Here is a 57,671-nt window from a genome sequence, read left to right as displayed (position 1 = left end):
TCTCGTTGCGCTTTTCCTTGCGCTCTCCGGAAACCTGCCGCAAGCCGGTCCCTTCTTCATTGCTTTTTTTCTGGCATTAGCCGTTAGTTTCCGGGGTTTTGAAAAACTGAAAGGTTTCACGTATACAACTGTCATTTTCGCCGCCGTAACCACAGCCCTCTACTATCCGCAGCATTTCCAAACGGTCAACGGCTTCAAATTGGCAGCATTAATCACGCCTCTGATCCAGATCATTATGTTCGGAATGGGGACGTCAATGAGCTTTGGGGATTTTGTGGGGGTTGTAAAAATGCCAAAGGGCGTGCTGATTGGCGTGGTAAGCCATTTTATCATTATGCCAACCATTGGATTTACATTGGCAAACCTAAGCGGCTTCCCGCCCGAAATTGCAGCCGGAATCATCCTCATCGGCTGTTCACCAAACGGAATGGCCTCAAATGTAATTTCCTATCTGGCCAAAGCAAACCTGGCATTATCGATCACCATCACGGCGATCTCCACCATGCTCGCTCCTATTGTGACGCCATTGCTAATGAGCGCATTAGCAGGTGCATTTGTACAAATCGACACCCTGCACATGATGTGGGACATTATCAAAATGGTCATCATCCCCATCGGCGCCGGATTGCTTTTCAATAAATTTTTCAGCGGCAAAGCCAAGTGGCTCGACGACGCCATGCCGATCGTTTCCATGGCCGGCATCGCCTTCATCATCGTCATCATCACCGCCGCCGGCCGCGACAGCCTGCTCACCATCGGACCAACACTGCTGCTACTTGTTCTAATCCACAATTTATCAGGATACACATTAGGCTACTGGTCCGGCCGGCTCTTCAAAATGAGCGAGCGCGACTGCCGCACCATCGCCATAGAAGTAGGCATGCAAAATGGTGGCTTAGCATCCGGTATAGCAAAAGAAATGGGGAAAATGGCCACCGTAGGGCTAGCGCCCGCGATTTTCGGGCCATTAATGAACATTACTGGATCCATTCTGGCATCCTGGTGGCAAGGCAAACCGACTGGGGATGAGGAGACTTATGTGGAGACTGGAAGGGCACATTAAGGCAATCCCAGAGGGATAAATATCGGTAGCATACCCCGAACCTATCCAAAATACGAAATCCCGGAGGGATGTAACGACGTACACGCTGTTACATCCCTTCGGGATTTACATTATAGCGACCATTCATTTGCTACCGATATTGTGCCCCTCCGGGACTATATATACTTCATTTATGATGTACCGCGTTATTACTTGGTTAATCACTTAACGGCACCACCTTGTGGAGCTGTTCAAATTTAAAAATCAAGATAATTTGCCTCAATTGAACAGTGTCTGTCCGACGACTTTGCTTGTCAACAATTTCGCGATTTCCCAAAATTTCAACTATACCGGTCTTTGACTGATCTTTTGAATTAATAATCTCTGACAGCGTTAACAAGTCACTTTTGAATCCAAGCCGGCTATCTCTAATATAAGCTAAACTGTAAGACTGGCCTATAATCACATATGCCGACATAATAACAATCATAACTAGGACAACTGATAACGTAAAGAAAGCTGCTTTCCAAGGGCCCATGTATATAAATTGATTAGAATCCACCGCGAGTTAACGCCATATGACAACAATTAAAACAAGAGAATTGAAACGAAAGAATTGACTTTTTAAGAGGTTAACATCAATATGTTAACGGCAAAAAAGTTCACCAAAAAAATAAGAGGTGCGTGTAAGCGGGGGAGCGCCATAGGAGCCTAGCAAAACGCCAATCCCAGAGGGATAAATATCGGTAGCAAACCATGAACGGATCTAAAACAGGAAATCCCGGAGGGGTGTAACGACGTGCACGCTGTTACATCCCTCCGGGATTTTATATATTCGGTGTTCATTCCTTGCTACCAATGTTGCATCGCTCCGCGATTTAACCCCTTAATCTTCTTCCAACAACAACTGCATAAAAACCAGATCCAGCCATTGGTCGAACTTATATCCTACCTCCTTCAAATAACCCTTCTCCACAAATCCATACTTCTTGTGAAATTCAATGCTACCGCGGTTAGCGGCGTCTATGCCGGCGATCATGCTGTGAAGGCCGGATTCTCGGGCTCGTTGGATGAGGCTGCCAAGGAGTTTACCTCCCACACCTAAACCCCTTGATTTTTCGTCGAGGTAAATGGAATGTTCTACGCTGAATTTGTAGCCGATTTTCGGCCGGAAAATATTGTAAGAGCCATAACCAATCACTTTTCCTTCCCTTTCTGCAACGATGACCGGCATGCCGTCATTGAACATTTTCTCAAACCATTCCCGTTGCTCGTCCAGCGTCCGGGGCTCGTAATCGTAAATCGCAGTGGTGTTAAGAATGGCGTGATTAATAATTTCTAACAGGGATGGCAAATCCTTTGGAGCAGCGCTTCTGATAATAAGATCCATCAAGTAACGTAGGTTCGATATAATTGGTAAATATGACCTTAAAGTTACCCGATAATTCTTAAAATAAAAGTGCTTCCATTGCTTCGTTTCGCGGTGTTTTCTTTGGTTAATTTTTGAAAATACATTTTTTGCGATAGCTTTGTCCAAACTTTAGGGGTGTCCCGAAATGCGGACTGAGATAATACCCTTTGAACCTGATGCAGTTAGTACTGCCGAAGGGAAAAGTAAGAGATACTGCTATCGTATCTCAATGTATCTTTCTTCCAAAAGGTCCATTCCTGAAGTTTTTCTCAAAAACATTATTCAGAATGGAAATTATCATCAACGGTCAATCGCGTGAATTTTCTGAACCGCTCTCGGTCCAGCAATTACTTTCTGCTCTTTTCCCGGATCCTGCCAAAGGGATCGCTGTCGCTGTAAACCAGTCGGTTATTCCTAAAACGGCGTGGGCAGCGCACCCGTTGCAACCGCACGACCGCGTCATGCTGATCACAGCCACGCAAGGCGGCTAGCCTCCATTCTTCCCCATTTGTTTTATCCTTAATCCAACATTTTATGAAAACCGAAAAAACGCCACAAAGCGGCAGTGTGACCACCGACCCGTTCCCGAATTCACGGAAAATTTACGTAAAAGGCAGCCTGCACAATGTGTCCGTTGCGATGCGGGAGATTGCACTAACCGACACGCGTTTGCATGGAAAGCTAGGCCAGGTGGAGAAAAATGCGCCGGTCACAGTCTACGACACGAGTGGCCCTTTTACAGATCCCAGTGTTGAAATCGATGTAAAAAAAGGATTGCCTGCATTGCGTGCAGAGTGGATTCAGGCGCGGCAGGATGTGGAGCAGTTGGAAGGCATCAGCTCGCAATACGGACAGCAGCGACTTTCGGATCCGTCATTGGATGCACTGCGCTTTGCGCACATTACCAAGCCGTTTCGGGCCAAATCGGGTGCGAATGTGTCACAACTGCATTATGCAAAAAAGGGCATTATCACTGCCGAAATGGAATACATTGCGATCCGGGAAAATCAGCGTATCCAGGAAAATTTGTTAGAACTGAATGGCAAAGCCGGTTCGCTTTCACACCAGCACCGCGGTCATAGTTTTGGGGCAAATATGCCCGTCAATTTTATAACGCCCGAATTTGTGCGCTCCGAAGTGGCAGCCGGCCGCGCGGTGATTCCGGTGAACATTAACCATCCAGAAAGCGAGCCGATGATCATTGGTCGTAATTTTTTGGTTAAAATCAATGCTAATATTGGCAACTCAGCGGTGTCATCGACTATTGAAGAAGAGGTTGAAAAAGCCGTTTGGGCCTGCCGCTGGGGCGCAGATACGATCATGGATCTTTCAACCGGCAAGAACATTCACGAAACCCGCGAGTGGATCATCCGTAACTCGCCCGTCCCCATCGGCACCGTTCCGATTTATCAGGCTTTGGAAAAAGTGAATGGCAAGGCCGAAGACTTAACCTGGGAATTGTTTCGCGACACGCTCATCGAGCAGGCCGAACAGGGCGTGGATTACTTCACGATTCATGCCGGCGTTTTGCTGCGCTACATTCCGCTTACGGCCAAAAGGATCACAGGAATTGTTTCCCGCGGCGGCTCGATCATGGCCAAATGGTGCCTGGCGCATCACAAGGAAAATTTCCTTTACACGCATTTTGAGGAGATCTGCGAAATTATGAAGGCTTATGACGTCGCTTTTTCGCTCGGCGACGGTTTGCGTCCAGGCTGCATTGCGGATGCAAATGATGCCGCACAATTTTCCGAGCTGGAAACATTAGGCGAACTGACAAAAATAGCCTGGAAGCACGACGTGCAAACCATTATCGAAGGTCCGGGTCACGTGCCGATGCATTTGATCAAAGAAAATATGGAGAAGCAGCTGGAACATTGCCAGGAAGCGCCGTTTTATACATTGGGACCCTTAACAACAGACATTGCACCTGGTTATGACCACATTACGTCTGCTATCGGAGCGGCGATGATCGGCTGGTTTGGAACGGCGATGCTTTGTTATGTGACTCCGAAAGAACATTTGGGACTGCCGAATAAAAAAGATGTGAAGGACGGCGTGATCACTTACAAAATCGCTGCGCACGCCGCGGATCTTGCCAAAGGGCATCCGGGCGCGCAATATCGTGATAATGCATTGAGCAAAGCGCGCTTCGAGTTTCGCTGGGAGGATCAGTTCAATCTTTCCCTCGATCCCGAAACGGCCAAATCCTTCCACGACGAAACCTTACCAGCCGAAGGCGCCAAAATCGCCCATTTCTGCTCCATGTGCGGACCCAATTTCTGTTCCATGAAAATCACGCAGGACGTGCGCGACTATGCGGACGAAAATGGCCTGAACGAAGAGGCGATTGCGGAAGGCATGGAGGAAAAATCGCGGGAGTTCGCCAGTCTGGGCAGCCAGATCTATCTATAATCAGCTCTTTAAGAATATGGAACTGATCGCGATATCCCATCCAGATTTCATCCCCAATGAAGCCGAACGGATCAATGCGCTTTTTCGGGACGGCTTGCAGCGCCTGCACCTGCGCAAGCCTGCTTGTAATGTACTTGATTTGAACCGATTGATTGCTGAGATTAATCCAGTGTTTTACTCTAAAATAGCCCTGCATTCCCATCACGAACTCGCGGCGCAATATGGAATTACCAGGCTTCACTTCCCGGAATCATTGCGGAAGGAAACGCCGGAATTTATGCTGAAAAAATTAAAAGACGCAGGTTTTAAGCTTAGCACATCTGTTCATGCCATTGATGAGCTGGCTGATCTTTCCGACAACTTTGAATACACATTCTTCGGTCCAGTGTTCGATAGCATTTCCAAGAAAGGCTATTCAAGCATCATTGGCGATGATATGTATTTAAATGATGAACAGAAGACGGTGAAAGTAATCGCGATCGGAGGCATTGATCATTCCAACATAAGCCAAATTCAGAAAATGAACTTCGACGGCGCTGCCTTACTAGGAGCAATCTGGCATGCTCCCAATTTCAAATTTTCAAACATTGCCGGGGGCTTAAGCCCCCGGCAAATAGAATCAGATTCAAAAGCAATTGCATCAGATCCAGATTTCAAAAAAAACATTGCCGGGGGCTTAAGCCCCCGGCAAATGAAATTAGATTTAAAAACAACTGCATCAGATCCAGATTTCAAAAAAAACATTGCCGGGGGCTTAAGCCCCCGGCAAATGAGATCAGATGTGCAGCAAATTGACAAGCTGCAATTTATTTCTAATCAGTCACAAGAATTTAGCCATTTGGAAAGCATTAGCCTTGCTTTGGAAGCCGGCTGCCGATGGATCCAGTTGCGTGTAAAGAATGAGCCGGAAAAACTTGTTTTAGAAATGGCCCAAGCCGCCAAAGCACTGTGCGACACTTATGGCGCCAAACTGATTATCAACGACTTTCCAGACATTGCCAAAGCGATTTCTGCACATGGTCTGCATCTCGGGCTGAGTGACATGCCCATTCCAGAAGCCCGTAAAATCATGGGTGACAACATGATCATCGGCGGCACAGCCAACACATTCGAAGACATTCTTTTAAGAATTGATGAGGGAGCAGATTACATTGGATTAGGCCCCTTCCGATTTACCAAAACCAAACTAAATCTTAGCCCAATCCTGGGCCTGGAAGGTTATCGTGATTTGATGCAAAGGCTTGCCGAGGCAAAAAAAGAAATCCCAATAATAGCCATTGGCGGCATCCTGCCGGACGACGTCCCGGCATTACTAGGCGCTGGCTTACACGGTGTCGCCATGTCTTCTGCATTGATCCAATCAAAAGATCCAAAGGAAACGGTCCAAAAACTTGAAGAAATATTATGTTAAAAATCGCAGATAAAACATTTGAATCTCGGCTTTTTACCGGGACTGGGAAATTCAGTTCTGCCGCGTTGATGGAAGAAGCGTTGCTGGCTTCCGGCTCGGAACTGGTGACCGTTGCGCTGCGGCGGATAGATGTGCATGATGCGCAGGATGATATGCTTTTGCATTTGAAACATCCGCACATTCATTTGCTGCCGAACACTTCCGGCGTCAGAACGGCCAAAGAAGCAGTTTTTGCGGCGCAGCTGGCCCGCGAAGCATTAGAAACAAACTGGCTCAAACTGGAAATCCACCCCGATCCAAAATACCTCCTCCCCGATCCGATTGAAACGCTCAAAGCAGCCGAGGAACTTGCAAAGCTCGGGTTCGTAATCCTGCCCTACATTCATGCAGATCCGGTTTTATGCAAAAGATTGGAGGAAGCTGGCGTGGCCGCTGTAATGCCTTTGGGCTCACCGATCGGCAGTAATAAGGGTTTGAAAACGATTGACTTTCTGGAAATTATCATTGAGCAAAGCAATGTGCCTGTCATTGTGGACGCGGGAATCGGCTCGCCATCTGATGCTGCGAAAGCGATGGAAATTGGTGCGGATGCGGTTTTGGTCAACACGGCAATTGCAGTTGCTGGCGACCCGGTGGCGATGGCGGCGGCATTCAAAATGGCGGTGATCGCAGGGCGTATGGCGTTTGAGGCGCGATTGGGAAATCAGGAAAATTTTGCCGTGGCTAGCAGCCCTTTAACCGCATTTTTGGATGAGCTTTAAGGACAAATTCGAGGCTTATGATTGGGATCAGGTCAAAGCCAGCATTTATTCTAAAACGGCAGAAGATGTCCGAAAAGCACTTTTGGCGCAAAAACGAACATTGGAAGATTTCAAAGCACTCATCTCCCCGGCAGCGGCCCGTTTTCTGGAACCGATGGCGCAGCTCAGCCGCAAACTGACCCAAAAACGCTTCGGAAAAACCATGCAAATGTACATTCCGCTGTATTTATCAAATGAATGCACCAACATTTGCACCTATTGCGGGTTCAGTCTAGACAACAAAGTGCGGCGAAAAACGCTTTCCAAAGAAGAGATTTTGCGCGAAGTGAATGTGATCAAATCGCTGGGTTACGACCATGTTTTGCTCGTAACCGGAGAAGCAAACCAAACCGTGCACACGGCTTATTTCAAGGAAGTGATTGAGTTGATACGGCCTTATTTTTCACAAATATCCATGGAAGTCCAGCCGCTGGAAACCGCTGAATATGAGGAACTAATCGCTTTGGGGTTGTATTCTGTGCTGATTTACCAGGAAACTTATCACAAGGAAGATTACAAAAAGCATCATCCAAAAGGCAAGAAATCAAATTTCAATTACCGGCTCGAAACGCCCGACCGGTTGGGACAGGCAGGCGTTCATAAAATGGGTTTGGGGGTCTTAATCGGGCTGGAAGATTGGCGGACGGACAGTTTTTTTACGGCCGTCCACCTGCAATATCTCGAACGAACCTATTGGCAAACGCGTTATAGTTTATCATTTCCCAGGCTGCGGCCATTTTCCGGCGGTCTCGAACCAAAGGTAGAAATGACAGACCGGGAGCTTGTACAGCTGATTTGCGCGTATCGAATCATGAATGAGGAAGTTGAAATTTCACTTTCAACGCGCGAATCTGAGCAGTTTCGTGATCATTGCATTCAGCTGGGCGTTACGTCAATCAGTGCCGGCTCCAAAACCAACCCGGGTGGATATGCCGTTGAACCTGAGTCGCTTGAACAGTTTGAAATTTCAGACGAGCGCTCGCCCGCGCAGATTGCAGCAATGATCCGGGAAAAGGGTTATGAGCCGGTTTGGAAGGATTGGGACACGGTTTTTGTGCCATAGAAATTAAAATACAATGTTTGAAAAGGAAGAAAGGAAGCGTTATAGTCGGCAGATTATTATGCCGGAAATCGGCCTGACTGGCCAGGAAAGGCTGAAACAGGCCAAAGTGCTTGTCGTTGGCGCGGGCGGTCTGGGTTGCCCGGTACTGCAATATCTGGTGGCGGCTGGTGTTGGTAACATTGGCATTGTGGATGATGACGTGGTGGATTTAAGCAACCTGCATCGCCAGATTTTGTATTCTGCCGCAGATGTGGGCCAAAGCAAAGTCACTACCGCCGTCCAAAAGCTCAAAGCATTGAATCCCTTCGTACAGCTCACGCCTTATACCGTTCGTTTACAGGAAGATAACGCAGGGCAACTCATTGGCAACTACGATCTCATCATCGACGGCTCCGACAATTTCCCAACCCGCTATCTCGTAAACGATACCTGCGTAGCACTAGGTAAACCCTTCGTTTTCGGTTCCATCCTGCGTTTCGAGGGACAAGTTTCTGTCTTTAATTACAAAGGCGGCCCCACATATCGCTGCCTTTTCCCCGACGCCGAAGAAGGCGACAACTGCGCCGAAGCCGGCGTAATCGGCATTTTACCTGGAATTATCGGAAGTTACATGGCCAACGAAGCCATTAAAATCATTTGTGAAATAGGAGAACCGTTATCCGGTAAACTGCTGATCATAAATACATTAACCAACACCACTAACATTTTTACTTTCACAAGATCCAGTAACATTCCAGCATCCGCCTCTGAATCAACCCAGACAGACTTCGCAAAGGCAGACACAGCAAAAGCAGATCCGAAATCCAACGTCAAAGAACTAACCTTCGCAGAATTCGAACGCATCGAAGCCTCCTACCCTGGCCAGATCCACCTTGTCGACGTCCGCGAATACAACGAATTCGAAGCCGACAACTTCGGCGGCATTAACATTCCCTTATCCGAAATCCCTGACATTCTTCCCACATTACCGCCAAACAAAACCATCGTTTTTTACTGCCAAACCGGCAAGAGAAGCGCGCAGGCTGCAAAGTTGCTGGCGCAGAGTGGGTTCGAGGGGGCGAGTTTTTGGGCTGGGAATTGGTAAGTTGTTAGGCAGGATTAGTAGTTTTTCTGTCGGCTATCCTTACCAATGCGAATCACCAACTTTTGCTTATTGCAATAATTCGCAGCCCATGTCGACCATAAAATTACTCTTTTTAACTCTGTTACTTGTTGGCTCTTCTTTTGTTGAGGCCCAGGAAAGTAAACAAAAACCCGTCACTATCGAAGTTAATCTTGCCGTCGAAAACGGCCGGGCGAAGCCGATTTGGGCTTGGTTTGGGTATGATGAGCCGAATTATACTTATATGAAGGATGGGAAGAAATTGCTGACGGAGATTTCGCAGTTGAGCAAGGTGCCGGTTTATGTTCGGGCACATAGCATGTTTGTAACGGGTGATGGTGTGGCGGCGTTGAAGTGGGGCTCGACGAATGTTTATACTGAGGATAAAAAGGGAAATCCGGTTTATGACTGGACCATTGTTGACAAAATCTTTGATACTTACATAGAAAGAGGCATGAAACCGATCGCGCAGATTGGCTTCATGCCCGAAGCATTATCGTCCAAACCACAGCCTTACCGCCATCATTGGAAGCCGGGCGATGATTATAACGACATTTACACAGGCTGGGCTTATCCGCCTAACAATTATGAAAAATTTGCGGAGCTGGTGTTCCAATGGGTGAAACATTCGGTGAAGCGATATGGCCAGGCCGAAGTGGAATCCTGGTATTGGGAGCTTTGGAACGAGCCCAACATCAGTTACTGGAAAGGTACAACGGAGGAATACATTAAACTTTACGATTATTCCGCCGACGCCGTGAAGCGTGCATTACCAACTGCGAAAATAGGCGGACCGGAAGTTACAGGCCCAAACTGGGAGGTTTCTGCCAAGTTTTTCAGGACTTTTCTGGATCATGTCGTGAGCGGCAAAAATTATGTGACAGGCAAAACAGGCTCGCCGCTCGACGTCATCACCTTTCATGCAAAAGGCAATCCTAAGGTCGTGGACGGCATTGTGCGCATGGATATGGGCACGCAGCTGCGCGACATTGACAAAGGCTTCGAGATCGTGGCCTCCTACCCCAGCCTTAAAAACCTACCGATAATCATTGGTGAATCCGATCCCGAAGGCTGTGCGGCTTGCTCGGAAGATCTGCATCCCCAAAATGCTTACCGGAACGGCACCATGTATTCCAGCTATACAGCTGCATCATTTGCCCGAAAGCATGAGCTCGCCGACGCGCGCGGCGTCAATTTGCTCGGTGCGGTAACGTGGGCCTTTGAATTTGAAGACCAGCCCTGGTTCCGCGGATTTCGCGATCTGGCGACGAATGGTGTCGATAAGCCCGTTTTGAATGTTTTTAGAATGTTTGGGATGATGGACGGAAACCGCGTGGAGGTGAAGCAAAATCTAGCTTATAATTTTGAAAAACTAAGAAAAGAAAGCGTTCGTGGCGAGCGGGATATCAATGCTTTCGCAACCAAAAATGACCGTGAAGCGGCTGTTATGGTCTGGAATTATCATGACGACAACAAGATCGTCGAAGCTTCTCCGGTAAGTGTTCAGCTCAATGGCGTGAAGGCAAAACGCGTTCAGGTGCAGCATTACCGCATTGATCAGGAGCATAGCAATGCGTATGAAGTCTGGAAAAAAATGGGATCACCGCAAAAGCCGACGGCGGAGCAGATCGCAACATTGGAACACGCCGGTCAATTACAAACATTGACTTCGCCGCAATGGGTTAATGTTGAGAAAGAGCAAATTAAGCTTGATTTCAGTTTACCCGCCCAAGGCGTTTCACTTTTAAAAATTATCTGGTAAACTAAAAAGCTGACCAAATTTTAATAATCTATTAATTACGTAGATTAAATAGTTTTACTACTTTTGTAACTTCCTGTTCAACGGCGATTCCAAAATCCAACAGTAATGCTTACAAAAGTGCTCTCACTTAAACTGCCTACAATATCCAACTGGTACATTGTCCCCGCGGGCATCGTGGTCATATTATCTGCGCTATTTATTTTCAATGGCTCATTTTCGGTTAGTGAGGAGAATGTAAGCGCGTTTATTGGTAGCGATTTTGCATTGTATCTGTTGGTAGGTCTGGCCGCACAGCTTGTGGATGGCGCTTTGGGCATGGCTTATGGGGTTACATCCACATCTTTTTTGCTAAGCCTGGGCGTTCCGCCGGCGATCAGCAGCACGAGCGTGCACGTGGCAGAAATGTTTACGACCGGTGCTTCCGCAATCTCGCATTTTCGTTACAAAAATATCAATAAGAAACTCTTTAAAAGTCTGCTGATCCCCGGCGTGCTGGGCGCGGTGACAGGTGCTTATCTGCTCTCAGACGTGATTGATGGCGATTTAGTTAAACCTTACATTGCGGCTTACATGCTTATTTTGGGCCTTATCATCATCAGGAAAGCATTGCAAAAGAATCTGGTTAAAAACAAAACCAAGAAAATAGGCATCCTGGCAGCAGCAGGCGGTTTCCTGGATTCCATCGGCGGCGGCGGCTGGGGACCGATCGTTACTTCAACATTGCTTGGCCAGGGCCGCGATCCACGCTACACCGTTGGTTCCGTGAATGCGGCTGAGTTTGTGATTGCATTTGCCAGCGGTGTTACATTTCTCATTTTCACGGGAGTTAGCAGCTGGCAAGTTGTTTCGGGTCTTATTATTGGAGGCGTTATTGCTGCTCCCTTTGGTGCGATGCTCGTTGGAAAAATAAAGCGCAAACCTTTGATGCTGATTATCGGTGCGTTGGTAATCGGGCTGAGCGTAAGAACTATTTGGCTAAGTCTTTAAGTTACAAGCCTCCTCTTTGCCACTTAAAACGTTTTAAAGCCTGAATTAACGTCAAAAGACTAAAATCAGTAGCTTTGTAAAAACGAGCCCCGGACTATGATCTCTGATTTTGGCTACATCCTACTCTTCATCATTACAGCAATTGCCTTGCTGGGTTTAATGCTTACCATTGCCAAACTCCTGCGACCTCACCGGCCAAATGAAGAAAAGCTGACCACCTATGAATCAGGCGAAGATCCCCTGGGAAATGCCAACATTCAGTTCAATGTGCGTTTTTATGTGATTGCATTGATCTTTGTCTTATTTGAAGTCGAGCTGCTTTTCCTGTTTCCCTGGGCGATTGTTTTCGGAAATGAAGACCTCATCACCCAAACCAACGGACAATGGGGCTGGTTCGCCCTCGCCGAAATGACCGTCTTCATCGGAATCCTCATCCTCGGCCTCGCCTACGCCTGGGGCAAAGGTTACCTCGACTGGGTAAGGCCAAAACCGCAAATTCCTGTCATTGATTCGCCTGTTCCGGCAGACCTATATGCCAATGTTAATGAGCGGTATGGTAAAAAGCAGCCTTAGTGATCTAAAATTAATACTTCTTCCCTCTCAGACAGAATTTCAAGAGCCTGCCAAATCTATATAATCAAAGAAGCATTGCACTGGTGTAGAAAAACATGACCGTATCCGCAGCACCTCCTATTTCTGGCAGATAATCAGAGGCTTCAAGCTTGTCCTGCTTTCCACTTTGCTTCATTATTTTATAGAACCTTTTTAGCCCACCACTATAACAAAATGACTCCAAATTTTGTCATGTTTCATAAGGAAAGTTAGTGTTGATAAGAACAGGTTCTCAAAATCAATGACAAAATGCCAACATAACCCTCAACTTCATTCAAATTTAGCTGTCGGCTCGTAGGTATATCCCAATGTATCCAGTTCGGGTTTGTATACGGTGCTTTTCATTAGATTACTCAACTTAATCTTGGTTGTCAGTCCCGCAGTAACATTCTGATCAATGACTGCTAAGAATCCGTTCGTTTCATCCATTCTGTAATAGAATGCACTCTGCTTCGTCTTCTTGTTGTACCCGTAATCGTATAAAATGCCTAAGTAGCGGGAGGTGCTATCCATATTTACGTCGTAAAATGAGAATACCCGATAGCCGGTCCCTTGCTTGTAAAAAGGAGTTTTTAGACTATCGTTTTGCATAAAACCGATCTGCGTTTTTAGAAATGACATTTGCGAGACATTATCCAAAGGCATATCACTTCCTTTAACTTCATATTTTGTCATTTTCCAGTATCCCGTAATGCCATCGCCGCCATTACCGATAACATCCCCACGAGGTCCTAAATTTTTAGGATGGCACCCAAACATCAGATTGATACACAATATCAGTATGAAAGTTCGCATAGAAGTATATTAAGGTTTAATTATGTAAGCTCGCATATTTGAACTGTTATATAGGGTACCCGCTCCTACGATGCCTGTATAAGAAAACCACGTATTGTTCTCGGAAATATCCCCCCAGCCCCAATTCATTTGATAATAGATGGAGTGATTTTCATAACAGTAGCCATTGGCGTCATTAAAAACTGCATACAAATCCTTTATGCCATCCATGACCCAAATGTGCTGATTTGCAGCACAAGCAGCGCAGTTTGAGCCGAAAACTATAACTGGTCTGCTTGCCCGCAATTCCTCACTAACAGTTGCAGCATTACCAAAGAAATCTTTATCAAAAGAAGTAAAACCTCGATTTGCAAAAAAATTATCAATATGTCCGGGTACACTCCAGGTCTGGCACCCTGAGCCGGACATAGGGATGCCCAATGCAGGAACAATAGTATTATAAACTGCATCCATATCTTTCCCGGCATCGCGTATCAGCTGTGCTAAGTTAATGTGATTTGCGTTGCTAGGCTGGCATTGAGCGGGTGCATTTTTAGGCATAGCATTAAGCATCGCCGATGAATAGGCATGGCCATTAACTGTCACAGGTTTATGGTGAAACTTTAAAATCTGTGCAACTGCAACCGGGCCGCAACCGGTTGGTGCCTTTGAGCATTCATAATCTCCTTTGCAATTTTTTACAGCAACGCCTGCCGGGCAATATGCATTATAACCAGTCCCTTGTTTCCATGTGGACAGATTCGCAGTCAAATGGGTAACTGTCGAGTTCGCAGGCAACGGATGCGTCACGAACCATTCGCAACTAAGCTCCGGCGTGTTGATTGGCTCGTCTAAAATGCGACCGCCTCGCAGATTTTGTTCGAGTTGCGCCCAATGGTTAATAACATCGATGTGAGCCTCAGATTTCCTTTGCGCGCCATTGAAATTCTTTTTAATAACATCAAACCAAAGCTGAATTCCAGGATTGTCGGTTTTCTCGTCGAAGGATCCATCTTCTGAAAATGCCAAAATTGGTTTCAACCTCTTATCAGCCGACAAGATTACGAACCCTTCTCTATCCTCGTAATTTATAATGTAGAAGACTGTTTTGCCTTTTTCATTCTTAAAGCTCTTTACTTCTTCAATTCTTCTTTCCCGACTTTCGGTTGTTCGGGCATTTTGTTCAATTGAATGCACACCGGAGAGCAATTTCACAGCCGCCCGCTCATCGACAAAAAACTTGCCCATGCTGAGCTCTGGTTTGGTCAAAGAAGAATCTGACAAATCTCCACTTGAACAACGAATCATCAGGAAAATTGTCATAATTCCAAAAAGCGCAGTCCCAGCTGCTTGATAATGTGTCTTCATATAAAAGCATGTGTTAAACCCCACCTCCCGCCGTACTATTTCGAACGACTCTTGGATGGTTTGCAAAATTGCTTTGTAATGATACTTCAATCCAACAAGCTGTGCTTATAAGTCAATAGCTTATGCTTATAAAATATAACCGGTGCTTATAATTGAATTTTGGGCTTGGTTGAAATGGAAAAAATATTGATTTTGCGCACCGAATAGCTTGCGTGCTTAAATACTTTCAACACACTATTATGAACATATTTGCGAATAACCTGCTCACCAAACGTGAAGAAAAACGACTTACTCAAGCGTATATGGCGTTTCTCAGCGGGATGTCACAACCCAATTACTCGGACATTGAAAGAGGTAAAACACGCCCGTCGATCGACCAGCTCAAAAAGTTTTCTGAGATTTTAGAAGTGTCTGTCGATGAGCTGATTTCAGATGTAAAAGCCAAGAAAAACCCTTGGGATGCCGATATTACGGAGAATCCCAAGGGAAGACAATCTGCCCTGATCCGGGCCATTGAAGAGAAAGACAGCTATATTAAAATTCTGGAAAGGCAGCTGGATGACTTACGCAAAAAAGATATGGGATGTCAGTGATGTTTTCCCATTCCATTCCACATTTTCGCATCCTTCTTCGGGAAAAACACCAGACCCAATTGCAGGTAAACCTGGTTAAGTTTCAGGGACGACAAGTCGCTGATCGTTACGTCCTCTCCTTTCCATTTTCTACGTCCCAGCAAGGGTAAATGATACGATGCTTTTCCGCTCAGATAAACCTGATCGTGCCATTTGGGTAATACATTCATTTTATAATCAGCCCCGATACCAGCGTGGAAGTTGATATTCCCTGTCCGGAGCCTTACAGGTTGATATGACTGCGGATTTTGCGTTACCTGGCCAATGGTTGCAGTCTGGTTGCTTTTGATTTTCAGTTGATACAACATCAGGTCAAAACCGATGGGAACCAGCACATTCCAGCGACGGTTGTTGACCAATTTCGGCCCTCCGTCTGTTCCGATACCGATGCCGTTGAGATATGCTTTTCTTTGATCCTTATCCGTTGTATAATTGGTGCTGTTCATGATAATAATCCGGCCTTCTGTAAACCAGCGCTGGGATTCGGTCCGTTTGGCAAGGACGATTGACCCCATGAAGGAAGTGAAAGGCTTAATCTGCAACCTGTCAAGTTGTTCGCGCATGGTTTTGTTATTGGGAAGCAATCCGAATTCGGCGTAAATGGCCATACCACTCTTGAACATCCGCACGGTGCTGTCGGTTTGGGCCTGCACATTAGTGAAAATAAACATAGCCAGAATGGCGCTGAAAAGTAATTTGTTTTTCATAGAGTTGTGTTGTTGAATGGCTTCCAGATGAAAGCTTGAAACAGATTTTAGCTAAATATGGTTACTTTTGTATACATTGATGTAGCTTAACAAGCAATATCTGTACCACTGGATTTTTAGGAGCACAATATAGGATGAGTGATAAAATAAAAACGGGAGACGGAGGCATTATTCTTACAAATGCTGAGGATCTGATGAATTGGGCGAGACTGTCTTCTCTTTGGCCGATGGGCTTCGGGATTGCTTGTTGTGCGATTGAAATGATGGCTGCATATGCTTCGAACTATGATCTGGAACGTTTTGGTATACTACCCCGCCCTTCCCCGCGCCAGTCGGATGTGATGATTGTGGCGGGAACTGTGACATTTAAAATGGCAGACCGGATCAGGAGATTGTATGAACAAATGCCCGAACCGCGCTACGTTATTTCGATGGGCAGCTGTTCAAATTGTGGCGGGCCTTATTGGGAACATGGTTATCACGTTGTAAAGGGTGTCGACAGAATAATACCGGTGGATGTATACGTTCCTGGCTGTCCGCCAAGACCCGAGGCCCTGATCGGTGGTTTTATGAAGTTGCAGGAAAAAATCAGAGGCGAACACCCGCTCGCTCCGGAGCTCTTTCTGGAAATGGAAGCAACTGAAACCGCAACCGTCTAATTAATTGATTATAATGATTTTTCAGGAAATTTCGGAGCTGGTAATTACTACTTTTTCGGATAGAAATTTCGAAACGGACACAAAAGGGCCTCAGCCTGTTTTGATTGTTCCCGTGACGGATATCCACGAGATCTGTGATTTTTTATATCGGGACAACCGCTTGTATTTTGATTTTCTGGCTTGTGTTACGGCCATTGACACTGGCTTGGCTGCTGGAACGATGGAGCTGATCTATAATATCACATCCATACCATACGGGCATGATCTGATGCTGAAAACAGTTTTTGCAAGAAGTGCGGAAGGCGCTCCCCTGCCCGTTGTCTCTTCCGTGGCAAGCATCTGGCGTACAGCCGATTGGCACGAAAGAGAAGCATATGATCTGATGGGCATTCATTTTGAAGGACACCCCGATCTGCGCAGGATTCTGTTGCCTGAGGACTGGAATGGTCACCCTTTGAGAAAAGATTACAAGGTCCAGGATCGTTACCATGGCATTTATGTGCGCTACGAAGATGGCGTTTCTGAGCAGCTGCCTGAGAATGAGGACAGGGCTTAATGTTTTTAAATTGATAAATTACTAATGTATGGGCATGCGCTTCATCGGTCTGGCGATTATTTTCTCAGGCTTTTTTACATTCTCTTCTGCTTCCACTGATTCCCTGATCGTTAAGGGGCGCATATTAAACCTGAATGGCAGGTTATACCGGCAGGCTCCTGTCATTACATTTTCAAGAAACAATATTTTACAGCCGCAATCTGAGCTCAGCAAGCAGACGCCCCTGGAAGCTGACGGAAGTTTCCGGGTGTCGCTTCCTATCCTTTTTCCACAGGAAGAATTTTATCTGGATTACGGTGGAAAAGCTTTTACAACATTCCTGGGCTCACCAGGCACGGTCGAGATCACATTTGACGGCGATTCGATTGCTAAGGCTTCAAAGCTATTTTATTTTGCAGGCGTAAATGCGGATGCGAACAATCAGTATGCTCAATATCTGGCTGCTGAAAACAAGCTTCTGGCAGCGAACAGTTACTTAGGCGCCAATTTTTTCAAAAATTTCTGGCAAAACAGTGCTTCCGGCGCCCGCGAGATCGCACAGCAACGCGCTGCCCTGCGACTTTCCGCCGTGAAACAAGCCGCAGCCAACACGGTGCCTTCTCCTACATTATCTCAATGGGCTAAGTCGATCACGGACGAAGAACAGTTGCAGATCCTGTACGAACATGCATTGAGCAACCAAACGGATGTGAGTAAGGTGCTGCTCGACAGCCTCAGACGCCTTTCCGAGCCGCCGCTGACTGCGCAGCGCGTGATCTGGGCTAATCGCTTTGGTAACTATGCCGACCTGAAAGTGGAGGAACGGAAATACACAAATCCAAGCAAAACAAATTCACTGCCCGTTCGTCTGATGGCTACATTGATAAAAGACAATGCGGCGAACCTGACTCCCACGGAAAGGCAGCGCCTGAATGACATTAATGCCAATGGCCTGGCAGAGAAAACTGACCTGGATTTTTTGAATAAACTCTTTGCAAAAAATGAAACGGTGCTGAACATTCTTTTCAATTATGAGCGTGAGAGCCGTATTTATGCGGATCTGTTTGACAGCACAGCGACCGAATTTCTCAAAATCCGTTATCTGGCTAAAAACCTTTTCAAATTTACCTACGCACAACAACTACAACTGAATAGCCATATTCAGTCAAGGAGCAGTCTGCCTGTATTCCATGAATCGCTGGATGAAATCGTACGTCTGGAAGTAAAGGATAGTGCTGATATCCGCAAAATTGTGGAATATAAGAATGTAAAAACCGAGCCGACCGAAGCATTACCGGGCTATTTTCTGGCAGCTTCCAATGACCGCGGCACAAGCTGGTTTAATCGCGTTCTGGATCAATACAAAGGCAAAACCGTGTATCTCGTAAAATGGAACCTGGACGACGCTAAAAGCCGCGAAGAACTCGACTATATTCCTGCATTACAGGCGAATGTGCCGGAAGATGTCGTGTTCCTTTTCCTGCATTTATCGGGTGATGAAGTCGTTCCTGCCGAGGCATTGCTGAGGCAATACATTGTGCGGCACAAGCTCAAAGGCACACATTTATTCATGGACGCCAACCAAATGATGGACCTGCTTTTCCGCCTGAACCCACTGGACGCGGGCACTTTTTCACTGATCCGTCCTAATGGTAAGTTTGCATCCAGGAACGCCTCGGCACCGAGCGCAACCGACAAGACGATCAAAGCCATATTGGATGCCGGTAAGTAGCGGCCTCTTTTTCATATCAATTTTGAAACCGGTTTACAACGCCATATATATCTATCATTCGTACCTTATCGTTTAGTCTGTTGATTTGGAATTGAAAGTACACATGTTTAGATATGTCCTGTTTTTTTTGCTGTTATCCACCTATGCTTCGGCGCAAAAAAACCCCGATAGCCTGGAAGTGTACAGCAGAGACAGCCTTCGATATACCAACCTGAAAGTAAGGATGTCGAAAACCAAGTTTTCGCGTGCAGTTTACAGGCTTTTGTTCAGGGATGTGTATAACCAGGGGCAGGTGACGGAGGTTAAGGAAATTGAAACCAACCCGTTTACGCCTTACGAAGGGATGGTGATCCGGAAAATCTACATCCGGCAGCTCGACATTCTCGGCGAATCGGTTTACGACACCACGCGGGAAGGGAAAAGGCTCGAAAAATTTCTCAGTAAAAATCTGCACACCAATACGCGGGAAGGCATCATAAGGCGTTCTTTTCTGCTGTTTTCCGAGGGGGACGACATTAAAGCACAGATCCTGAAAGATAATGAGCGTCTGCTGCGGACCAATAAAACGATTACCGATGCGCGTATCATTGTTGTGCCCAGAAAGGACGTGACCTGGATGGCGGACGTGGTCGTGCTTATCCAAGATTCATGGTCGCTCAATTTCAGGGGCGGTTTCAGCTCTTTTAACAAATTCAATGTTGGCGTCGAGGATATTAATGTCCGGGGAACGACGCATTCACAGCTCACTCGGGTCCGATGGGACGGAAATGATGACCTGGGCAAGAAATTTCAATTCCGGACGATTTATACGGTTCCTTACATCAGTAAAACCTTCATAACCGGACAAGCGAGCTTCATTTACGAGAGGGACCTTGAAGAAAGATCGATCCGGTTTTTTCGTAGATTTTTGACCAACGAAACAAAATACGCAGGCGCGGTGGAAGCCGGTCAAATGATGGTCAGGCAGATAAAGAGAAATCCAAGCGACACCGAAGAACCTATCATATTTCCCACCAGATTCAATTATTACGACATCTGGTTGGGTCGTTCATTTAAGTTTCCGTTTCCAGCCAGCCGGTTGGCCGAGAATTCAAGGATCGTAATTGCTGCCAGGCACAACAAATATCATTATACAGAGCGCCCGGAGGTTTCACCCTATATTAATAAAGTGTATTGGAATAAAAGTGCAACATTGCTCAGTCTGGGTTATTCCAATCGAAATTACAAGCGGGACGTTTTGATCTATGGTTTCGGCCGGACGGAGGACGTTCCTGTCGGTAATTTGTTTGCGCTCACCGCGGGCCGGGAGGACACCGAATTTGGTGCCAGAGGGTATGCGGGCCTGCAATATGCGCGGGGTAAATATCTGCCGCACAACCTGGGTTATATGTATGGATTGATCAACATTGGTTCCTACATTAAAGAAGCCAAAGCGCAGCAAGGCGTCATCAGCGCGCAGCTCAACTACATCAGTAACCTTATCCCGTTCAGATACAGCTTCTTCCGGCAATTCTTAACCGGCCGTTACACCCGGGGTGTGAACCGTGATCCGCTTGATTATCTGAACATTAGCGGGGATCAGGGCATCAGGGGCATCAACAGTGAACAACTAATTGGTACGACGCGGCTGACGCTGGGTACGGAAACTGTGTTCTTTTCGGATAAAAGTTTGTTGGGTTTTCGTATTGCCTACTTTGTTTTCGCAGATATCGGCTTGGTCAATGGTGCCGAGTCGGTCTGGAAAAGTCCGCTTTATCAGGGTTATGGGCTTGGTTTGCGGCTAAGAAATGAAAACCTGACATTTAATACCGTCCAGTTCCGAATCGGTTACTATCCGAATATTCCGGGAAATACTTCGGTGTTCCGTTTAGGCGCAAATGGCAATGTTCCGCTGAGATTGAGGGATTTTGACATCTCCGCACCTTCAATTGCGCCACTTCAATAATTGCATTTAACTGATAATTAGTTCGTTAAATGTCTCGCGGTAAAAAATAACAGTAATTTCCGCTAACCTTCCCTTCTTTTTCGGATATGTGAATTAACTTTGTGGAATTTTTGGACGTACCCCTGCTGAGATTAACAGGAAATGTTGCCAAAAGTTGCTAAAAAAGTTTTCCTCATTTCTACAAATTACCAATTACTGTGCCCAAAAATACGAATATCAATTCCGTTCTAATTATCGGTTCAGGTCCAATTATCATCGGTCAGGCATGCGAGTTTGACTATGCAGGCTCTCAGGCCGCCCGTTCACTTCGCGAAGAAGGGATAGAAGTTATATTAATCAACTCTAACCCTGCCACGATCATGACTGACCCGATTAGCGCAGATCATGTTTATCTGCTTCCATTGGAAAAGAAGTATATCGTTGAAATTCTTGAAAAACACAAAGCGATGGGTAAACCTATCGATGCCGTGCTCCCTACTATGGGCGGGCAAACTGCATTGAACCTGGCCATCGACTGTGATAAAGCAGGTGTTTGGAAAAAATATGATGTTGAAATCATTGGGGTTGACATCAAGGCCATTGAAACGACGGAGGACAGAGAGAAATTCAGGCTAAAAATGCTCGAACTTAATGTGAATGTCTGCAAAGGACGCACAGCAAGGTCGTTTTTGGAAGGAAAAGAAATTGCGCAGGAAATCGGCTTCCCGCTGGTTATCCGGCCTTCATATACATTAGGAGGCACGGGAGGCGGTTTTGTGAACTCGGAAGCTGAGTTTGACAAAGCATTAAACAATGGCTTGCACGCATCGCCGGTTCATGAAGTTTTGGTAGAACAAAGCGCGATGGGCTGGAAAGAATACGAGCTGGAACTCCTTCGCGACAGCAAAGGAAATTTCATCATCATCTGCTCCATCGAGAACTTTGACCCGATGGGCGTGCATACAGGCGACAGCATTACGGTTGCACCGGCCATGACGCTTCCGGATACATTGTACCAGCAAATGCGTGACCTGGCTATCAAAATGATGGACGGGATCGGTAAGTTTGCAGGCGGATGTAATGTTCAGTTTTCGGTAAATCCAGCGGATGACCAGATCATTGCCATTGAAATTAACCCGCGCGTTTCCCGCTCGTCTGCACTGGCATCGAAAGCGACCGGTTACCCTATCGCAAAAATCGCTGCTAAAATGGCGATCGGTTATAACCTGGATGAATTGATCAACCCAATCACAGGAAGCACATCTGCGTTCTTCGAACCATCGATCGACTACGTGATCGTGAAAGTGCCACGTTGGAATTTTGATAAATTCGTTGGCGCAGACCGCTCATTGGGATTGCAGATGAAGTCTGTTGGAGAGGCCATGGGAATTGGCCGCAACTTCCAGGAAGCATTGCAGAAAGCTTGTCAGTCACTGGAAATTAGAAGAAACGGACTTGGAGCAGATGGTCGCGAGCTGCGTGATCAGGAAGCGATCAAACACAGCCTGGCACATCCTAGCTGGGACCGTCTTTTCCATATATATGATGCTTTCAAGATCGGTTTGTCATTCAAAACGATTCAGAACCTTACTAAGATTGATTCCTGGTTCCTTCGTCAGATCGAAGAGTTGATCGAACTGGAACATGAGATAGAAAAATTTGATCTCAATGACCTTCCAAAGGAGCTTTTGCTTACGGCCAAACAAAAAGGCTACGCTGACCGCCAGATCGCTCATTTGATCGGAACCAAGGAGAGCAGGGTTTACGACAGACGGAAAGAGCTCGGAATCAAGCGTGTATACAAGTGTGTTGACACCTGCGCGGCTGAATTCGAAGCCAAAACGCCTTACTACTACTCTACTTTCAACACATCTCAGGAATATCCGGACAACGAATCGGTGGTAAGCGACCGCAAGAAAGTGGTTGTTTTGGGTTCAGGCCCGAACCGGATCGGACAGGGAATTGAGTTCGATTATTCCTGTGTGCACGGAGTTCTTGCTGCGAAAGAGGAAGGTTACGAGACCATTATGATCAACTGTAACCCCGAAACTGTTTCGACGGACCCGGACATCGCTGATAAACTTTATTTCGAGCCCGTATTCTGGGAACACGTGTTCGACATTATCGAGCATGAAAAGCCGGAAGGTGTGATTGTTCAGCTCGGCGGACAAACTGCCCTTAAAATGGCAGAAAAGCTAGAAAAGTATGGCATTAAGATCATCGGAACCAGTTATCAGTCACTTGACTGGGCCGAAGATCGCGGACGTTTCTCGCCGCTTTTAGAAGAACTAGGTATTCCTTTCCCGAAATTCGGAACGGTAAGGACTTCCGATGCTGCGGTAGAATTGTCGCGCACGCTGGGTTTCCCGCTGCTGGTTCGTCCAAGCTATGTTTTGGGTGGACAGAGCATGAAGATTGTAATCAATGAAAAAGAACTGGAACAACATGTGGTGAAGATCCTGCATGACATTCCCGATAACAATATCCTGCTTGACCACTTCCTGGAAGGTGCATTGGAAGCAGAAGCAGATGCAATCTGCGACGGCGAAGATGCCTACATTATCGGGGTTATGGAGCACATTGAGCCAGCTGGTATCCACTCCGGCGACTCACACGCTGCACTTCCACCATTTGATCTCACGGAAGATGAGATCCGTCAGATTGAGGAGCATACGCGCAAAATTGCGCTGGCGATGAATGTGATTGGATTGATCAACGTGCAGTTTGCAGTAAAAAACGGCGTTGTTTATGTAATCGAAGCGAACCCAAGGGCATCGCGTACCGTTCCGTTCATTTGCAAGGCCTACAAAGAGCCTTACGTGAACTATGCAACGAAGCTGATGTTAGGCACGAAGAAATTGAAGGACTTTACATTCAATCCGGTGAAAAAAGGCTGGGCAATCAAAATCCCGGTTTTCTCTTTCAATAAATTCCCGAATGTAAATAAAGAACTCGGCCCGGAAATGAAATCGACGGGTGAAGCAATCTATTTCATCGATGATTTGCAGGATGATTTCTTCCAGAAGATTTACAGCGAGCGCAATCTTTATCTGAGCCGCTAGTTTTAATCATTGGCATACAAAAGCAAAAGCCGGCACATATGTGTCGGCTTTGCTTTTGTATATCCAAAAAAAATTTATTTCACTTCTTCATAATCCACATACTCACCGCCACCAAAACGGGATGATGAATTTGCATCTGGTGGTACATTATCCACTTTTACACCTGCATTCGCACGCTGGCGTTGCTGCTGTGCCTTGTATTGCCTTTCCTGTTCTTTAATAAGCTGGCGGCCTACAAGTAAGTGGAAAATAAACCTTCTGAAAAACGGAACAAACGCAATCAGCAGTAAGAATATGAGGATTATATTGAATAGCAGTTTCATTTTTTAAATTTTGTTACATTAATATATAACGTAAAGCTGGCATAAATAGCACACGAATATAACGAAAACCTAATGAATGATCCAATCGCTCTTGGGAAAGGCCGTATGAAATTATGAGTGGCTATGCTGTGTTTCCTGTTTAACTGCTTCTTCGTTTTTCTCGTTTTTGTTTGAGATCTGCTCAATGGTCTTGGGTTTCAGAATCAAGCGCAAGGATTGATCATAAGTCGCATAATTCCAAACCCAGTTTATTAATATCAGCAAACGGTTTTTCACACCGACAATGGAAATCAAATGCACGAACATCCAGGTCAACCAGGCAAGGAAACCCTGGAACTTGATAAAAGGCAGATCTACAACTGCCCTGTTACGCCCAACTGTGGCCATCGAGCCCAGATCTTTGTATTTAAAAGGAACCGCTTTTTTCCCGTCCATCACACGCCACACATTTTTGGCAAGCGCCTTACCCTGCTGAATTGCCGGCTGTGCCAACTGCGGATGCCCATTTTCCCATTCACCTTCCTGCATAGCAGCCACATCACCTAATGCAAACACATTGTCATAACCTTCAACGCGGTTGTATTGATCCACTTTGATGCGACCGCCGCGAACGATCACTTCCGGATTCAAGCCATTCAAAGGATTTGCCTTAATCCCTGCCGCCCAGACAAGGTTATCGGCCCGGATGCGCATTCCTTGTTTGGTAGTCACATATTTTCCGTCAAAGCCTGTTACAACCTGCTCAGTATGAATGTGGACGCCCATTTTTTCAAGATACTCGCGTGACCTTTGAGACGATTCGTCTGACATGGCGCCAAGCAATTCTTTGGAACCTTCCAGCAAATGGATTTCCATGGATTTAAAATCCATTTCAGGATAATCTTTTGGCAGAATAAAATGCTTCATTTCTGCCAGCGTTCCAGACAATTCCACTCCGGTGGGCCCTCCTCCTACTACAACCACGCTCATCAGCCCCGCGCGCTGCTCGTCAGAATCCACTGACAATGCGTCTTCAAAGTTTTGTAATATCCTGTTTCTCAGAGCCAATGCCTCGGAAACCGTTTTCATAGGAATGGCTCGTTCCTCGATTTCTTTCATCCCAAAATAATTGGTGATAGCACCCGTCGCAATGACCAGATAATCATAGGTTATCTCACCTAACCCCGTCATGATGGACTTTCGGTCGGTGTTTACACTCTGCACCTCTGTGATGCGGATATGTACATTTTTTTTGGATTGGAAAATTTTCCGGAGCGGAAAGGAAATGGAGCTGGGTTCAAGGCCCGCCATAGCCACCTGGTAAAAGAGCGGCTGAAACTGGTGATAATTATTGCGGTCGATCAGCACTACTTGGAGGTCTTCGCGCTTGGCGATTTCTCTTGCCAATGCAAGCCCGCCGAAGCCCGCGCCTACGATTACTACCCGCTTGTATTGTGTATATGGAATGTTTGGTAACATGGTCTGGTCGTTTGTGAATTTCGACCAGACCATAAAAATACCATACCTATATCGTTACAGCTTTGCTATTTTCGACAACTTTCTCATAATAAGCTTCATAATGAGGAAGGATCTTGGTAATATCAAAATCTTTTGCCCGCGCCAATGCGTTCGCTTTGAATGTTGGCAGATTCGCATCATCTAATATGTAAGCTGCATGCTTCACCATATCATCCACATCGCCTACGTCACTCAAAAATCCGGTAATGCCATGCAGGTTCAGTTCAGGAAGTCCGCCTGCGTTGGACGTTATTAAGGGAACTTCGCAAGCCAGTGCTTCTAATGCTGCTAGGCCAAAGCTTTCTGATTCAGAAGGCATTAAAAATAAATCAGCCACAGAAAGCACTTCTTCAATGGCGTCGAGCTTGCCCAAAAACCGGACGTCCGAAAGCATATCCAGGTCTTTGCACATACGTTCAATGCGTTGTCTGTCGGGACCGTCGCCTACTAGTAAAAGTTTGCTTGGCAATAACTTGCGCAGCTTTTCAAAAATCATGATCACATCATCAATCCGCTTTACTTTCCTGAAATTGGATGTATGGACGATCAGTTTTTCGTTATTCGGGCAAATTGCTAATTTAAAATGCTCTTTTTTCTGACGGTTGAAACGATCCAGATCAATAAAGTTTGGGATCACTTCAATGTCCTTCGTTATCGCAAAATGAGCGTAAGTATCTTTTTTCAACGATTCCGAAACAGCTGTTATGCCGTCCGACTGGTTAATGCTAAACGTTACCACCGGTTCGTAGGATTCGTCTTTCCCTACCAATGTAATGTCTGTTCCGTGCAATGTCGTGATCACGGGAATGTGAATGCCTTGCTGCGCTAAAATTTGTTTCGCCAGATATGCAGATGACGCATGCGGGATTGCATAATGCACATGCAGCAGATCCAGATTGGCACTTGCAGCCACGTGGACCATTTCACTGGATAATGCGGATTCGTAAGGTGGATATTGAAACAGCGGGTAAGCCGGGATATTTACTTCGTGATAGTAAAGATTTTCATTGAAGAAGTCGAGTCTTTGAGGCTGCGAATATGTAATAAAATGAACCTGATGTCCCACTTTCGCAAGTGCTTTGCCAAGTTCGGTAGCTACCACTCCGCTTCCACCGAAGGTCGGATAGCATACAATACCAATTTTCATAATGCTATTTAAAAAGTTGAAAGTCGCACTCGGGCGAACTGTTGTAATAACGGATCTTTTAGCCTAACAACAAATGATCCATTTTTTATCCCCAAAATGGATAAAGATGTTGAGATTTGTCGTTAATGGGATAAAATGAATAATTTTATTCCCTAAACCTTCTGTTTTCAGAGTTAGCCTCCATGAATGTGTCTGCCAGACCAAAAATTACTTTATGGGATTACATTACCGGAAGTGCCCGTCTGGTCCGTATGACCAATCTGGTGATTGTGGTCGTAACGCAGTATTTTACACGTATTCTACTCATAGGCCCCCGCGACGAATGGCGCAGCATCATCGCGAATGCGGATATGTTCTTCCTATCGCTTTCCACAGTCTGCATCGCCGCAGCTGGTTACATTATCAATGATTATTTTGATATAAAAATTGACATTGTAAACAAACCCGAACGCGTTGTCGTGGGGCGATATCTGAAACGCCGCTGGGCAATGGGCGCGCATCAGATTCTCAATGTTCTAGGCGCAGTGTTGGGGCTTGTGGTCAGTCCTTATATATTTGTGATCAATGTTTTCTCAATCACATTACTCTGGTTTTATTCCGAGCGTTATAAGCGACTTCCTTTTATAGGCAACTTTATCGTTTCGCTGCTTACCGGTTTTTCACTACTGATCCTTACCGTTCATTTTCCGGCAAATCGCCATTTGGTGTTCATTTATGCGGTTTTTTCTTTCTTTATTTCCCTCGTCCGGGAAATTGTGAAAGATATGGAAGACATTAAGGGCGACGAAGCGCATGGCTGCCGCACATTGCCTATCATATGGGGCATCCGCCAGACCAAAAACTTCCTGTATGTGATTCTTTTTATGTTCGTTACCACCTTATTCGTGATGGCGCGGGCGCTGGACAACAATGTGCTGATCATCTTATTCTTCCTCCTTTTGATCCCTATTGCCCTGCTTACAGCAAGCCTGGCGCGGGCGGATACACGTCGTGATTTCAAGCGTATCAGCAGTCTTTGCAAGATCATTATGCTGCTGGGCCTGATCACGATGATTTGGGCATAGCGCCTTACCGTAAAATCAATATTCCAAACTAAAAGTGTATTTCTGGCAACCGGGACTATCTTTGTTTACGGCAAACTAAATCACGTATCCACGTTACAATCATGAAAAAACTGCTGTTGTGGAGCTTGCTGCTGCTCTTTTGTATCCAAACAAAATCCATCGCCCAGGACTGCGGCGGTGTTGTATTAAAGCAAGGCAGCGGATTTGAGATGATGAACTACGATGGGAAGGGAAAGGAAACCGGAAAGATCATTTATAAGATACTGGACGTTTCGACAGAGGGTGCCTTCACGGTCTTCAACATTGAAATGGAAGCGATGAATCCAAAGGGCAAGTCGGAGCTGAAAAACATTTATAAAATGAAATGCGACGGAAATGTGATCAGCATGGACGCCAAATCGCTCATCAGCCAGGAGCAGCTCAGATCATTCCAGAATATGGAAATGAAATTTACCTACGAAAACATTGAATACCCGACCAAATACAATGTCGGGGATAAATTAAAAGATGCATCTGTGAAAGGAAATGGTCAGTCGGGGCCTATGGCAGTGAATTTTGATATGATGATCAAAAACCGAAATGTTACAGGCCAGGAAAAACTTACCCTGCCAGCCGGAACATTTGATGCCTACAAGATCAAATCAGATCTAAGTTTTGAAATGAGAATGGGCTTTCCTGTAAAAATGGAAATGGAAAGTATTTCTTACCGCGCACCCGGCGTTGCCTGGGACCTGAAAACGGAAACTTACCGCAAAGGCAAGCTAATCGGGCGCAGCGAACTCACTAAGATTTACTGAGGCTCAAACATTTAACTTATTATTCTTTGGGTGCGGCTTCCGGTTATTTACCGTGAGCCGTTCTTTTTATAAATTTGCCAAAGAATTTTGACACTACATTACGAATAATTAATTCTTGACGACAATGAAACGACTTGCCATCTTCGCCTCCGGATCTGGATCAAATGCGGAAAAAATCGCTGAATATTTTGCTGAGCGGCAAGATGTAGAAGTGTCACTGATTTTCACCAACAATCCCCAGGCCGGTGTAATCAAGAGGGCTTGTAAGTTGCAGATTCCGGTTGTGTTTTTCGATAAAAAGACATTCTACGACACACGCAAAGTGCTTCAAATTCTGCAAAATGAAGGAATTGACCTTGTCGTGCTTGCAGGTTTCATGTTACTAGTGCCTGCCTTATTGGTGGAAGCCTTCCCCAACAAAATCATCAACATTCACCCCGCTTTACTCCCTAAATACGGTGGGAAGGGCATGTACGGGCAGTTTGTCCATGAAGCAGTTGTGAATGCAAAAGAATCTGAATCCGGCATTACGATCCATTATGTGAACGAAAATTATGACGAAGGAAACGTAATTTTCCAAGCAACCTGCCCCGTTGCTCCTACCGACACTTCGGACGATGTGGCAAATAAGATCCATGCATTGGAACACGAAAATTACCCGCGCGTAATTGATGAAGTCCTTTATCAAAAGCGCTAGAAACTACTCATGCTCTATTTCCTGCTGTCGGTCCTCTTCACCGTTGCCCTTTACCTGATCATGCGGGCGTTTCCGCGCTATAATGTGCATTCTTTTCATGCAGTTGTGTTCAATTACTATGCATGCGTGCTTACCGGCCTGGTGCTTACGCCGGACTTGGGCCTGTTCAGGAATGTGATCTGGAATTCGGAAGGAACGCTGGTAACCCTGGCGTTGGGCGGAATGTTTGTGGTCACATTTATGCTGATAGGGCTTACTGCGCAAAAGGTGAGCGTCACCGCAACGTCGCTGGCTGGCAATATGTCGCTCGTTATCCCTGTGCTGTTTGGTCTGTTTGTATTTCAAAACAACAATAAGGAGTTCACTGTCGTCAACTATGCGGGGCTTGTTATTGCACTTGCAGCACTCGCATTAGGCGCAATTCAGAATAGGAATAAAGATGCTGCCTCCGCGACAACCACCTCGTCTGCAAATTCGGTTTCACAGGCGAGATTGTTACTGATCCTCCCCCTGTTCACCTTTCTTGCCGCCGGAACCAACAACACATTGATCAATTACTTGTCGGTAAAGTATTATGCAGCCGGAGAAACCACGCTGTTTATGATCATTGCGTGCTCCGGGGCTATCCTTATTGGTTCGGTCATTTTGCTTTTCCGGGTTTTGGTTAATGGGGAGAAATTACATTGGCGGAGCATTTTAGGAGGATTTATCCTGGGAGTTCCTAATTTCCTTTCCCTTTATTTTCTGCTGCTCGCGCTTGCATCATTCAGCAACAGCGCCGCTTTCGTGTTCCCGATCTACAACATTCTGACTATGCTGGTATCCGCGGGTGCTGCCTGGCTGATTTACCGCGAAAGACTGAACCAACTTAACAAATTTGGACTTCTATTGGCAGTCATTGCGATCATTATGATTTCCTACCAGGAGTTAGGCTTTTGATCGCAAATTTTTCCATAAAATTACCTACATGCCCGAAACTGCTATCTTACATATTAATGAGCGGAAAAATGTCTTGAATAAAAGACAGAAAGAGTTTAACCAGCTGTCCGAAAAAATAGAAGAACTGGATCGCCTGATCCCCGAGCTGGAAAGCGCATATGACCAGATGATCGAACGAATCCCAACGGATCTTGATCCATTGGTTAGAGAATATCAGGAATTCCGGGCGGAGATCGTCCACATTATGGACCGAACATATGCTGCCGATCTTTTCAGGAAAATTTACCAGGATAAGCTCGCTTACCTGATCACTGAAAGCGCTTATGACCTCATCGCACATTACGGGTTCGATGATTTGAAGCCGGTTTTCAATAAATACAGTGCGGTTGACATTGAGGTCCTGCTTGCAGCGGAAAGGGCAAAATCCGAAAAAATTACAGATCCGGCATTTTTAATAGAAAGTGCGTCTGTGCAGGAGCCCGTCGAGTACGAAAGCTTCCATGACCTTCCCGAAGAAGAGCAACAGCGCCTTAAAGCCGAGCAACGCGAAGAGCGGCTCAACAAGCGCATACTGGAAGCAAAACAAAACGCAGAACAGCAGAAAACGACGAAGTCGGTGCGGACCGTCTATATGGACCTGGTAAAAGCTTTTCACCCGGACCTGGAAACGGATGAAGCGGAAAAATTGCGCAGAACGGACATTATGCAACAGGTGACGCAGGCCTATCAGGAAAATAACTTGCTGAAACTTCTGAAATTACAGATCGCGCTGGATAGGATTGATCAGGATCAACTGGAAAATTTGAGTAAAAACCAGCTCAACTACTATATTAAGGTGCTTAAACAGCAAGTAGAGGAACTTGAACTTCTTAAAGAAGCCATTCAGAAGAAGATCTCAGCCGTTTGCGGATTGCCATTCCAGCATGCCAATTCTCTTACGACCGTAATTGTTAAGTTCAATACCAATGTGAATGAGATGAAAGCGGAGATAAAGAACATCCGTAATGTGATCAAAAATTGGAAGGTTCCTTCACAGCTCAAAGCGTATCTGAAAACTTACCAAATCCCGGGCCAGTCTTTTTTTGATGATGAGGATTAAAACATTGCATTTAGCCGATTTTTGCGGGTAACGTATACAGTTGTAGAGGTAATTCCCCGGTTCAGAGTTTAGTCTAAATATAAATATACAAACATCGCGCTTGCAATGAGCACATTGACTGGCAGGCGTTTTTTCATTCGTGTTGGTACATGTTTTGTTGTTTTCCAGCAAAATGTATATTTAACCTACTCAGATGAAAAATTGTATTATTCTATTACTTGCGGTTACATTGTTTGTAACGCAGGCACAAGCACAAGAGAATGTTTCCATTGGACCTATTGTTGGGGTTTCCATTGCTAATTTCAGGGGAGACGTTGCTAATACGGACTGGAAACCGGGCTTAACGGTCGGTGGTTTCTATAATTACAGTTCAGAATCCGGCTTTGGATTTAGCGGACAGCTTTTGTTTACGCAAATGGGCGCTCAGAACAATAACAAAACAAATGAGCTTAACCTGAACTACATTCAGGCTCCGTTGTTGGCAACATTCTACTTCGGACAGTACGGTGACAAAGTTCGCCCGAAAATTTTCCTGGGACCAAACCTTAACTTTTTAGTAGGCGCGCGGGACAAAGACGGAAACAACCTGAATGGCGATTCTAACAACCGCGTTTATTCTCCATTTGACCTTGGGTTGACTTTCGGAGCAGGGATCAACATTCGCCTGCAAGAAAAAATCTGGCTGAACCTGGACGCACGTTATGGCCTTGGCCTTATTGACGTAACGAAAGATGGCAACACCAATGTGAAGAATCAAAATTTCGGAATCAATGCTGGTCTTAGCTTCCCGCTAGGCACTTATAACAGCAACACGGGCAGACTCAGAACCCGCTAAGCAGCGACTCTGGCTTGTCAACACAAAAAAGAACCAGGAGGGCGATCCCTTCTGGTTCTTTTTTTGTGTTGCCGTATATACAAGCAAATGATGCCGCGCTAACCGCAGATTAGGCGTAACTTTGTGCTTTATTATAATCATCGTTATGACTTTTGAAGAATTAAATCTTACCAAACCTCTATTACAGGCCCTCGCTGATCTGAATTACGAAACGCCTACAACGATCCAGCATAAGGTATTTTCAGTAATGATGTCTGGGAAAGATGTGTGCGGGATTGCGCAAACCGGAACTGGAAAGACTTTCGCATATCTGCTTCCTACCCTCCGGCAAATTGAGTTTTCCAAAGACCGCCTGCCACAATTGCTGATCCTGGTGCCTACGCGCGAGCTTGTGGTGCAAGTGGTGGAAGAGGTGAAAAAACTGAGCGCATACCTGACGCTACAGGTGGTTGGTGCATATGGCGGCGGCAACATTAAAGTACAAATGGCTGAGCTGAAAAACGGCGCGGACGTAGTTGTCGCTACACCAGGCCGGCTTTTCGACCTGGCATTGAATGGCTCTTTGAAAACCAAGGCCATTAAAAAGCTGGTCATTGACGAAGTGGACGAAATGCTCAACCTGGGCTTTCGTACGCAGTTAAAAAATATTCTGGACCTCCTGCCGCAAAAACGCCAGAATCTGCTCTTTTCCGCGACATTGACACCGGAGGTTGAAGCATTAATGCAGACTTACTTTAATAACCCGGTAAGAATTGAAGCCGCACCGGTGGGCACACCATTGGAAAACATTGAACAGAAAGCATATTACGTTCCGAACTTTTATACCAAAGTAAACCTCCTCGATCTCCTGCTTGAAGAGAATTTGGATATGACGAAGGTGCTGGTGTTTGTAGCGACCAAGAAACTTGCTGACCAATTGTTCGGACAGTTGGAACTGGGTTATCTGAACAAGATAGGCGTTATACATTCAAATAAAGAGCAAAATCATCGATTTAACACTGTTAAGCAATTTCACGAAGGCAATTATCGCGTTCTGATCGCCACAGACATCATTGCGCGTGGGTTGGACGTTGCGGAAGTTTCCCATGTTTTCAATTTTGACATCCCTGAAATCCCTGAAAATTATATCCACCGGATAGGCCGGACTGGTCGCGCGGATAAAAAAGGCGTAGCCATTTCCTTCATTACAGAAGGTGAAAGAGAACGACAGGAGCAGATTGAAGCGCTGATGAATTACCAGATCCCAATTGAAGATCTCCCCGAAAAGCTCAAAATATCTGAAATCCTTACGCCGGATGAAGAGCCGCAAATCTACATGAAGAGCATTGATGTGAAGCTGCCCAAAAGAGAAGCAGGCGGCGGTGCATTCCACGAAAAGATAGATAAGAATAAGAAGGTGAACGTCCGGAGAAATCACGCGCAGGAAAAAATGCAGAAATACGGACGTCCTATCAAGCGCTCCGGTAAAAAGTAGGGCATAGTTATTGGGATAACTCCTGAAATGAATCTACTTAGCTTCCCCGAACGTCCACTATGAGTATCTGGCAAATATTCCAGCGCCTTCAACCTTACGTAAAGCCGTATAACAAACAAATCGTTTTCGCGCTTTTCCTTACACTGCTTGGCGCGGTGACTGCCCAGGTTAACCCCTGGGTTTTGCGTTATACAGTGGATTCCGTGCAGGCAATGCTGAATAAAAACTGGGGGATCATTCAGGGTAAGGATTTGCTAATCAAGATTTCCGTCATTCTTTTTATAAAGGAAATTGTCAATTCGCTTATCGTTTTTGGCCAGCGTTATTTTGGTGAAAAAATCAGGATCAAGGTTTCCAGCGACCTGGCCCAGGAAGCCATCAGCAGAATCCTGACTTATAACCTCGCCTTTTACAGCGACAACGACAACCAGAAGGGAAAGCTGCAAACCCGCATTGACCGTGGTGTGGAAAGCCTTACAAAGCTGATACAGAACTTTTTTATTGACATTCTCCCGCTCTTTGCCAATTCCATTGTCGCTCTCGCGATCATGTTTTCTGCCAATTTTTATGTCGGAGCCATTGCCCTCGCGATCTTACCGGTTTACTTCTGGATCAGTTATAAGCAGGCGGGCGAATTGCAGGGCGTAAGGCGCAAACTGAAAAGGCAACGGGAGAATAAAAGCAGCGGACTGATTAATCTGATCGAGTCTATTATTGTCATTAAATCCTTTGTTAGGGAAATATTTGAGGGGCAAAAGCAGTATCAGACGCAGATGGAGCTGATGGAGACGCAGCTCAAAACGCGCCGCACCAACTTTGCCTACGACGGCATTAAGAGCTTTATCGAGCAAATCGGCGTCGTGCTAATCATCATTCTTACGGCCTATCTTGTGCTGGATCAGCAAATGTCCATCGGGGCGATTATGTTCCATATCCTGCTTTTCAATAATGTGTCCGCCCCTATCCGCCAGCTGCACCGGATCTACGACGAGATGAACGACGCACTGACCTATTCCGAAGGTTTTTTTGAAATCCTGGATGCCGATAATGCAGTGGAACAAAGTGGAAAGGTTATTCCCAAGACGACGATCCGCGGCGATTATGCCTTGAACGATGTTTCATTTACCTATCCTAATGGCACCAAAGCATTGTTTAACATTAATGTCAACATTAAATCCGGGCAAACGACTGCGCTGGTTGGGTTGTCGGGAGCTGGAAAAAGCACATTGATCAATTTGCTCATTGGTTTCTATACGCCGGATTCCGGCACGCTTACGTTGGACGGGCGTCCTCTGGAAGACTATGATCTGCCCGCATTGCGTAACTCCATCGGAATGGTTTTACAGAAAAACCACATTTTTAAAGGGTCTATTGCGGAAAATATCCGTTACGGGCAAATGAATGCAACCCAGGAAGAGTTGATCGCCGCAGCTCGAAAAGCATATCTGCACGATCAGATTATGGAGTTGCCTGCGCAATACGAAACCGACGCACAAATGCTTTCAGGTGGTCAGCAGCAACGCATTGCCATTGCACGACTTTTCCTGAAAAATCCACCCGTCATTTTCCTCGACGAACCCACAGCCAGCCTTGATGCCATCGCAACCGAGCAGATTAAAAACAGTATGGATGCCATTAAAGAAGGCAGGACAGTTGTCATCATTTCGCATAGCCTTTCCCAAATCCTGGATTCGGATCAGATTTATGTCATGAAAAAAGGACGCATCGCAGAGTTCGGGACGCACACCGAACTGTATGAAAAAGAGGGCGTTTACAGGGAAATATTTGACGCTTCGGCCAGAAGCCTCAACCTGGATAAGATGATCGGCATGATGTCCAAGGAATAACCAGTCTGCTCCGCCCGCATTAAAAAACCATTAAATTGGACCGCATACGCATTAAAAATTAATTAATGCAATCGATCTAAATCGGATTGATGGTCGTATGTGGTGTGTCAAATTACTTGTCACACTCAACCAAAATGGTATGAACATCTCTAAAATTTTGCGATCCGTCTCAGGCAGTTCGCTGCTTCTCGCTGGTCTGGTCTTCGTCAATCAGGCTTGTACGGAACAAACCCAACTTGACAGCCAGCCGGTGCCGCTGGTGAGCGCTCCTAACCAGATTTTTTACGCATTAACAAGCGACAACAAGATTTATGAATTAAATGTACAAAACCCAGGTACACCCATCCGCACACTTACGATCTCCGCAGGATTAGAGCCGGATGAAAAATTATTGAGCATTGATTTCCGCCCTGCAACTGGTCAGCTTTATGCAGTAGGAAACAAGAATCACATCTACACCGTCAATCTCCGCTCCGACATTAACCCGGGAAGAGTTACAGTTATTAGCCCTGTCCCATTTAATCCAGGCATTTCGGGCCCGGAAGTGGTCGGTTTCGACTTCAATCCAACTGTTGACCGCATCAGACTGGTTACAAACACAGCGCAAAATTTACGTTTACACCCTGAAACCAACGCATTAGCTGCGCTTGATGGTTATCTGAAAGGTTATAATGATGTGAAAGTGGCTGCTGCTGCCTATACAAACAATGTTGCCGGTGCAACAACTACACAGCTTTACGACATTGATCCGGACGTCGACAAGCTTTTCCTGCAAATGCCTCCTAATGATGGTGTTTTAAAAGAAGTTGGCCCGTTGGGAACGGACATTCAGGATGTTGGCGGGTTTGACATTTCTTCTGTCAACAATTATGCGATTGCATCCGTAAAAGTGAACAACATATGGGAACTTGCCGAAATTAACCTTTCGACAGGTGCGCTTTCGAAAATCGGAAACCTGCCCGCTGGCAAGATAATTGGCGTTGCCATTCCTACCAGCCCGGTTGCTTATGCAGTTGATGCTTCTAACAAGCTGCTGATTTTCAATCCAATGAACGCCGGAACTCGCATTGAAAAAGCGATTACAGGCTTGCCAATGGGCGTTAATATAGAAGGAATCGACTTCCGTCCTGCGGATGGCCGCTTGCACGCACTGGGTTCTGATGGAAAACTTTACGGACTTGATCTGGCGTCAGCTGCTGCAAAAGCACTTCCTCCTTTGCATTATCTTGGTGATCCTAACTTTAAAGTAATGGGCACAAGCTTCGGTTTCGACTTCAACCCTGTTGCTGACAGGCTGCGCATCGTAAGCAATACAGGACAAAATCTGCGTATCAATGTTACCAGCGGCATCACATTGCTTGACGGACCGTTGAAATTGGTGCCGGGACCTGGAATGCCATTTGTGAATGCTGCGGCTTATACCAACAGCTTCGCCGGCACAACCAGCACTGTGCTATATGATATCGACAGCGAGTCGAATTCATTATTCAAACAAAACCCACCAAATGACGGCGGTCTCGAAAAAGTCGGTGCGTTAGGCTTTAATATCGATGCAGCCAGCGGATTTGATATCGGTGGCACTACGGGCATGGCGTACGCTTTGCTTACGGTGGGCGGAAACACCGGACTATATTCTATTAACCTGACCACCGGAAACGCAACGAAAGTTTCCGATTTCGCAGGATCTGTAAAAGGTTTTGCGTTGGGCTTTGGTTTGTAATCCAGCATGTTAGAAAGGGGCGCTATTTAGTCATAGCACCCCTTTTTTTATTTATTCTAAAGAATTTGAAAAATATTTTCTAAGTAAATAATACAATGATTGCGCCAAATATCCTTCGTTTAAATTGGATTAATACAAAATCAAAAAATAGTATTCCTAAAAGTTGCAAGATAATTCCCTGATACTTAATCCATAAAGATTTATACAGCGTAAGTCTGCCAGGACCAGGATGGAAATTCTGAAACGGTTCACAATAAACTTCAAACACTTTCCTGATTATGAAACAAACATTAACTCAAATTTCTGAACCTTCTGAGGGCGCGATGCTATCAAAAGTGGGCAGACGTTACTTCCTGAGATCTGCGGGTGTTGCCGCTGCCACAGGAGCATTTATCCTTGGTGCCTGCACAGAGCAGGATCTGGCCTCCGACGACACTGTAAACCTTGGAACAGGTGATCTTGGTATTCTTAACTATGCGTATGCATTGGAACAGCTTGAAGCTGCATTCTACACGCAAGTAATGATGACTCCTTATCTGAACATGACAGATATGGAAAAATGGATCCTTACCGATATTCGTGATCACGAAATCGTCCACAGAGAGTTTTTCAAAACTGCATTGGGCAGCAACGCCATCAAAGGCCTTACTCCTAACTTCTCTTCTATTGACTTTGCTGACCGCAAAAGTGTACTTGGCGCGGCAAAATTGTTTGAAGATACTGGCGTAGCTGCTTACAACGGCGCTGGCAAGCTGATTAAGGACGTTAATTATCTGCTTGTTGCGGGTAAGATCGTATCTGTTGAAGCGAGACACGCTTCTGCAATCGCCGATTTGATCAATCCGAATGCATTGGAATTCGCAGGTGGACAGATCAACAATATGGGCTTGGAAAATGCTTTTTCTCCGTCCGTAATTTTGAGCGGTGTTGCACCATTTATTATGGATAAAATCAGTGGAAAAGATCTGCCACGCTAACTTTTAAAAAACTTACTGACATGAATATTTTTAGAATACTAGACAGCATTCAACAAGTTGACGGTGATGCAGCAGGGCGTCTTGCGCACTCCACCCGTCGCATGTTTATGAATCGTGTAGGCAGCACACTTGCTTCGGCAGCTGTCCCAACTGTTTTCGCTTCCATTGTAAATAAGGCATATGCCGCTACGCCATCTGTAACAGATATACTTAATTTCGCCCTGACGCTGGAATATCTTGAAGAGACATTCTACTTCCAGGCAAACAGAATGACCAATTTCATTCCTGCGGAATACACATTGGTTTTCTCACAAATCGAAAGACACGAAACGCAACACGTAGAATTCTTGAAATCTGCTTTGGGCAGTGCTGCTGTTGATCGTCCTCAGTTTGACTTCACATATGGTGGAGCTTTCCCAGATGCATGGACTAACTTCATGACATTCATCACGATCTCGGCTGCTTTGGAAGACACGGGTGTACGTGCTTACAAAGGACAAGCAGGAAACCTGATCGGTTCTCCTCAGATCCTTGAATACGCATTGCAGGTTCACTCGGTAGAGGCACGCCACGCTTCGCTGGTAAGAAGGATCCTTGGTCACCTGAAAAAGGATCCAATGATGAAAGGATGGATCACGCAAGATAAAGGTTTCCCGGAAGCAGTTTACAAAGGCGCTACGCCTGAGTCTAACACAGTTCACGCTGGTTTGGATGCTGCTACGCTACCAGGTATTATGGGCATTAGCAGAGACGCAGTAACAGAATCATTTGACGAACCTTTGACTATGGAAGAGGTTTTGGCAATCGCAGGACCATTTATCAAGAAAATGGGAATGTAATAAGAAACAATTAATTATTGTGGAGGGTAAGGTAATACATAAGAAAGGATGGCAAATGCCATCCTTTCTTTTTGATATACAATAAATATGAAATCTTGATTAATGCTTTTCCGCTTGTTTTTCCAAATTGAAGAGGTCATTCAACACGTCGATGAGCGTTTCTGCTTCTCCCCTTTTGCACGCCGCCTTCAATTGAAGCACAGGAAGTTTCAGGATTTTCTGCATCATGCTGGTTGTGATGCGTTCCACTTTTTCAAGTTCAGAATCCGTCAGGTTTTTAGTAAAACGCGTGAGTTCTTCTTTTCTGATCTGCTCCAAAGCCCCTTTCAGTTTCTGAATGGTTGGTGACACGACCATTTCTTTGGACCAGTCATTGAATTCAATAACAGCTTCATCAATGATCTCACGCACATGCGGCACGGCTTCCAGGCGGCGGTGCAATGCCTGATCCGCTTTGGAACGAATGGAATCGATTGTATAAAGCATTACGCCAGGAATTTCCTCTACTTCCGGGGAAACGCTGCGTGGTACGGAAAGGTCAATGAAATATTTGAAAGACATCCCGCGCAAGCGAACCATCATTTCTTTCGTAAAGAAAGGATCATCGCGAACGATGGAAGAAACAATGATATCCGCTCTGGAAATCTCGCCCTCGATGTCAGAAAAGTCTGCTACGCGGAAGCCAAGTTCCTCAGCCAGCTTATCCGATTTATCCCTCGACCGGTTTACGATGGTAACCTCAGCAGTTCCTTTTTTCTGAGCCAGGTTGCGGCAAACATCCGCCCCTATCTCGCCCAATCCTACGATAAGCACTTTCGGATTTGGCATTAATCCTTCCAGCAATTCTACGGCTGCATAAGAAATAGAAGCAGCTCCGTCACGGAAGAAAGTCTCCTGCGCTACGCGCTTATTGGCAAAGAAAATGGTATGTAAAAGTCTGTGTAAGAATGGCCCGGCCATATTAAGGTCTGCCGACCATTGATATGCATGTTTGATCTGATTTGGAATCTGCATATCACCCACAACCTGCGATTGCAAGCCCGTAGCAACCTGAAATAGATGCTGCACTGCACTCTCGCCCGCTGAAAAACGCTCAAAATAGGATTTGAACGACTCAATGTCAGCAACGCCCTTTTGGATCAGGAGCATTTTGATGATCTCCTCATTCAGGTCCGTTGCGGCGGAATAGTATATTTCGGTGCGGTTGCAGGTGGAGACAACAAGGACATCGGAAACATCAAAGAAATCTTTCAGCCTGAGCATCATGCTTTTCGCCTCCGCCTCATTCAATGCAAGCTGTTCTCTGATTGCCAGAGTAGCATTCCGATGTGATAAACTTATTGATTTGAACTGATTATACATCACTGGTTCTTATTCGGTACACAAAAGTACGGCACAAAACTTACAATAGGAACGTGTGTAAAGCACCGGAAGTTTATTTAGAAATCTTACAAATAACAATCGCCTGCAAACATCGATTTCTTTCGTTCCAGGCCACTAAGCACGAATATTTTACGTTATTTACAGGATATAACATTAACTGCGGGAAATGCGTGCCCGCCCATGAATGATTAGCGAAACTCCAAAGCAAAAGCCTCGTTTTCGGCTGCATCCCGTTGCCATTCTGAACAGCCAGCGCCTGCGCCGCTCTCTGATGGACACGTATGATCAGAAAAGCTTTTATAAGTACATCATTGGCATTATCCTGCTTTTGCTCAGCATCGGATCGTTATTTTATACTGATAAACTGGTGGAAGAGCTGGAACAACGGGAAGAACGCGAAGTTCAGCTTTATGCGGAAGGAATGCGATATGTGTTCAACAGTCCCTTTGACGAGAACTTCAATGTGGTGTTCCAGGTGATCCAGGATGCGGTGAATTTTTACCAGATCCCGGTCATTTATGTCAACGAAAATAATCTGCCTAATCCCAACAAGAACATTGAATTCCCAAAAAATGCCGGCCGTGCCGAGCGCGAGCGGATCATCCAGGATAAGCTCGCTGAAATGAAATTGGAACATCCGCCAATTCCGGTTGATCTGGGGAAAGGTCGGACAGGGAACATTTATTACAGCAACTCGTTCCTGCTCACCCAATTACGTTATTACCCATTCTTGCAGCTTTCGGTGATGCTCTTGATCGGCTATCTGGCTTATCTGGCGTTCAGTTCGGCTCGAAAAGCGGAGCAAAACCGTGTTTGGGTTGGTTTGGCCAAAGAAACGGCGCATCAGTTGGGAACGCCCCTTTCGTCTCTGATGGCCTGGGTAGAATATTTCCGGAGCGATCCCAGCATCGATCCGTCCATTGCAGAAGAAATAGAAAAGGATGTGATCCGGCTCGAAATGATCACTACGCGCTTTTCAAACATTGGTTCGGTGCCAACTTTGAAGGAAGAACCTGTTACGGAGATCGTGACGAATTTTATCAGTTACCTGGAAAAACGTGTTTCTTCCAAAGTGAAATTTTCGGTCTTCAATCAGCTCGCGCACGAACAGACGGCATTACTGAATAAAAACCTTTTTGAATGGGTAATTGAAAATGTCTGCAAAAATGCGGTGGATGCCATGGGTGGGATCGGCGAGATTAATGTTACACTTCAGGCACCGCCTAACACTAAAGAAATCTGGATTGATATTGCAGATACAGGAAAAGGAATGAGCAAGGCCAATATGAATAAGATTTTCAATCCCGGATTCAGCACGAAGAAGCGCGGCTGGGGATTGGGATTGACATTAGCCAAAAGGATTATTGAAAACTATCATTCTGGAAAGCTCTTCGTAAAAAGCTCCGAAATCGGCCGGGGAACAACTTTTCGCATCCTGTTGAATGCAAATATCATTGAGTAGCGAAAGCTTCTATCTATAACCGGGAACAGTGACAATGTCCGTTTCGACCTGGTTGCTGTAATGCAATGCCCTGTCGCGTATCCGGACCTTGTATTTTTGCTCAATATCCATCGAGGAATTCCCGTAAGGTCTTTTCAGCTCATAATCAAGCTTACCTTTTATAGGGCCTGTCTTACCGTCGGGTTTCAGGATAGGCATCCACATAATAGAATCACTAGACAAAATACGCTCATCCCAGGAGCCATCGGCATTTTTTGTAAGTGTGGTCAGCTCATAGTTTCCACGCTTGCCGTATATCGAATTGAAAGTTTCGTCAGAACGCTCATCCGCCGTTGCACCCAGATCTCCGTCCTTGTCCTCAAAAGTGACAGTAATTACTACATTTTCCCGCAGCTTCTTGCCTGTAACAGGATCTGTTTCCGTGGACTGATCAATGGATGCATATTCAATCCTGGGGACCGAATCAAAATCCGGCGCAGGCACGCAAGCGGTTAATGATGCTGATATACAGAGAAACAATGCGCTGGAAACTTTCATAATCAATCTGTTGAAGGGTGTGACAATGCTTAACGGTAACCAGGGACCTGAATGCTGTCTGTCTGGATCTGCTCGCTGACATTCAATGCCCGGTCACGGATACGCACTTTAAATCTCACATAAACCGGAACCGTGCTATTACCATATAGAAAGCTTGTATTCAAGTCTAACTTTCCTTTGATAGGACCTGGCTTGCCGTCAGGTTTCAAGATAGGCATCCATTTGTATTGATCTTCCGCAAGAATAGACTCCGTCCATTTGCCATCCGATCCTTTTCTTGCCGTGACTAGCTCGTAGTTACCCCATTTTCCGTAAGGCCTTACAAAGGATGAATCCGAACGTTCATCAGCGGAAGCGCCAAGGTCACCGTCACCGTCTTCAAAGTCGATGGTAATGATCACATTCTCGCGAACTTTCTTGTCGGCAGAATCAGTTTCTGTAAACTGATCGATACCATTATAATATATTTTGGGTGTGTTATCGAAGTCCGGGATATCCACGCAGCCTAATGCTCCTGCTGCCAAAATGATGAATAGGGAAACTTTCAATTGCATATTAGCTTTGTATTTATATTTCTACGAAAGTAACAGTATTGGAACTTCAAAACAACAAATCTCAAACCGAAAAACGGCAGGCACTGCGTGAGCAGATCCTCGCCTTACAACTTGCTAATTTCGAGCGTCTTACACTGGAAACTTTTCGCTATCAGGCAGCATATAACCCGGTTTACAATCAGTATCTCAAAAATCTGAACATTAACCCGGAGCATATTACCCGCCTGACCCAGATTCCCTTTTTGCCCGTTCAGTTTTTTAAAAACCACGTTATCCGGACCGGCGACCTGCCAGCGGCTTCCGCTATTTTCCAAAGCAGCGGAACAACCGGCCAGCAAACAAGCCAGCACCATTTGTTCGACGGGACATTATATAAGGACGTCTCCGCTCGCATTTTTCGGGAAAATTTTGGTGACCTGAAACAGTTCCATATTCTGGCGCTGCTTCCATCATATCTTGAACGAAACAACTCTTCGCTGGTGTATATGATGCAACATTTTATTGAGGAAAGCCGGTCACATTTATCCGGTTTTTATCTTAAAAATGTGGACGATCTGCTTGAAACGCTCACTTTTCTTGCAAACAACCCCGACGGAAAGAAGGTCCTCATGTTAGGAGTAACATTTGCCCTGCTGGACCTGGCCGAGAGCGACCACGATCTCTCGTTTTTAACCCAAATAAAAGACCTTACGGTGATGGATACTGGCGGCATGAAAGGGCGGCGGCAGGAGCTTTTAAGAGAAGAAGTGCACGACATCCTTACCGGCAGACTTGGTGTTGACAAAATCCATTCTGAATATGGCATGACCGAAATGCTTTCGCAAGGCTATTCACACGGCGCGGGGCTGCTCGTGCCGGGCTTTTCAATGCGCATTTTGCTGCGGGATATCAATGATCCTTTTGCTATTTACGATCACAATATAAACAGTTCCAAAACCGGCGGCATTAACGTTATCGATCTGGCCAACCTGGATAGCTGCTCATTCATAGAGACCCAGGACCTCGGCAGATTCGGCGAAAAGGAAGGCTCGTTTTATGTCATGGGCCGCTTTGATAATTCTGACATCCGTGGTTGCAATTTAATGGTAATATAAGTCGTTCATTGTTGCGGCAACCAAAATTGTCCATGCTAAGAAAGTACACATTAATGCGTTTTTAATATCGCCATGCGCATTGACAGTGAGTTACATAGCCTTTGTTTACATTATATAGAATTGTTCTAAGAACCCGTAAACAGAGAATATTTCATAAATTAGCAGGCTTTTTAAAATTGCATTAATCAAATGTATTATTACACTTTGGATTGTTAACCTATCATATAAAGTATATCAAATGAAAAGACGTGATGCCCTTGGTCGTGTGGCACTTTTAATGGGTGGTGCACTCTCAGCCCCCACCATGCTGGCTTTTCTCGAAAGCTGCAAAAAAGCTTCTGATACTGCTACCGGGATTACTTTTCCGTTTACCCCGGAAAGACAGGCGCTGGTTGCTGAGGTTACCGAGATGATTATCCCAAAAACTGACACTCCGGGAGCGAAGGATGCGAAAGTAGGTGAGTTTATTGAAAAAATGATGAAGGATTGCTATTCCGAGCCAGAGCAGAAAAGCTTCAATAAAGGATTAGATGAGCTTGAAAAGAAAGATTTCATGAAGGCAACGCCACAAGACAGAACGGCGATCCTGACCGAAATGGAAAAGGCGTCCAAAGCAGATCTGGCGAAGGCAGACACGGAAAAGAAAAAGTATACAGAGGCTGGAAAAGAATATACAGATGCACCCGTGCCATTCTTCCGGTTATTGAAGGAGCTTACCTTACTAGGTTATTTCACATCAGAGCAAGGTGCAACGCAAGCGCTTGAATACGTGGCAGTTCCGGGACGCTATGACGGCTGTATCGATTACAAACCGGGACAAAAAGCGTGGGCCTTGTAAGGACCGCATTTCCAGAATTTTTTAGGCCGGCATCTGGCCAAGTCATTAATTTCGAAAAACATTCATCATGAATTTAAACATAAAAGCAGCGAAACAAACCACATACGACGCAATCGTGGTTGGATCGGGAATCAGCGGCGGCTGGGCAGCTAAGGAATTGACAGAAAAAGGCTTGAAAGTGGTCATGCTCGAACGAGGCCGCGACATCAAGCATATTACCGACTATAAAACAGCAACGCTTGCCCCCTGGGAATTTGAACACAGAGGCCGTGTTACCACCATTGCCAAAGAACAATACTGGGCAGGGATCAGAACAGGGTATACAGCCAATGAAGAATGGGCATATCTGTTTGAAAACGATAAAGAAAACCAGTACGAAGAAACCCGCAAATTCGACTGGATCCGTGCCTATCACGTAGGCGGACGCTCGCTGCTGTGGGGACGTCAGAGCTATCGCCTAAACCCGATGGACTTCGAAGCGAATGCAAAAGACGGCATCGCGGTAGACTGGCCGATCCGTTACAAGGACATTGCTCCCTGGTATGACTACGTGGAGAAATTTGCGGGGATCAGTGGTGCGAAAGACGGTTTGGATGTATTGCCGGACGGAAATTACCTGCCTCCAATGCAAATGAACTGCGTTGAAAAACACGTAAAAGGCGAAGTCGAGAAGAAATTTGCAGGCCGCCACATCATTATGGGCCGCGCCGCGCACTTAACCCAGCCACAAGCTTTCCATACCGAGCTGGGACGTGCTGCTTGTCAGTTCCGTAACATGTGTATGCGCGGGTGCCCTTACGGTGCCTATTTCAGTACACAATCGGCAACGCTTCCAGCTGCGCAAAGAACGGGTAATCTTACATTGGTGCCTGATTCTATCGTTTCGGAAGTGATTTACGATGACAAGCTGGGCAAAGTAACAGGTGTTCGTGTGATCAACCAGAACACATTGGAAACCAAGGAATACTATGCAAAAATTGTTTTCCTGAATGCTTCGGCGATTGCCTCTGCTTCTATTTTGATGAACTCCAAGTCGAAACGTTTCCCGAATGGTCTGGGAAATGAAAGTGATCAGCTGGGACGTAACATTATGGACCACCACCTGGCAGTTGGCGCGAGAGCGGATGTGGATGGTTTTGAAGACAAATATTATTTCGGAAGACGTGCAAACGGAATCTATATCCCACGTTATCGCAACTGGGGCGACGACAAGCGCGATTACATCCGTGGCTTCGGTTACCAGGGAGGCGCAAGCCGCGAAAGCTGGGGACGCGGCGTTGGAACAGACGGTTTCGGTGCTGATTTCAAGAAGTCGCTCTCAGAGCCAGGCGGATGGAATATGAACATTCAGGGTTTCGGTGAGATGATCGCGGACGAAAAAAACCGCTTTACATTGCACCCGACCAAGAAAGACAAATGGGGACTTCCACTTGTGGTTTTTGATGCAGCTTACGGTGAAAACGAGCGGAAAATGCGCGTTGACATGATGAATGATGCAGCGGAAATGCTGGAAGCAGCAGGTTTGAAAAATGTGACGCCATACATTGACGATTCCAAACACCCAGGCATTGGTATCCACGAAATGGGCACAGCCCGGATGGGTAGTGATCCAAAAACTTCTGTTTTGAATAAAAACAATCAGGTTTGGGGCGCAGAAAATGTGTATGTAACGGATGGCGCATTCATGACTTCCGCTTCTTGCGTGAACCCGTCGCTAACCTACATGGCCATGACGGCACGTGCGGCCGACCATGCCGTGAAAGAGCTAAAAAAGATGAATGTTTAGTTAAGCATATTTCAATTGAAAAAACCTCGCTGGGTATATCCGGCGGGGTTTTTTCTTTTATGCTCTGACTAAACCCATCAAAATTTGAAAGAGTATATACCCGCGCCCAAACGTGTTTCATCCATCGATGCCTATCGGGGATTTGTAATGTTCCTGATGATGGCCGAAGTGCTGCGGTTGGGAAAAGTTGCGGAAGCCTTTCCAGGCAGTTCTTTTTGGGCATTTCTGGATTATCATCAAAGTCATGTGGAATGGGTAGGCTGCTCTTTGCACGACATGATCCAGCCTTCTTTCTCGTTCTTGGTCGGGGTGGCACTTCCCTACTCTATCGCCAGCCGTGCTAGCCGGGAGCAAAGTACAACCGTAATGTGGCTGCATACATTCAGGAGGTCGCTGACGTTGATTTTGCTTGGCATTTTCCTGCGTTCCATGCATAGCGAGCAGACCAACTTTACTTTTGAAGATACATTAACGCAGATCGGCTTAGGCTATCCTATCTTATTCGCCCTCGGGTTTATGGGCGAACGCACGCAATGGGGGGCGCTAGGCGGGATTTTACTTGCATACGGACTCGCATTCGCATTATACAGCCTGCCCGGGCCTTACTTCGACTGGTCAGAAACGGGCAATGTCGCCAACTGGGAGCACAATCTTAAAGGCTTTGCCGCACATTGGAACAAGAATACAAACATTGCCTGGGCATTTGATCGCTGGTTCCTGAATTTATTTCCGCGACCCGAAACATTCAAATTCAACGGAGGCGGATATAGCACATTGAGTTTCATTCCCACATTAGGAACCATGATCCTCGGCCTTATTGCAGGAAAATGGCTTAAATCCGCCACGGCTTCCATCTGGTTGCTCAAACGCCTCGCTGTAACAGCGGCAATCCTGCTGGCGCTGGCATTGGTCCTTAATTTCGCGGGCATTAACCCCATCGTGAAACGCATCTGGACGCCTGCATGGACGCTTTTCAGTGGAGGAGTTTGTATGTTGTTCCTGGCTGGATTTTACTTTATTGTTGATGTAAAACAAAAGCAGCGGTTCTTCTTTCCACTTATCGTCATTGGCACCAATTCAATTGTAGCCTACGTAATGGCTGAAACCATTGTCAGCTTTATAGACAGCTCATTCCGGATTAATGTCAGCCAAAATTATGACCTGATTTTCGGGCCAGATTACCAGCCGTTGGTTCGCGGTGCAGTTATTCTGATGGTGGAATGGGCGATCCTGTATTGGTTATACGTACGAAAGATATTTATCAGGATTTAAAATATGCGGTCTATATTTGAGAGCTATAACCCCGTATCATGAAACTACTCAAAGCCGTACACCACATTGCCATCATTTGCTCGGATTACGAAAAATCCAAACATTTTTATACGGATATCCTCGGCTTTGAAATTGAAAGAGAGGTGTACAGATCAGAAAGGGACTCTTATAAGCTTGATCTTTCGCTCAACGGGCAATACATTATCGAGCTGTTTTCCTTCCCCAGTCCGCCTAAGCGTCCGTCGCGGCCCGAGTCGACCGGCGTGCGGCACATTGCTTTTCAGGTGGATGATATAGAACCAGCGATTGTGCAGTTGCGAAAAAAAGGGATCGTTACGGAGGCCGTGAGAGTGGATGAATTTACCGGCAAAAAATTTACATTCTTTGCCGATCCTGACGACCTGCCTATTGAATTATATGAGATCTGATTTTGCAGATCAGGCAGCAGCGGTATAACCGACCCTGCTTCTGGTCCCGACTTCCAGCTTGCATAACGATTCGTAAAATTCAGAGATACGCACCAAATGTTCGTCCAGCATTTGTCTTGCTTCCGAATCCTTATCAACGTAAGTACGCAGCTTTTTGTAGAGCTGCAATGTAGCTGCTTCTACCTTTTTTAGACAAGTTGCAATTTCTTCTTTTTCTTCCACGTCTTCCAGCAATTTTAGTGCTGCCCGGGCCGTGATATGATTGGTTTCGCCTAACTCTTTGTCCGTTAGGAAACACTTAAAATAATCATAAATCCACTTGATCTCCTTTTGGAATAATAAAGCACTTACATGGCCCTGGCTGAGAATACGCCTGCAAGGGCCCATATTGTCCTTCTTCAATGCTTCTAAATAAAGGAGTTCTCTGGTTTTCTGCTCGATCCACAATGCTCTGATTGCCTGAACGAAATCATTCTTTTTACTCTCTTCCATGACCAACCTTTTTTAAGAACTACTTTTGCTGGCGTCTGCTAAAAAAATTGTGCCTAAAAACGCTTAAAAAGGACATTTATAATTATTGAACCAAAGATTCATGCAGGAGTGCAAATAGAGGGACTTCTACACCGGTTTCCTAAGAATAGCCATGATGCAAACGTTTGCAGTGGGGCGATCACGCCATACTGAGAATCCCAGCTACTGTGGACAACAGAGAACAAATCGGCTGCCTGTACGTTATATTTTTGATCTGTTCGGAAAGCGTCTAACTTTGCCGGCTTTACCAGCGTCGTAAGGCAGCCGTATATTGCCGGAAGCCTCTTTAAAATTCGATTTGTAGATATGCCTAAAATAGAATATAACATTGCCCTGCTTGCGATTTTAGCCGTAAGCTCCTGTAAAACAACCGCACCTCCTCAACAAGCAGCAGTAGTAACCGAAACGCCCGCTTTACTGGAAATAGGGAACGAGAAATTTTCGATTGAAGATTACCAGGATTCGTATAACAAAAACAAAAATGCTTCTGATTCAACGCGTGAATTAACCCCGGAAGAATATTTTAATTTGTATAAAGATCTTAAAATCAAGGTCCTGCATGCCAGGCAAGAAGGGAAAGACACCACTCAGGACTATAAAGAGGAAATCACCTCCTACCGCGAACAGCTCGCGAAAAACCACCTGGTCGACAAATCACTTGTCGAAAAACTTTCGAATGAAGCTTATAACCGCCTGAAACAGGAGGTAAGAGCTTCCCATATCCTGATCGGTGTTTCGGAAGATGCTTCTCCGGCCGATACTTTGGAAGCCTACCGCGCGGCCATCGCATTAAGGGGAAGATTGGAGGAAGGCAATGATTTTGGCGACCTCGCCGCAAAATTCTCGAAAGATCCCGTTGCATCAAAAACCAAAGGCGATCTGGGTTATTTTACCGCTTTTCAGACCTTATATCCCATTGAAACCGCTGCTTATACGTTGCCGGTTGGAAAAGTTTCGCAGCCCGTACGGACAAAGGCAGGCTATCATCTGGTGAAAGTAACAGATCGCCGTTCGAACCGGGGGATGGTTCGGATTGCGCATATCATGGTTCAGCAGGATACGGCAGGAACTGCAGCGCAAAAAGAGTCTGCCAAAGCGCGGATCGATGAGGCCTATACGCTGCTACAAAGCGGTGAAGATTGGGAAGCAGTCGTGGAAAGTTTTTCAGACGACAAACAATCCAGAAAAAACAGCGGGTTACTCCCCATGTTTGGCATCGGGCAAATGGTGCCCGAAATTGAAGAAGCGGCCTTTGCATTGACCAAGGTGAACGCCTATTCCAAACCTCTCCTGACCATGTATGGCTGGCACATTGTGCGGCTGGCAGAAAAGCGCAGCCTGGAACCATATGCAACCATGGCGCCGTCGCTGCGGAAAAAAGTGGTGACGGATTCGAGAGGTAAAGTGCTGGAACAAGCCAATGCGAAACGGCTCAGGGAGAAATACAAAGTGCAGGAATTTGCAGAACAGTGGAAAACGGTTGCGGCGTTGGGAGACAGCAGCATTACCAGCGGAAACTGGGATTATTTAAGTGCGGTATCAACAGATTGGGCTTCGGTTGCGTTATTTAAGATTGAAGAGCAATCTTTCGATGCACTGGGCTTTTTGAACTATGTAAAAACAAAGCAGCAGGTAAAACCGAAAGATGCATCGCCTGCGGTTGTGTTTCGGAAATATTACAATGACTATGTGACGGAAAGCCTGGCTGTCTTTGAAAAGGAACATTTGGAAGAAACCAATGCTGAGTTCCGGAGCATGATCAGCGAGATTAAAGAAGGGGTGCTGCTTTCGCAAGTAATGGAGGAGAATGTATGGGGACGTTCATTGACGGATTCAACGGGCCAAAAAGCTTTTTACGACCAGCATAAGGACCGGTATCAGTTCCCTGAACGCGCGCTGGCAACCATTGTTTCGGCCAAAGACACACAAACTGTAAACGCGATCAAGAGAACATTGGCACAGAGCCCCTACAAGCTGGAAAGAAGATCCAAGGAAATCTTGTTCGCAGCCAATGCCAGCGAAATTGATAATGAGCAGCTTGATGCGCTCACCGACGTTTATATTGTAATGGAAAAGAATCCTGATTACATTGTAGAAATTGCAGGTTACAGATCGGCGGACGAAAGTGAAGCCACATCCGCCAACCGGATCAGGAATGTTGTAAAGTATTTGAATGGCCGGAATATCCCGATTTTACGGATCATTGAAAAAGATTATGGTTCGTTCAGGCAGACTGCCGAAGCCGACCGCAACCGGCGGGTAGGCTTCCAGTTTTATAGCCAGTCGAAAGGTGACGTGGAGAAAGTTTATAATGCAGACGCTCCCGACGCCGTTATTATCCGGGACGGATATTTTACAAAAGACAACCCATTATTTGCCCAATTCAAATGGCAGACGGGCGAACAAACTGTGACGGATAACAACATGGTTTTCTGGACTTCCGTACAAAAAATAGAGCCGTCACGCGGAAAGACATTTGCAGAAGCGCGTGGAAGCGTGATCAACGATTATCAGAAAGAGTTGGAAAAACAGTTGGTAAACCGGCTGGAAGCGAAATTCCCTGTTAAAGTGAATGCGCAAGAATTAGAAAAAATTAAGCGTTAAGCGTATTTTAGCATTTCGTAAACCGTTTTCTAATCAAAAACCATAGTAACCCGAACAGATTAAGGAGAATCAAATAACCATATGAAAATAAATAAAGTAATTGCGCCCGGTCTGATAGCAGTGTTCTCACTGTTTTTCAGTCTCATCAGTGTCGGACAGGGGCAGCAGGGAATCAGCATTGATAAAATCATTGCCCGGGTTGACAATCACTACATTCTGAACTCCGAATTGGAGGAAATGTACAATCAATACAAAGCAGAAGGACGCGCCGCTCCCGAAAAATGCCAGCTTCTGGAATCACTTATTATCAACAAAATGCTTCTTGCCAAAGCCGAAATTGATTCGGTTGTGGTGGAAGACAAAGAAGTCGACGGCGAGCTGGATGCCAAAATGGGCTACATGGTGCAGCGTTTCGGATCTGAAAAGAACATTGTAGAAGCCTACGGTAAAAGCATTGAAAACCTGAAAAGCGAGCTTCGCACGCAGGTGAAGGAGCAAAAAATCGTGGAGAAAATGCAGCGGACCATTTCAGGCAATGTAAAAATTACGCCGAATGAAGTGCGCAAGTTTTTTAATTCCATTCCAAAAGACAGTCTTCCTTACATTCCTTCCGAAGTCGAAATCGGGCACATTGTGAAGCTGGGAACAGTTACCCGCGAGCAGAAGGACAAGCTGAAACAACAATTGCTTGAATTGAAGCAACGCGCTGAAAAAGGTGAAGACTTCGCTACATTGGCGCAGATCTACTCAGAAGACCTTGGTTCAGCAAAAAATGGCGGTGACCTGAACTTTGCGAAACGTGGTGCAATGGTTCCCGAGTTTGAAGGAGCTGCATTATCATTGAAACCAGGTGAAATGTCGGATATCGTTGAGTCACAATTTGGTTTTCACTTAATTAAGCTTATTGAAACGCGCGGTGCGGAATATCACGCCAGACACATCCTGCTTCGTCCTGACTATAACAAAGGAACGGATATGACTTCTGCGGTCCGCGCTCTGGACAGTCTTAGAAATCTGATTGAAATCGATACATTGAAATTCGCGAAAGCGGCTTTGGACAACTCGGAAGATAAAGAAACAGCAGAATCCGGTGGTTTAATCATGGATAGAAATACAGGTTTGGCGCGCCTTACACTGGATGCTTCCATGGACCCGGCACTATATTTTGCTATCGACACCATGAAAGTGGGCGATCTGAGCAAACCGGTTGCCTATCGTACGGAAGACGGAAGAAGCGCCATGCGTATCATCTGGTACAAAAGCAAATCGGAGCCGCACACGGCTAATCTCCGTGATGATTACGAGAAACTCGCTCAGATCGTGCTGAGCAACAAACGGAACAATGCATTGGAGGAATGGTTTAAAAAAGCGCAGGGCGACGTTTTCATCAGCATCGAGCCGGAATATAAAGATTGTAAAGTGCTCGGATTAGAGGCTTTGGCAAACGATATTTAGCTTTTCAGGACAGGGTTGCGGTTAAAGGAGTTGAAAATTTAATCTGATACATCGTGAAGTATTCATCGGACGTTGAAGCTGCCGAAGCTATGAAAGTAGCTTATGATAAAATCCGGAGTGAGATTGGGAATGTAATAATCGGGCAAGATGAGGTTGTTAAAGGACTACTAACCGCGATTTTCTGCCAGGGCCATTGCCTTTTGGTGGGTGTGCCGGGATTAGCCAAAACGCTTCTCATCCAGACCATTGCTTCTTCACTCGATCTTAATTTTAACCGGATCCAGTTTACGCCTGACTTAATGCCGTCAGACATTCTGGGATCTGAAACATTGGACCAGAACCGCAATTTCAAGTTTATTAAAGGGCCTGTTTTTGCCAACATTATCCTGGCCGACGAGATTAACCGGACGCCACCCAAAACGCAATCCGCGCTGTTGGAAGCCATGCAGGAATATTCCGTTACCATTGCCGGGGCGAAGCACGCGCTGGAACGTCCTTTCTTCGTACTGGCTACCCAAAACCCCATTGAGCAGGAAGGAACTTATCCCCTGCCCGAAGCCCAGCTCGACCGCTTTATGTTCATGATCCAGCTGGATTATCCTTCTTATGCAGAGGAAGTAAACATTGTTAAAAACACCACCAACGACGTTCGTTATCAGGTTAAAAAAGTCGTGACTTCCGAGGAGATCATGGATTTCCAGCATTTGGTAAGACGCGTTCCGGTAACTGATCACGTCATTGAATATGCGGTTAAACTGGTTCACAAAACCAGACCCGCTGCCGGCCTTGCCGTAAAAGACACCAACGATTATCTCGACTGGGGCGCTGGTCCCCGTGCCTCACAGGCGCTGATCCTGGCAGCCAAATGCAATGCATTGCTTTCAGGTAAATATTCTCCCGACATTGAGGACGTAAAAGCAGTTGCATTGCCCGTGCTACGGCACAGAATCATCCGGAATTTCAAAGCCGAAGCCGAAGGAATTTCAGTAGATGACATCATTGCACGTCTCGTCTGACACAATCTTAACTTATGGAAATCAAAGGTAAAAACTACATTGGCTATTCACTTTCTGGCCAGGGCGACCGCACATTTCAATCCTATGTGCCAGCCAAAGATTCATTTCTTCCTGAAAATTTCCATACGGCGACGATTGAAGAAGTCGAAAACACCATGTCGCTTGCCAGCAAGGCATTTGGCGAATACGCAAAAATTCCTGCCGCCAAAAAAGCTGATTTTCTAATTGCCATTACCGAAGAGATCCTGGCGATTGGCGACGTCTTACTTGAAAGAGCAAATCTGGAAACAGGCCTGCCTATTGCCCGCCTGCAAGGTGAACGCGCCCGCACGACCAATCAGCTGACGCAATTTGCGGAATTGCTCCGCGAAGGCTCATGGGTGGACGCGTCCGTCGACACGGCCCTACCCGACAGCACGCCCGTTCACAAGCCCGACATCCGCAAGATGCTCGTTCCGATTGGTCCGGTTATCGTTTTCGGTTCGAGTAACTTCCCATTTGCGTATTCCGTAGCCGGTGTGGACACTGGCCCGGCATTGGCGGCCGGAAACCCGGTCATTGTAAAAGCCCACGCAGCACATCCCGGCGTAAGCGATCTGACGGCGCAGGCCATTGTAAAAGCCGCGCAAAGGACCGGAATGCCGAATGGCGTTTTTTCCATGCTATATGACGATGGTTTTGAAGTAGGGACAGCATTGGTTAAGCATCCTGCCAGTAAAGCTGTTGGTTTTACAGGTTCGATGAAAGGTGGAATGGCGCTGTTTAAAATGGCGCAGGAGCGCGAGGAACCCATTGCCGTCTTTGCTGAAATGGGCAGCGTTAACCCCATCGTTGTTCTTCCGGATTATCTGGAACACAATGCATTGGAACTTGGGAAAACGCTTGCAGGTTCGGTAAGCCTGGGAGCCGGACAATTCTGTACGAATCCCGGACTTGTGTTTGTTACAAAAACGCAGGGCCTGATCGCATTTACGGATTCTTATAAAAATGAAATCCTGAAAACCACATCTGCCACAATGCTTACGGCGGGCATTTGTAAAAATTATTACAAGCTCCGCGATCATGCGTTTGAACAGGAAGATGTTTCCAGACTCGCCGTTTCAGAGCAAATGTCTGAGGGAGAAAATCAGGCGCAGACATCCATAGCAACAGTTTCTGCGCAAAGTTTTATTGCCAATCCAAAATTGCATGAAGAAGTTTTCGGGCCATTCTCGCTGCTTGTCATTTGTGAGCATACGGATGAAATGCTTGAAGCGATTTTACATTTAAAAGGACAGCTTACCTGCTCGCTGATGGCAGAGGAGCATGAGGTGCACGCGCACCAGGCTATTGTAGACAAGCTCGCGCAAATTTCCGGCCGATTTATCCTGAATGGCGTTCCTACCGGCGTGGAGGTTTGCCCTTCTATGCATCATGGAGGGCCTTTTCCGGCAACTGCGGATGCGAAATTCACTTCTGTTGGCAGACATTCGATCCTACGTTTCGTCCGTCCGCAATCATTTCAGGGCTGGCCTGACGCGCTGCTGCCGGATGAATTGAAGAACAGCAATCCGCTGGGCATTTTCAGGCTGGTTAACAATCAGTTCAGCCAGGAGGCCATTAAATAAAATCATAACCCACTTCAACCAGAAAAAGACCTTCCGCAGGTGCCTGAGCGCCTGCTACTTTTCTGTTTTTTGCCAGGATAACCTGTTCAAATTCAGCAACACTCCGCTTCCCCTTTCCTACTTCCAGCAGCGTCCCAACCAGCGCCCTCACCATTCCGCGCAGGAAACGGTTTGCACGGATATGAAAAACGAGCATATCTCCCGCTTCAATCCAAATTGCCTCCGTAATCGTGCATCTGAAATTATTGACTTGCGTATGGATCTTGCTAAAACTTTCAAAATCGTTGTATCGGAGAAGCAGCGCTGCCGCTTCGTTCATTTGCTCAGTGTCAAGATCCGCTTTTAATTGAAAAGCCAAATCAGTGAGAAATGGATTTTTCCGCCTCGTGATGCGGTATTCGTATTTGCGGTGCGTGGCTGCAAAACGTGAGTTAATGTCGTCCCCAACCGGGACGATGCGCTTTACAGCAATGTCCCTGGGAATAAGCCCATTGAGCTTGTAGATCAGCAGCTCGAAATCGGCTATCTCATTTTCTAAATCAAAATGCGCAAATTGTTGTTCTGCATGTACGCCGGTGTCTGTCCTGCTGCTGCCTGTGATTTCAATGGGTAACCTCAGGACTTTCGCGAGCGCTTCTTCCAGCACCTGCTGGACGCCTAATGCGTTGTTTTGTTTTTGCCAGCCATTATAGGCCGTTCCTTTATAGCTGAATTCGAGAAAATAGCGCATTTTGCAAAAGTAACGGAAACAGCCCGGATTTGCGATTTGCCGCGGTTCGTTGCTGATAATGTTGGGAAGAAGGTTAACTTTGAAAATCGAAAAATATTTCCAGTTTAGTATGATTACGGAAGAGAAAAAAGAAGAGAAAAGCCTGAATTTTATAGAGGAAATTGTGGAGGCGGATTTGCAGGCAGGAAAATACACCCAGATCATCACCCGATTTCCCCCTGAACCAAACGGCTATTTACATATCGGCCATGCATCCAGCATTTGCCTCAATTTTGGTTTGACCAAAAAATTTCCTGGCTATACAAACCTTCGTTTTGACGATACCAACCCGGTTACCGAGGATACGGAATATGTGGAAAGCATTAAAAACGATATCCGGTGGATGGGTTTTGAATGGGAAAACGAGCTTTACGCTTCCGATTATTTCGATACATTATACGAATATGCTGTTGAGCTGATCAGCAAAGGACTGGCCTATGTGGACGATTCAACTTCCGAGGAAATAGCGCTGCTCAAAGGCACTCCGACGGAGCCCGGGAAAGACAGCATTTACAGGAGCCGCTCGGTTGAAGAGAACCTTGCGCTTTTTGAACAAATGAAAAATGGCGGTTTTCCGGACGGAAGTCGCACATTACGCGCCAAAATTGACATGGCGCACATCAATATGCTCATGCGCGACCCGATCCTTTACCGGATCAAACACGCCCATCATCACCGTACAGGCAACAAATGGTGCATTTACCCCATGTACGACTTTGCGCATGGTCAAAGCGATTCGATTGAAACGGTTACACATTCTATATGCACATTAGAGTTTGTGCCGCATCGTGAATTGTATGACTGGATCATTGAAAAGCTCGGCATTTATCCATCGCATCAATACGAATTCGCACGCCGTAACCTGAATTATACGGTGACCAGCAAGCGAAAATTATTACAACTGGTTCAGGAAAAGCACGTAAACGGCTGGGACGATCCGAGAATGCCAACCATCAGCGGCTTGCGCAGAAGGGGTTACACCCCGGAAAGTATCCGCGATTTTTGTGACCGGATCGGTGTGGCGCGTCGTGAAAATATGATCGATGTCGGCCTGTTGGAATTTTGCGTTCGCGAAGATTTGA

50 protein-coding genes and 1 riboswitch (2 of these 51 cut by a window edge) are annotated in these 57,671 nt (G+C 45.9%); of the genes, 38 read left to right on the top strand and 12 right to left on the bottom strand.

All coding sequences use genetic code 11. The annotated features are described in order from the left end of the window. Positions 1-1,063, top strand: partial view of a bile acid:sodium symporter family protein gene (locus G395_RS0110295; protein ID WP_026629970.1) — the 3' portion only. It extends 44 nt beyond the left edge of the window; the window shows 1,063 of its 1,107 coding nt (coding positions 45-1,107); the start codon falls outside the window, past its left edge; its stop codon occupies positions 1,061-1,063. 865 nt (positions 1,064-1,928) lie between these two features. On the opposite strand, the gene G395_RS0110285 is transcribed toward G395_RS0110295, so the two are convergent. Next, positions 1,929-2,432, bottom strand: coding sequence for a GNAT family N-acetyltransferase (locus G395_RS0110285; RefSeq protein ID WP_026629968.1), 504 nt, complete (start codon positions 2,430-2,432; stop codon positions 1,929-1,931). Positions 2,433-2,574: 142 nt separating this feature from the next. After that, a riboswitch (TPP riboswitch) is annotated at positions 2,575-2,670 on the top strand. Between the two features lie 70 nt (positions 2,671-2,740). On the opposite strand from G395_RS0110285, the gene thiS reads away from it, so the two are divergent. The 9 genes from thiS to G395_RS0110240 all read left to right on the top strand — a co-directional run bounded on the left by thiS (position 2,741) and on the right by G395_RS0110240 (position 12,566). Next, positions 2,741-2,944 carry a sulfur carrier protein ThiS gene (gene thiS, locus G395_RS0110280; RefSeq protein WP_026629967.1) on the top strand — a complete coding sequence of 68 codons (204 nt, stop codon included), beginning with the start codon at positions 2,741-2,743 and terminating at the stop codon, positions 2,942-2,944. 43 nt (positions 2,945-2,987) lie between these two features. Further along, positions 2,988-4,868, top strand: coding sequence for a phosphomethylpyrimidine synthase ThiC (thiC, locus tag G395_RS0110275; protein WP_026629966.1), 1,881 nt, complete (start codon positions 2,988-2,990; stop codon positions 4,866-4,868). Between the two features lie 16 nt (positions 4,869-4,884). Then, complete coding sequence (locus G395_RS31645) at positions 4,885-6,279, top strand: thiamine phosphate synthase (protein WP_084439540.1); 1,395 nt, start codon at positions 4,885-4,887, stop codon at positions 6,277-6,279. Beyond that, a complete protein-coding gene (locus tag G395_RS0110265; protein ID WP_026629964.1) occupies positions 6,273-7,040 on the top strand; it encodes a thiazole synthase in 768 nt (255 codons plus the stop codon). Before G395_RS31645 ends, G395_RS0110265 begins: the two co-directional genes overlap by 7 nt. Further along, on the top strand, positions 7,030-8,142 hold the full coding sequence (gene thiH, locus G395_RS0110260) for a 2-iminoacetate synthase ThiH (protein ID WP_026629963.1): 1,113 nt from the start codon (positions 7,030-7,032) through the stop codon (positions 8,140-8,142). The genes G395_RS0110265 and thiH overlap by 11 nt, the downstream gene beginning before the upstream one ends. 13 nt (positions 8,143-8,155) lie before the next feature. Further along, positions 8,156-9,226, top strand: coding sequence for a HesA/MoeB/ThiF family protein (moeB, locus tag G395_RS0110255; protein WP_026629962.1), 1,071 nt, complete (start codon positions 8,156-8,158; stop codon positions 9,224-9,226). Positions 9,227-9,314: 88 nt separating this feature from the next. Further along, positions 9,315-11,006: a GH39 family glycosyl hydrolase gene (locus G395_RS0110250; RefSeq protein WP_026629961.1), complete on the top strand. Its 1,692-nt coding sequence runs from the start codon at positions 9,315-9,317 to the stop codon at positions 11,004-11,006. Positions 11,007-11,111: 105 nt separating this feature from the next. Continuing rightward, positions 11,112-11,993 carry a sulfite exporter TauE/SafE family protein gene (locus tag G395_RS0110245; protein ID WP_026629960.1) on the top strand — a complete coding sequence of 294 codons (882 nt, stop codon included), beginning with the start codon at positions 11,112-11,114 and terminating at the stop codon, positions 11,991-11,993. A 96-nt stretch (positions 11,994-12,089) separates the two neighbouring features. Beyond that, entirely contained in the window at positions 12,090-12,566 is a 477-nt protein-coding gene (locus G395_RS0110240; protein WP_026629959.1) for an NADH-quinone oxidoreductase subunit A, read from the top strand. A 309-nt stretch (positions 12,567-12,875) separates the two neighbouring features. Here the strand turns inward: G395_RS0110240 and G395_RS0110230 are convergent, their stop codons facing one another. Together G395_RS0110230 and G395_RS0110225 are read right to left on the bottom strand one after the other, a co-directional pair. Continuing rightward, on the bottom strand, positions 12,876-13,400 hold the full coding sequence (locus tag G395_RS0110230; protein WP_157486641.1) for a hypothetical protein: 525 nt from the start codon (positions 13,398-13,400) through the stop codon (positions 12,876-12,878). Between the two features lie 9 nt (positions 13,401-13,409). After that, complete coding sequence (locus G395_RS0110225) at positions 13,410-14,747, bottom strand: C10 family peptidase (RefSeq protein WP_026629957.1); 1,338 nt, start codon at positions 14,745-14,747, stop codon at positions 13,410-13,412. A gap of 239 nt (positions 14,748-14,986) precedes the next feature. On the opposite strand from G395_RS0110225, the gene G395_RS31090 reads away from it, so the two are divergent. Further along, positions 14,987-15,340: a helix-turn-helix domain-containing protein gene (locus G395_RS31090; protein WP_051350102.1), complete on the top strand. Its 354-nt coding sequence runs from the start codon at positions 14,987-14,989 to the stop codon at positions 15,338-15,340. On the opposite strand, the gene G395_RS0110215 is transcribed toward G395_RS31090, so the two are convergent. Then, positions 15,334-16,086, bottom strand: coding sequence for a hypothetical protein (locus G395_RS0110215; RefSeq protein WP_026629956.1), 753 nt, complete (start codon positions 16,084-16,086; stop codon positions 15,334-15,336). The genes G395_RS31090 and G395_RS0110215 overlap by 7 nt on opposite strands. Before the next feature lie 134 nt (positions 16,087-16,220). On the opposite strand from G395_RS0110215, the gene nuoB reads away from it, so the two are divergent. From nuoB to carB, 5 genes are all read left to right on the top strand, one after another. Beyond that, a complete protein-coding gene (nuoB, locus tag G395_RS0110210) occupies positions 16,221-16,745 on the top strand; it encodes an NADH-quinone oxidoreductase subunit NuoB (RefSeq protein WP_026629955.1) in 525 nt (174 codons plus the stop codon). 13 nt (positions 16,746-16,758) lie between these two features. Continuing rightward, the gene (locus tag G395_RS0110205; RefSeq protein WP_026629954.1) at positions 16,759-17,301 is read left to right on the top strand and encodes an NADH-quinone oxidoreductase subunit C; all 543 of its coding nucleotides are present in this window, start codon (positions 16,759-16,761) and stop codon (positions 17,299-17,301) included. A 34-nt stretch (positions 17,302-17,335) separates the two neighbouring features. Beyond that, positions 17,336-19,012, top strand: a complete 1,677-nt coding sequence (locus G395_RS0110200) for a hypothetical protein (RefSeq protein ID WP_229204124.1) — start codon at positions 17,336-17,338, stop codon at positions 19,010-19,012. A gap of 103 nt (positions 19,013-19,115) precedes the next feature. Further along, on the top strand, positions 19,116-20,957 hold the full coding sequence (locus tag G395_RS0110195; protein ID WP_026629952.1) for a BamA/TamA family outer membrane protein: 1,842 nt from the start codon (positions 19,116-19,118) through the stop codon (positions 20,955-20,957). Between the two features lie 197 nt (positions 20,958-21,154). Beyond that, positions 21,155-23,998 (top strand): carbamoyl-phosphate synthase large subunit, encoded by a 2,844-nt coding sequence (carB, locus tag G395_RS0110190; RefSeq protein WP_026629951.1) that lies wholly within the window; start codon positions 21,155-21,157, stop codon positions 23,996-23,998. A 74-nt stretch (positions 23,999-24,072) separates the two neighbouring features. Here the strand turns inward: carB and G395_RS0110185 are convergent, their stop codons facing one another. The 3 genes from G395_RS0110185 to bshA form a co-directional block, all read right to left on the bottom strand. After that, positions 24,073-24,321, bottom strand: coding sequence for a hypothetical protein (locus tag G395_RS0110185; RefSeq protein ID WP_026629950.1), 249 nt, complete (start codon positions 24,319-24,321; stop codon positions 24,073-24,075). 111 nt (positions 24,322-24,432) lie between these two features. After that, entirely contained in the window at positions 24,433-25,779 is a 1,347-nt protein-coding gene (locus tag G395_RS0110180) for an NAD(P)/FAD-dependent oxidoreductase (RefSeq protein ID WP_026629949.1), read from the bottom strand. 46 nt (positions 25,780-25,825) lie between these two features. Beyond that, positions 25,826-26,965: an N-acetyl-alpha-D-glucosaminyl L-malate synthase BshA gene (gene bshA / locus G395_RS0110175; protein ID WP_026629948.1), complete on the bottom strand. Its 1,140-nt coding sequence runs from the start codon at positions 26,963-26,965 to the stop codon at positions 25,826-25,828. 182 nt (positions 26,966-27,147) lie between these two features. Here bshA and G395_RS0110170 point away from each other — a divergent pair, with 182 nt between their 5' ends. The 11 genes from G395_RS0110170 to G395_RS0110120 all read left to right on the top strand — a co-directional run bounded on the left by G395_RS0110170 (position 27,148) and on the right by G395_RS0110120 (position 39,253). Beyond that, positions 27,148-28,029: a geranylgeranylglycerol-phosphate geranylgeranyltransferase gene (locus tag G395_RS0110170; protein WP_026629947.1), complete on the top strand. Its 882-nt coding sequence runs from the start codon at positions 27,148-27,150 to the stop codon at positions 28,027-28,029. A 101-nt stretch (positions 28,030-28,130) separates the two neighbouring features. Then, a complete protein-coding gene (locus tag G395_RS0110165) occupies positions 28,131-28,826 on the top strand; it encodes a TapB family protein (RefSeq protein ID WP_026629946.1) in 696 nt (231 codons plus the stop codon). A gap of 124 nt (positions 28,827-28,950) precedes the next feature. Beyond that, entirely contained in the window at positions 28,951-29,523 is a 573-nt protein-coding gene (purN, locus tag G395_RS0110160) for a phosphoribosylglycinamide formyltransferase (RefSeq protein ID WP_026629945.1), read from the top strand. Between the two features lie 9 nt (positions 29,524-29,532). Beyond that, positions 29,533-30,462 carry a hypothetical protein gene (locus tag G395_RS0110155; RefSeq protein WP_026629944.1) on the top strand — a complete coding sequence of 310 codons (930 nt, stop codon included), beginning with the start codon at positions 29,533-29,535 and terminating at the stop codon, positions 30,460-30,462. 28 nt (positions 30,463-30,490) lie between these two features. Then, positions 30,491-31,561, top strand: coding sequence for a hypothetical protein (locus G395_RS0110150; protein ID WP_026629943.1), 1,071 nt, complete (start codon positions 30,491-30,493; stop codon positions 31,559-31,561). Between the two features lie 193 nt (positions 31,562-31,754). Continuing rightward, positions 31,755-32,396 (top strand): porin family protein, encoded by a 642-nt coding sequence (locus G395_RS0110145; RefSeq protein WP_026629942.1) that lies wholly within the window; start codon positions 31,755-31,757, stop codon positions 32,394-32,396. 145 nt (positions 32,397-32,541) lie between these two features. Then, entirely contained in the window at positions 32,542-33,870 is a 1,329-nt protein-coding gene (locus tag G395_RS0110140; protein ID WP_026629941.1) for a DEAD/DEAH box helicase, read from the top strand. A gap of 59 nt (positions 33,871-33,929) precedes the next feature. Continuing rightward, positions 33,930-35,717 (top strand): ABC transporter ATP-binding protein, encoded by a 1,788-nt coding sequence (locus tag G395_RS0110135; protein WP_026629940.1) that lies wholly within the window; start codon positions 33,930-33,932, stop codon positions 35,715-35,717. A 139-nt stretch (positions 35,718-35,856) separates the two neighbouring features. Continuing rightward, positions 35,857-37,437 carry a DUF4394 domain-containing protein gene (locus G395_RS0110130; protein ID WP_026629939.1) on the top strand — a complete coding sequence of 527 codons (1,581 nt, stop codon included), beginning with the start codon at positions 35,857-35,859 and terminating at the stop codon, positions 37,435-37,437. Positions 37,438-37,715: 278 nt separating this feature from the next. Beyond that, positions 37,716-38,414: a ferritin-like domain-containing protein gene (locus G395_RS0110125; RefSeq protein ID WP_035360886.1), complete on the top strand. Its 699-nt coding sequence runs from the start codon at positions 37,716-37,718 to the stop codon at positions 38,412-38,414. Positions 38,415-38,434: 20 nt separating this feature from the next. Then, positions 38,435-39,253, top strand: coding sequence for a ferritin-like domain-containing protein (locus tag G395_RS0110120; protein ID WP_026629937.1), 819 nt, complete (start codon positions 38,435-38,437; stop codon positions 39,251-39,253). A 99-nt stretch (positions 39,254-39,352) separates the two neighbouring features. Here G395_RS0110120 and hemA read toward each other — a convergent pair whose 3' ends face one another. Next, the gene (hemA, locus tag G395_RS0110115; RefSeq protein ID WP_026629936.1) at positions 39,353-40,615 is read right to left on the bottom strand and encodes a glutamyl-tRNA reductase; all 1,263 of its coding nucleotides are present in this window, start codon (positions 40,613-40,615) and stop codon (positions 39,353-39,355) included. A gap of 205 nt (positions 40,616-40,820) precedes the next feature. Here hemA and G395_RS0110110 point away from each other — a divergent pair, with 205 nt between their 5' ends. Continuing rightward, on the top strand, positions 40,821-42,098 hold the full coding sequence (locus G395_RS0110110; protein WP_026629935.1) for a sensor histidine kinase: 1,278 nt from the start codon (positions 40,821-40,823) through the stop codon (positions 42,096-42,098). A gap of 9 nt (positions 42,099-42,107) precedes the next feature. On the opposite strand, the gene G395_RS0110105 is transcribed toward G395_RS0110110, so the two are convergent. Together G395_RS0110105 and G395_RS0110100 are read right to left on the bottom strand one after the other, a co-directional pair. Next, the gene (locus G395_RS0110105) at positions 42,108-42,635 is read right to left on the bottom strand and encodes a hypothetical protein (RefSeq protein ID WP_026629934.1); all 528 of its coding nucleotides are present in this window, start codon (positions 42,633-42,635) and stop codon (positions 42,108-42,110) included. A gap of 29 nt (positions 42,636-42,664) precedes the next feature. Next, a complete protein-coding gene (locus G395_RS0110100) occupies positions 42,665-43,189 on the bottom strand; it encodes a hypothetical protein (RefSeq protein WP_026629933.1) in 525 nt (174 codons plus the stop codon). 38 nt (positions 43,190-43,227) lie between these two features. Between G395_RS0110100 and G395_RS0110095 the strand changes: the two genes are divergently transcribed. The 5 genes from G395_RS0110095 to gloA2 all read left to right on the top strand — a co-directional run bounded on the left by G395_RS0110095 (position 43,228) and on the right by gloA2 (position 48,607). Next, positions 43,228-44,283: a phenylacetate--CoA ligase family protein gene (locus tag G395_RS0110095; RefSeq protein ID WP_026629932.1), complete on the top strand. Its 1,056-nt coding sequence runs from the start codon at positions 43,228-43,230 to the stop codon at positions 44,281-44,283. A 238-nt stretch (positions 44,284-44,521) separates the two neighbouring features. Then, entirely contained in the window at positions 44,522-45,121 is a 600-nt protein-coding gene (locus tag G395_RS0110090; RefSeq protein ID WP_026629931.1) for a gluconate 2-dehydrogenase subunit 3 family protein, read from the top strand. 67 nt (positions 45,122-45,188) lie between these two features. After that, positions 45,189-46,907: a GMC family oxidoreductase gene (locus G395_RS0110085; RefSeq protein WP_026629930.1), complete on the top strand. Its 1,719-nt coding sequence runs from the start codon at positions 45,189-45,191 to the stop codon at positions 46,905-46,907. An 84-nt stretch (positions 46,908-46,991) separates the two neighbouring features. Then, positions 46,992-48,179 (top strand): acyltransferase family protein, encoded by a 1,188-nt coding sequence (locus G395_RS0110080; protein WP_310588858.1) that lies wholly within the window; start codon positions 46,992-46,994, stop codon positions 48,177-48,179. A gap of 38 nt (positions 48,180-48,217) precedes the next feature. Further along, positions 48,218-48,607 carry an SMU1112c/YaeR family gloxylase I-like metalloprotein gene (gene gloA2, locus G395_RS0110075; protein WP_026629928.1) on the top strand — a complete coding sequence of 130 codons (390 nt, stop codon included), beginning with the start codon at positions 48,218-48,220 and terminating at the stop codon, positions 48,605-48,607. A 9-nt stretch (positions 48,608-48,616) separates the two neighbouring features. On the opposite strand, the gene G395_RS0110070 is transcribed toward gloA2, so the two are convergent. Continuing rightward, a complete protein-coding gene (locus G395_RS0110070) occupies positions 48,617-49,099 on the bottom strand; it encodes a hypothetical protein (protein WP_026629927.1) in 483 nt (160 codons plus the stop codon). A 345-nt stretch (positions 49,100-49,444) separates the two neighbouring features. Here G395_RS0110070 and G395_RS0110065 point away from each other — a divergent pair, with 345 nt between their 5' ends. The 4 genes from G395_RS0110065 (at position 49,445) to G395_RS0110050 (ending at position 55,820) form a co-directional block, all read left to right on the top strand. Beyond that, on the top strand, positions 49,445-51,742 hold the full coding sequence (locus tag G395_RS0110065) for a peptidylprolyl isomerase (protein ID WP_051350101.1): 2,298 nt from the start codon (positions 49,445-49,447) through the stop codon (positions 51,740-51,742). An 81-nt stretch (positions 51,743-51,823) separates the two neighbouring features. Then, the gene (locus G395_RS0110060) at positions 51,824-53,197 is read left to right on the top strand and encodes a peptidylprolyl isomerase (RefSeq protein ID WP_211237763.1); all 1,374 of its coding nucleotides are present in this window, start codon (positions 51,824-51,826) and stop codon (positions 53,195-53,197) included. 53 nt (positions 53,198-53,250) lie between these two features. Then, positions 53,251-54,213, top strand: coding sequence for an AAA family ATPase (locus G395_RS0110055; RefSeq protein WP_026629924.1), 963 nt, complete (start codon positions 53,251-53,253; stop codon positions 54,211-54,213). A 14-nt stretch (positions 54,214-54,227) separates the two neighbouring features. After that, positions 54,228-55,820 (top strand): aldehyde dehydrogenase (NADP(+)), encoded by a 1,593-nt coding sequence (locus tag G395_RS0110050; protein ID WP_026629923.1) that lies wholly within the window; start codon positions 54,228-54,230, stop codon positions 55,818-55,820. On the opposite strand, the gene truA is transcribed toward G395_RS0110050, so the two are convergent. Continuing rightward, on the bottom strand, positions 55,813-56,550 hold the full coding sequence (truA, locus tag G395_RS0110045; RefSeq protein ID WP_026629922.1) for a tRNA pseudouridine(38-40) synthase TruA: 738 nt from the start codon (positions 56,548-56,550) through the stop codon (positions 55,813-55,815). The genes G395_RS0110050 and truA overlap by 8 nt on opposite strands. Positions 56,551-56,659: 109 nt before the next feature. Here truA and G395_RS0110040 point away from each other — a divergent pair, with 109 nt between their 5' ends. Next, on the top strand, positions 56,660-57,671 hold the 5' portion of the coding sequence (locus tag G395_RS0110040) for a glutamine--tRNA ligase/YqeY domain fusion protein (protein ID WP_026629921.1). Its footprint extends 659 nt past the window's final position; the window shows 1,012 of its 1,671 coding nt (coding positions 1-1,012); it begins with the start codon at positions 56,660-56,662; its stop codon lies off the right edge, out of view.

This window comes from Dyadobacter alkalitolerans DSM 23607 (genome assembly GCF_000428845.1).
Classification (GTDB): Bacteria; Bacteroidota; Bacteroidia; order Cytophagales; family Spirosomataceae; genus Dyadobacter; species Dyadobacter alkalitolerans.
The sequence above is the reverse complement of the archived record's forward strand: the minus strand, read 5'-3'. Positions and strand labels throughout refer to the sequence as shown.

What these genes read in the sequence shown, in the direction of transcription:
- G395_RS0110285 (WP_026629968.1), bottom strand. Translation starts at nt 2,432, where the DNA reads ATGGATCTTATTATCAGAAGCGCTGCTCCAAAGGATTTGCCATCCCTG.
- thiS (WP_026629967.1), top strand. Translation starts at nt 2,741, where the DNA reads ATGGAAATTATCATCAACGGTCAATCGCGTGAATTTTCTGAACCGCTC.
- thiC (WP_026629966.1), top strand. Translation starts at nt 2,988, where the DNA reads ATGAAAACCGAAAAAACGCCACAAAGCGGCAGTGTGACCACCGACCCG.
- G395_RS31645 (WP_084439540.1), top strand. Translation starts at nt 4,885, where the DNA reads ATGGAACTGATCGCGATATCCCATCCAGATTTCATCCCCAATGAAGCC.
- G395_RS0110265 (WP_026629964.1), top strand. Translation starts at nt 6,273, where the DNA reads ATGTTAAAAATCGCAGATAAAACATTTGAATCTCGGCTTTTTACCGGG.
- thiH (WP_026629963.1), top strand. Translation starts at nt 7,030, where the DNA reads ATGAGCTTTAAGGACAAATTCGAGGCTTATGATTGGGATCAGGTCAAA.
- moeB (WP_026629962.1), top strand. Translation starts at nt 8,156, where the DNA reads ATGTTTGAAAAGGAAGAAAGGAAGCGTTATAGTCGGCAGATTATTATG.
- G395_RS0110250 (WP_026629961.1), top strand. Translation starts at nt 9,315, where the DNA reads ATGTCGACCATAAAATTACTCTTTTTAACTCTGTTACTTGTTGGCTCT.
- G395_RS0110245 (WP_026629960.1), top strand. Translation starts at nt 11,112, where the DNA reads ATGCTTACAAAAGTGCTCTCACTTAAACTGCCTACAATATCCAACTGG.
- G395_RS0110240 (WP_026629959.1), top strand. Translation starts at nt 12,090, where the DNA reads ATGATCTCTGATTTTGGCTACATCCTACTCTTCATCATTACAGCAATT.
- G395_RS0110230 (WP_157486641.1), bottom strand. Translation starts at nt 13,400, where the DNA reads ATGCGAACTTTCATACTGATATTGTGTATCAATCTGATGTTTGGGTGC.
- G395_RS0110225 (WP_026629957.1), bottom strand. Translation starts at nt 14,747, where the DNA reads ATGAAGACACATTATCAAGCAGCTGGGACTGCGCTTTTTGGAATTATG.
- G395_RS31090 (WP_051350102.1), top strand. Translation starts at nt 14,987, where the DNA reads ATGAACATATTTGCGAATAACCTGCTCACCAAACGTGAAGAAAAACGA.
- G395_RS0110215 (WP_026629956.1), bottom strand. Translation starts at nt 16,086, where the DNA reads ATGAAAAACAAATTACTTTTCAGCGCCATTCTGGCTATGTTTATTTTC.
- nuoB (WP_026629955.1), top strand. Translation starts at nt 16,221, where the DNA reads ATGAGTGATAAAATAAAAACGGGAGACGGAGGCATTATTCTTACAAAT.
- G395_RS0110205 (WP_026629954.1), top strand. Translation starts at nt 16,759, where the DNA reads ATGATTTTTCAGGAAATTTCGGAGCTGGTAATTACTACTTTTTCGGAT.
- G395_RS0110200 (WP_229204124.1), top strand. Translation starts at nt 17,336, where the DNA reads ATGCGCTTCATCGGTCTGGCGATTATTTTCTCAGGCTTTTTTACATTC.
- G395_RS0110195 (WP_026629952.1), top strand. Translation starts at nt 19,116, where the DNA reads ATGTTTAGATATGTCCTGTTTTTTTTGCTGTTATCCACCTATGCTTCG.
- G395_RS0110185 (WP_026629950.1), bottom strand. Translation starts at nt 24,321, where the DNA reads ATGAAACTGCTATTCAATATAATCCTCATATTCTTACTGCTGATTGCG.
- G395_RS0110180 (WP_026629949.1), bottom strand. Translation starts at nt 25,779, where the DNA reads ATGTTACCAAACATTCCATATACACAATACAAGCGGGTAGTAATCGTA.
- bshA (WP_026629948.1), bottom strand. Translation starts at nt 26,965, where the DNA reads ATGAAAATTGGTATTGTATGCTATCCGACCTTCGGTGGAAGCGGAGTG.
- G395_RS0110170 (WP_026629947.1), top strand. Translation starts at nt 27,148, where the DNA reads ATGAATGTGTCTGCCAGACCAAAAATTACTTTATGGGATTACATTACC.
- G395_RS0110165 (WP_026629946.1), top strand. Translation starts at nt 28,131, where the DNA reads ATGAAAAAACTGCTGTTGTGGAGCTTGCTGCTGCTCTTTTGTATCCAA.
- purN (WP_026629945.1), top strand. Translation starts at nt 28,951, where the DNA reads ATGAAACGACTTGCCATCTTCGCCTCCGGATCTGGATCAAATGCGGAA.
- G395_RS0110155 (WP_026629944.1), top strand. Translation starts at nt 29,533, where the DNA reads ATGCTCTATTTCCTGCTGTCGGTCCTCTTCACCGTTGCCCTTTACCTG.
- G395_RS0110150 (WP_026629943.1), top strand. Translation starts at nt 30,491, where the DNA reads ATGCCCGAAACTGCTATCTTACATATTAATGAGCGGAAAAATGTCTTG.
- G395_RS0110145 (WP_026629942.1), top strand. Translation starts at nt 31,755, where the DNA reads ATGAAAAATTGTATTATTCTATTACTTGCGGTTACATTGTTTGTAACG.
- G395_RS0110140 (WP_026629941.1), top strand. Translation starts at nt 32,542, where the DNA reads ATGACTTTTGAAGAATTAAATCTTACCAAACCTCTATTACAGGCCCTC.
- G395_RS0110135 (WP_026629940.1), top strand. Translation starts at nt 33,930, where the DNA reads ATGAGTATCTGGCAAATATTCCAGCGCCTTCAACCTTACGTAAAGCCG.
- G395_RS0110130 (WP_026629939.1), top strand. Translation starts at nt 35,857, where the DNA reads ATGAACATCTCTAAAATTTTGCGATCCGTCTCAGGCAGTTCGCTGCTT.
- G395_RS0110125 (WP_035360886.1), top strand. Translation starts at nt 37,716, where the DNA reads ATGAAACAAACATTAACTCAAATTTCTGAACCTTCTGAGGGCGCGATG.
- G395_RS0110120 (WP_026629937.1), top strand. Translation starts at nt 38,435, where the DNA reads ATGAATATTTTTAGAATACTAGACAGCATTCAACAAGTTGACGGTGAT.
- hemA (WP_026629936.1), bottom strand. Translation starts at nt 40,615, where the DNA reads ATGTATAATCAGTTCAAATCAATAAGTTTATCACATCGGAATGCTACT.
- G395_RS0110110 (WP_026629935.1), top strand. Translation starts at nt 40,821, where the DNA reads ATGATTAGCGAAACTCCAAAGCAAAAGCCTCGTTTTCGGCTGCATCCC.
- G395_RS0110105 (WP_026629934.1), bottom strand. Translation starts at nt 42,635, where the DNA reads ATGAAAGTTTCCAGCGCATTGTTTCTCTGTATATCAGCATCATTAACC.
- G395_RS0110100 (WP_026629933.1), bottom strand. Translation starts at nt 43,189, where the DNA reads ATGCAATTGAAAGTTTCCCTATTCATCATTTTGGCAGCAGGAGCATTA.
- G395_RS0110090 (WP_026629931.1), top strand. Translation starts at nt 44,522, where the DNA reads ATGAAAAGACGTGATGCCCTTGGTCGTGTGGCACTTTTAATGGGTGGT.
- G395_RS0110085 (WP_026629930.1), top strand. Translation starts at nt 45,189, where the DNA reads ATGAATTTAAACATAAAAGCAGCGAAACAAACCACATACGACGCAATC.
- gloA2 (WP_026629928.1), top strand. Translation starts at nt 48,218, where the DNA reads ATGAAACTACTCAAAGCCGTACACCACATTGCCATCATTTGCTCGGAT.
- G395_RS0110070 (WP_026629927.1), bottom strand. Translation starts at nt 49,099, where the DNA reads ATGGAAGAGAGTAAAAAGAATGATTTCGTTCAGGCAATCAGAGCATTG.
- G395_RS0110065 (WP_051350101.1), top strand. Translation starts at nt 49,445, where the DNA reads ATGCCTAAAATAGAATATAACATTGCCCTGCTTGCGATTTTAGCCGTA.
- G395_RS0110060 (WP_211237763.1), top strand. Translation starts at nt 51,824, where the DNA reads ATGAAAATAAATAAAGTAATTGCGCCCGGTCTGATAGCAGTGTTCTCA.
- G395_RS0110050 (WP_026629923.1), top strand. Translation starts at nt 54,228, where the DNA reads ATGGAAATCAAAGGTAAAAACTACATTGGCTATTCACTTTCTGGCCAG.
- truA (WP_026629922.1), bottom strand. Translation starts at nt 56,550, where the DNA reads ATGCGCTATTTTCTCGAATTCAGCTATAAAGGAACGGCCTATAATGGC.